Annotated in this window: 49 protein-coding genes, 1 tRNA gene and 1 other RNA gene (2 of these 51 only partly in view); 29 read left to right on the top strand and 22 right to left on the bottom strand. The window is 64.1% G+C overall.

The window, feature by feature from the left end; all coding sequences use genetic code 11:
* The 8 genes from BLQ01_RS17070 to BLQ01_RS17035 all read left to right on the top strand — a co-directional run.
* Positions 1 to 166: the end of a CoA-binding protein gene (locus tag BLQ01_RS17070; RefSeq protein ID WP_091553031.1), read on the top strand. It extends 260 nt beyond the left edge of the window; the window shows 166 of its 426 coding nt (coding positions 261-426); its start codon lies off the left edge, out of view; its stop codon occupies positions 164 to 166.
* Positions 167 to 250: 84 nt separating this feature from the next.
* The gene (locus BLQ01_RS17065) at positions 251 to 1126 is read left to right on the top strand and encodes a polysaccharide deacetylase family protein (protein WP_254779505.1); all 876 of its coding nucleotides are present in this window, start codon (positions 251 to 253) and stop codon (positions 1124 to 1126) included.
* A gap of 9 nt (positions 1127 to 1135) precedes the next feature.
* Complete coding sequence (locus tag BLQ01_RS17060; RefSeq protein WP_026548327.1) at positions 1136 to 1546, top strand: MmcQ/YjbR family DNA-binding protein; 411 nt, start codon at positions 1136 to 1138, stop codon at positions 1544 to 1546.
* Positions 1547 to 1642: 96 nt separating this feature from the next.
* Positions 1643 to 2269, top strand: a complete 627-nt coding sequence (locus BLQ01_RS17055) for a tetratricopeptide repeat protein (RefSeq protein ID WP_091553028.1) — start codon at positions 1643 to 1645, stop codon at positions 2267 to 2269.
* Positions 2270 to 2445: 176 nt separating this feature from the next.
* Positions 2446 to 3855, top strand: coding sequence for an N-acetylglucosamine/diacetylchitobiose ABC transporter substrate-binding protein (gene ngcE, locus BLQ01_RS17050; RefSeq protein ID WP_026541795.1), 1410 nt, complete (start codon positions 2446 to 2448; stop codon positions 3853 to 3855).
* A gap of 5 nt (positions 3856 to 3860) precedes the next feature.
* Complete coding sequence (locus tag BLQ01_RS17045) at positions 3861 to 4877, top strand: carbohydrate ABC transporter permease (protein ID WP_091553063.1); 1017 nt, start codon at positions 3861 to 3863, stop codon at positions 4875 to 4877.
* Complete coding sequence (locus BLQ01_RS17040; protein WP_026541797.1) at positions 4877 to 5770, top strand: carbohydrate ABC transporter permease; 894 nt, start codon at positions 4877 to 4879, stop codon at positions 5768 to 5770. The genes BLQ01_RS17045 and BLQ01_RS17040 overlap by 1 nt, the downstream gene beginning before the upstream one ends.
* A gap of 182 nt (positions 5771 to 5952) precedes the next feature.
* The gene (locus BLQ01_RS17035) at positions 5953 to 6273 is read left to right on the top strand and encodes a putative quinol monooxygenase (RefSeq protein WP_091553026.1); all 321 of its coding nucleotides are present in this window, start codon (positions 5953 to 5955) and stop codon (positions 6271 to 6273) included.
* Here BLQ01_RS17035 and BLQ01_RS17030 read toward each other — a convergent pair whose 3' ends face one another.
* A complete protein-coding gene (locus BLQ01_RS17030; RefSeq protein WP_091553025.1) occupies positions 6274 to 6567 on the bottom strand; it encodes a DUF503 domain-containing protein in 294 nt (97 codons plus the stop codon). It abuts the gene before it with no gap.
* A gap of 160 nt (positions 6568 to 6727) precedes the next feature.
* Between BLQ01_RS17030 and BLQ01_RS17025 the strand changes: the two genes are divergently transcribed.
* The 6 genes from BLQ01_RS17025 to BLQ01_RS17000 all read left to right on the top strand — a co-directional run bounded on the left by BLQ01_RS17025 (position 6728) and on the right by BLQ01_RS17000 (position 15667).
* The gene (locus tag BLQ01_RS17025) at positions 6728 to 8749 is read left to right on the top strand and encodes a cellulose biosynthesis cyclic di-GMP-binding regulatory protein BcsB (RefSeq protein ID WP_254779504.1); all 2022 of its coding nucleotides are present in this window, start codon (positions 6728 to 6730) and stop codon (positions 8747 to 8749) included.
* The gene (locus BLQ01_RS17020; protein ID WP_091553062.1) at positions 8739 to 10472 is read left to right on the top strand and encodes an ArnT family glycosyltransferase; all 1734 of its coding nucleotides are present in this window, start codon (positions 8739 to 8741) and stop codon (positions 10470 to 10472) included. Before BLQ01_RS17025 ends, BLQ01_RS17020 begins: the two co-directional genes overlap by 11 nt.
* Positions 10472 to 12430, top strand: a complete 1959-nt coding sequence (locus BLQ01_RS17015) for a glycosyltransferase (RefSeq protein WP_091553023.1) — start codon at positions 10472 to 10474, stop codon at positions 12428 to 12430. The genes BLQ01_RS17020 and BLQ01_RS17015 overlap by 1 nt, the downstream gene beginning before the upstream one ends.
* Before the next feature lie 134 nt (positions 12431 to 12564).
* Positions 12565 to 13749, top strand: a complete 1185-nt coding sequence (locus tag BLQ01_RS17010) for a GGDEF domain-containing protein (protein ID WP_091553021.1) — start codon at positions 12565 to 12567, stop codon at positions 13747 to 13749.
* On the top strand, positions 13746 to 14249 hold the full coding sequence (locus BLQ01_RS17005) for a hypothetical protein (RefSeq protein ID WP_026541804.1): 504 nt from the start codon (positions 13746 to 13748) through the stop codon (positions 14247 to 14249). Before BLQ01_RS17010 ends, BLQ01_RS17005 begins: the two co-directional genes overlap by 4 nt.
* On the top strand, positions 14246 to 15667 hold the full coding sequence (locus BLQ01_RS17000) for a putative bifunctional diguanylate cyclase/phosphodiesterase (protein WP_091553019.1): 1422 nt from the start codon (positions 14246 to 14248) through the stop codon (positions 15665 to 15667). Before BLQ01_RS17005 ends, BLQ01_RS17000 begins: the two co-directional genes overlap by 4 nt.
* A gap of 67 nt (positions 15668 to 15734) precedes the next feature.
* Here BLQ01_RS17000 and purL read toward each other — a convergent pair whose 3' ends face one another.
* Genes purL through purS form a run of 3 tightly spaced genes read right to left on the bottom strand, consistent with a single transcriptional unit; the run spans position 15735 to position 19076 of the window.
* Positions 15735 to 18044 carry a phosphoribosylformylglycinamidine synthase subunit PurL gene (gene purL, locus BLQ01_RS16995; protein WP_026541806.1) on the bottom strand — a complete coding sequence of 770 codons (2310 nt, stop codon included), beginning with the start codon at positions 18042 to 18044 and terminating at the stop codon, positions 15735 to 15737.
* A complete protein-coding gene (purQ, locus tag BLQ01_RS16990; protein WP_091553017.1) occupies positions 18041 to 18823 on the bottom strand; it encodes a phosphoribosylformylglycinamidine synthase subunit PurQ in 783 nt (260 codons plus the stop codon). Before purQ ends, purL begins: the two co-directional genes overlap by 4 nt.
* Before the next feature lies 1 nt (position 18824).
* Positions 18825 to 19076: a phosphoribosylformylglycinamidine synthase subunit PurS gene (gene purS / locus BLQ01_RS16985; RefSeq protein ID WP_011773385.1), complete on the bottom strand. Its 252-nt coding sequence runs from the start codon at positions 19074 to 19076 to the stop codon at positions 18825 to 18827.
* A gap of 327 nt (positions 19077 to 19403) precedes the next feature.
* Here purS and BLQ01_RS16980 point away from each other — a divergent pair, with 327 nt between their 5' ends.
* Together BLQ01_RS16980 and BLQ01_RS16975 are read left to right on the top strand one after the other, a co-directional pair.
* Positions 19404 to 19589 carry a hypothetical protein gene (locus BLQ01_RS16980; protein ID WP_026541808.1) on the top strand — a complete coding sequence of 62 codons (186 nt, stop codon included), beginning with the start codon at positions 19404 to 19406 and terminating at the stop codon, positions 19587 to 19589.
* A 160-nt stretch (positions 19590 to 19749) separates the two neighbouring features.
* Positions 19750 to 20040: a DUF1540 domain-containing protein gene (locus BLQ01_RS16975; protein WP_081733365.1), complete on the top strand. Its 291-nt coding sequence runs from the start codon at positions 19750 to 19752 to the stop codon at positions 20038 to 20040.
* 98 nt (positions 20041 to 20138) lie between these two features.
* Here BLQ01_RS16975 and BLQ01_RS16970 read toward each other — a convergent pair whose 3' ends face one another.
* Positions 20139 to 21083 (bottom strand): NAD(P)-dependent oxidoreductase, encoded by a 945-nt coding sequence (locus BLQ01_RS16970; protein ID WP_091553016.1) that lies wholly within the window; start codon positions 21081 to 21083, stop codon positions 20139 to 20141.
* 193 nt (positions 21084 to 21276) lie between these two features.
* Here BLQ01_RS16970 and BLQ01_RS16965 point away from each other — a divergent pair, with 193 nt between their 5' ends.
* On the top strand, positions 21277 to 24213 hold the full coding sequence (locus BLQ01_RS16965) for an exo-alpha-sialidase (protein ID WP_091553014.1): 2937 nt from the start codon (positions 21277 to 21279) through the stop codon (positions 24211 to 24213).
* A gap of 294 nt (positions 24214 to 24507) precedes the next feature.
* Positions 24508 to 27594: a S8 family serine peptidase gene (locus BLQ01_RS16960; RefSeq protein WP_175493474.1), complete on the top strand. Its 3087-nt coding sequence runs from the start codon at positions 24508 to 24510 to the stop codon at positions 27592 to 27594.
* 74 nt (positions 27595 to 27668) lie between these two features.
* On the opposite strand, the gene BLQ01_RS16955 is transcribed toward BLQ01_RS16960, so the two are convergent.
* The 4 genes from BLQ01_RS16955 to BLQ01_RS16940 form a co-directional block, all read right to left on the bottom strand.
* Complete coding sequence (locus BLQ01_RS16955) at positions 27669 to 28070, bottom strand: serine protease inhibitor (protein ID WP_091553013.1); 402 nt, start codon at positions 28068 to 28070, stop codon at positions 27669 to 27671.
* 29 nt (positions 28071 to 28099) lie between these two features.
* A complete protein-coding gene (locus tag BLQ01_RS16950) occupies positions 28100 to 29038 on the bottom strand; it encodes a hypothetical protein (RefSeq protein ID WP_043433382.1) in 939 nt (312 codons plus the stop codon).
* The gene (locus tag BLQ01_RS16945) at positions 29025 to 29558 is read right to left on the bottom strand and encodes an SSI family serine proteinase inhibitor (RefSeq protein WP_026548314.1); all 534 of its coding nucleotides are present in this window, start codon (positions 29556 to 29558) and stop codon (positions 29025 to 29027) included. The genes BLQ01_RS16950 and BLQ01_RS16945 overlap by 14 nt, the downstream gene beginning before the upstream one ends.
* A 120-nt stretch (positions 29559 to 29678) precedes the next feature.
* Positions 29679 to 30146, bottom strand: a complete 468-nt coding sequence (locus BLQ01_RS16940) for a MarR family winged helix-turn-helix transcriptional regulator (RefSeq protein WP_026541815.1) — start codon at positions 30144 to 30146, stop codon at positions 29679 to 29681.
* A 121-nt stretch (positions 30147 to 30267) separates the two neighbouring features.
* Between BLQ01_RS16940 and BLQ01_RS16935 the strand changes: the two genes are divergently transcribed.
* The 3 genes from BLQ01_RS16935 to BLQ01_RS16925 all read left to right on the top strand — a co-directional run bounded on the left by BLQ01_RS16935 (position 30268) and on the right by BLQ01_RS16925 (position 31385).
* Entirely contained in the window at positions 30268 to 30492 is a 225-nt protein-coding gene (locus BLQ01_RS16935; protein WP_026541816.1) for a hypothetical protein, read from the top strand.
* Positions 30493 to 30603: 111 nt separating this feature from the next.
* Positions 30604 to 30834, top strand: a complete 231-nt coding sequence (locus tag BLQ01_RS16930; RefSeq protein WP_026541817.1) for a hypothetical protein — start codon at positions 30604 to 30606, stop codon at positions 30832 to 30834.
* Positions 30835 to 31001: 167 nt separating this feature from the next.
* Entirely contained in the window at positions 31002 to 31385 is a 384-nt protein-coding gene (locus BLQ01_RS16925) for a LapA family protein (RefSeq protein ID WP_091553010.1), read from the top strand.
* A gap of 109 nt (positions 31386 to 31494) precedes the next feature.
* Here the strand turns inward: BLQ01_RS16925 and BLQ01_RS16920 are convergent, their stop codons facing one another.
* From BLQ01_RS16920 to BLQ01_RS16910, 3 genes are all read right to left on the bottom strand, one after another.
* On the bottom strand, positions 31495 to 31794 hold the full coding sequence (locus BLQ01_RS16920) for a DUF4193 domain-containing protein (RefSeq protein WP_026541818.1): 300 nt from the start codon (positions 31792 to 31794) through the stop codon (positions 31495 to 31497).
* A gap of 155 nt (positions 31795 to 31949) precedes the next feature.
* Positions 31950 to 34439 (bottom strand): beta-glucosidase family protein, encoded by a 2490-nt coding sequence (locus tag BLQ01_RS16915; protein ID WP_091553008.1) that lies wholly within the window; start codon positions 34437 to 34439, stop codon positions 31950 to 31952.
* Positions 34440 to 35714 carry an MFS transporter gene (locus BLQ01_RS16910; RefSeq protein WP_254779503.1) on the bottom strand — a complete coding sequence of 425 codons (1275 nt, stop codon included), beginning with the start codon at positions 35712 to 35714 and terminating at the stop codon, positions 34440 to 34442.
* A 136-nt stretch (positions 35715 to 35850) separates the two neighbouring features.
* Here BLQ01_RS16910 and BLQ01_RS16905 point away from each other — a divergent pair, with 136 nt between their 5' ends.
* Positions 35851 to 36459: a TetR/AcrR family transcriptional regulator gene (locus tag BLQ01_RS16905; RefSeq protein ID WP_026548310.1), complete on the top strand. Its 609-nt coding sequence runs from the start codon at positions 35851 to 35853 to the stop codon at positions 36457 to 36459.
* A gap of 76 nt (positions 36460 to 36535) precedes the next feature.
* On the opposite strand, the gene BLQ01_RS16900 is transcribed toward BLQ01_RS16905, so the two are convergent.
* Both BLQ01_RS16900 and BLQ01_RS16895 read right to left on the bottom strand, forming a co-directional pair.
* Entirely contained in the window at positions 36536 to 37882 is a 1347-nt protein-coding gene (locus tag BLQ01_RS16900) for an aspartate kinase (RefSeq protein WP_026541822.1), read from the bottom strand.
* Between the two features lie 139 nt (positions 37883 to 38021).
* On the bottom strand, positions 38022 to 38540 hold the full coding sequence (locus BLQ01_RS16895) for a DUF427 domain-containing protein (RefSeq protein WP_043433380.1): 519 nt from the start codon (positions 38538 to 38540) through the stop codon (positions 38022 to 38024).
* A 112-nt stretch (positions 38541 to 38652) separates the two neighbouring features.
* On the opposite strand from BLQ01_RS16895, the gene BLQ01_RS16890 reads away from it, so the two are divergent.
* A complete protein-coding gene (locus BLQ01_RS16890) occupies positions 38653 to 39729 on the top strand; it encodes a hypothetical protein (protein ID WP_091553006.1) in 1077 nt (358 codons plus the stop codon).
* Positions 39730 to 39741: 12 nt separating this feature from the next.
* Here the strand turns inward: BLQ01_RS16890 and recR are convergent, their stop codons facing one another.
* The 4 genes from recR to BLQ01_RS16870 form a co-directional block, all read right to left on the bottom strand.
* Positions 39742 to 40341, bottom strand: a complete 600-nt coding sequence (gene recR, locus BLQ01_RS16885) for a recombination mediator RecR (RefSeq protein WP_026541824.1) — start codon at positions 40339 to 40341, stop codon at positions 39742 to 39744.
* Between the two features lie 33 nt (positions 40342 to 40374).
* The gene (locus BLQ01_RS16880; RefSeq protein ID WP_091553005.1) at positions 40375 to 43845 is read right to left on the bottom strand and encodes a DNA polymerase III subunit gamma and tau; all 3471 of its coding nucleotides are present in this window, start codon (positions 43843 to 43845) and stop codon (positions 40375 to 40377) included.
* A 33-nt stretch (positions 43846 to 43878) separates the two neighbouring features.
* Positions 43879 to 43975, bottom strand: an RNA gene (ffs, locus tag BLQ01_RS16875) — signal recognition particle sRNA small type.
* Positions 43976 to 44064: 89 nt separating this feature from the next.
* Positions 44065 to 44388, bottom strand: coding sequence for a YqfO family protein (locus BLQ01_RS16870; RefSeq protein ID WP_091553003.1), 324 nt, complete (start codon positions 44386 to 44388; stop codon positions 44065 to 44067).
* A 325-nt stretch (positions 44389 to 44713) separates the two neighbouring features.
* Between BLQ01_RS16870 and BLQ01_RS16865 the strand changes: the two genes are divergently transcribed.
* Positions 44714 to 44798 (top strand) — tRNA-Ser (locus BLQ01_RS16865).
* 46 nt (positions 44799 to 44844) lie between these two features.
* On the opposite strand, the gene BLQ01_RS16860 is transcribed toward BLQ01_RS16865, so the two are convergent.
* On the bottom strand, positions 44845 to 45774 hold the full coding sequence (locus BLQ01_RS16860) for a LysR family transcriptional regulator (protein WP_026541827.1): 930 nt from the start codon (positions 45772 to 45774) through the stop codon (positions 44845 to 44847).
* Between the two features lie 123 nt (positions 45775 to 45897).
* Between BLQ01_RS16860 and BLQ01_RS16855 the strand changes: the two genes are divergently transcribed.
* Positions 45898 to 49371 carry a proline dehydrogenase family protein gene (locus tag BLQ01_RS16855; RefSeq protein WP_091553001.1) on the top strand — a complete coding sequence of 1158 codons (3474 nt, stop codon included), beginning with the start codon at positions 45898 to 45900 and terminating at the stop codon, positions 49369 to 49371.
* A 299-nt stretch (positions 49372 to 49670) separates the two neighbouring features.
* Here the strand turns inward: BLQ01_RS16855 and BLQ01_RS16850 are convergent, their stop codons facing one another.
* Entirely contained in the window at positions 49671 to 50594 is a 924-nt protein-coding gene (locus BLQ01_RS16850; protein WP_091552999.1) for an oxygenase MpaB family protein, read from the bottom strand.
* Between the two features lie 84 nt (positions 50595 to 50678).
* Positions 50679 to 52121 carry an MFS transporter gene (locus BLQ01_RS16845; RefSeq protein WP_026541830.1) on the bottom strand — a complete coding sequence of 481 codons (1443 nt, stop codon included), beginning with the start codon at positions 52119 to 52121 and terminating at the stop codon, positions 50679 to 50681.
* Positions 52122 to 52237: 116 nt separating this feature from the next.
* On the opposite strand from BLQ01_RS16845, the gene BLQ01_RS16840 reads away from it, so the two are divergent.
* The 4 genes from BLQ01_RS16840 (at position 52238) to BLQ01_RS16825 (ending at position 56309) form a co-directional block, all read left to right on the top strand.
* Positions 52238 to 52615: a MarR family winged helix-turn-helix transcriptional regulator gene (locus tag BLQ01_RS16840; protein WP_026541831.1), complete on the top strand. Its 378-nt coding sequence runs from the start codon at positions 52238 to 52240 to the stop codon at positions 52613 to 52615.
* A 400-nt stretch (positions 52616 to 53015) separates the two neighbouring features.
* Positions 53016 to 54614: a M23 family metallopeptidase gene (locus tag BLQ01_RS16835; RefSeq protein WP_175493467.1), complete on the top strand. Its 1599-nt coding sequence runs from the start codon at positions 53016 to 53018 to the stop codon at positions 54612 to 54614.
* A gap of 88 nt (positions 54615 to 54702) precedes the next feature.
* Positions 54703 to 55185 (top strand): glutathione peroxidase, encoded by a 483-nt coding sequence (locus tag BLQ01_RS16830; protein ID WP_026548300.1) that lies wholly within the window; start codon positions 54703 to 54705, stop codon positions 55183 to 55185.
* A 140-nt stretch (positions 55186 to 55325) separates the two neighbouring features.
* A complete protein-coding gene (locus tag BLQ01_RS16825; RefSeq protein WP_026548299.1) occupies positions 55326 to 56309 on the top strand; it encodes a phosphodiesterase in 984 nt (327 codons plus the stop codon).
* Here the strand turns inward: BLQ01_RS16825 and BLQ01_RS16820 are convergent.
* Positions 56287 to 57671, bottom strand: the 3' portion of a protein-coding gene (locus tag BLQ01_RS16820) for a stealth family protein (protein WP_175493466.1). 247 nt of this gene lie beyond the right edge of the window; only the last 1385 of its 1632 coding nucleotides appear in the window; the start codon falls outside the window, past its right edge — the gene reads right to left on this strand; it ends in the stop codon at positions 56287 to 56289. The genes BLQ01_RS16825 and BLQ01_RS16820 overlap by 23 nt on opposite strands.

The following is a 57671-nucleotide window of genomic DNA, read 5'->3' as shown; positions in this document are numbered from 1 at the left end:
GCGGGTTGGCGCGGTGATCGACCAAGCCATTGCGATCGGGGCCAAGGCGGTGTGGCTCCAGTTGGGCGTATTCGACGACGAAGCCACCCAGCGCGCCAAGGACGCGGGCCTGGACGTGGTAGTGAACTCCTGTCCGGCACGCGAAGGCTGGCACTACGGCTTGTGATTCCGCGCCTTGTTCCTCTGTTAGATTGCACCTGAATCATTTCTTGAGTCTTGGGGGACAGCCATGCCGGGCGGCCATTCTGCGGTGCCACTTTCCACTCCCAGCAGACGGGCGGCCTTCGGACTCCTGGGTGCGTCCATGGTGGCCGGCCTGGCTGCCTGCACGCCACCTGAAAGCGCCCCACCTGAAAGTTCGACGCCGGTGCTGACGCCCAGTGGCGCTGCCGCCTCGCCCGAAGCGCCGGGTCCGAATGGTGCGCTGGCCGTCGGAGGCGAGATTCCGACGTCGTCCGCTACTCCCACACCAAGCCCGACCCCGGCCAAGCGCATCCGGCGCACCTTCATCCCGGACTACCAGCTGCCGCCGATCGTGGGCGGATTGGCGCCCGTGATTACCAAGATCGAGACCAAGCACCCGGTGGTGTTCCTGACCATCGATGATGGCAACATCAAGTCGCCGGAGTCGGTGAAGCTGATGGCGGAGTACGACTACCCGGCCTCACTCTTCCTCACCAGGGACACGGTGGCCGACAACCCGGCCTTCTTCAACGCGTTCAAGGCCCAGGGCAGCCTGGTTGAGAACCACACGGTCAGCCACAACATCAACATGGTCCGGCAGTGGGGTTACCAGCAGCAGGTGAACGACATGGTGGGAATGCAGGAGTACGCCTTCGCGCACTATGGCCGCCGGCCCACGTTGTTCAGGCCGCCGGGAGGTGCCTACTCCACCGTGATGCGCCAGGCCGTTGCGGCGTCGGGCATGAAAGCGATCATCACCTGGGAAGCGAAGGCGAACGCCGGGAAGATGGACTACCAAGTGGGCAACTCCTTGCGCCCCGGCGACATTGTGCTCATGCATTTCCGTGCTGAGTTTGCCGCAGACCTCGCCGCTTTCCGTGCCGCCCAATTGGCTGCAGGACTTGAAGTGGTGCTGCTGGAGGACTTCCTGGGGGTTGAGTAGGCTCGCTCCATGGACGTTTCCACCCTCCGTGCGATCTGCCTCGGCTTTCCCGGCGCCTTTGAAGACTTTCCGTTCGGACCCGAAACGTCCGTCTTCAAGGTCCGTGCCGCCGTCGCCGGTGGTGCACGCCACGAAGCCAAGATGTTCGCACTCTCCACCATGGATCCGGACAACTGGTCCGTGAGCCTCAAGTGCGAGCCGGCGCTGGCAGAGCAACTCAGGGCAGCAAATCCTGAGATCACCGGCGCCTGGCACATGAACAAGACCCACTGGAACGGCGTGCGGCTGGATGGGGCGCTGTCCGATGCCATGGTGCGGGACATGGTGGAGGACTCCTATGACCTGGTGGTGGCTACCCTCAGCCGCAAACAGCAGGAGCAACTGGGCTGGGCGCGGCTGGCAAAACCGCAGGGCAGCTGACACACCCGCGCGCACCCTCCCCACGGCGCTGACATGGGGCTAGATTGATACTGCATACCTAAGGACCTCAGCCAAGCGCTGGTCAGGAGCGGTTTGATGCTGGATCAGAAGACACTGGACCACCTATGGAATTTCCGCGATCCGGCAGCCTCGGAAGCCGCATTCAGGGCCGCGATGACCGGGGAAAAGTACGACGCCGACGAACGCGCCGAGCTCGCAACCCAGCTTGGGCGGGCCATCAGTCTGCAAGGCCGCTTCGAGGAAGCCGACGCGCTCCTGGACGGGATCGACGACGACGAACCCACCGTGGGCGTACGCATCCTTTTGGAGCGTGGCCGGGTTTTGAATGCCGGTGGCCGCTCTGCCATGGCCGTTCCGTTGTTGGAACAGGCTGCCGAGTTGGCGGACCACCTTGGTGAGGAATTCCTGGCCGTGGATGCACTCCATATGCTCGCGCTTGCGGACACCGCACACGCCGAGGTGTGGATGCGAAGTGCCTTGGAATATGCCTCCACGGCCTACGATGAGCGAACCAGGCACTGGATGATTGTTTTGCACGTTGCCCTTGGGACGTTTCTGCGGGGTAAAAACCGGCTCACGGAGGCCTTGGCGGAGTTCCAATTAGCCGAACAATGGGCGGAACGACTGGGATCCGAGGCCCATGGGGCGTTGGCCCGGGAAGCCATCACTGAGTGCGGAAAGGCCCTCGCCGAAGGCCCGTAGAAAGATCACGCTTTGACAAATGTTGATCGAAACTGCCGCGAAATATTGATTTTCGATCATTCGTGGTGAATTATGTCACAGAAGGTTGGTGCTGCCAGAGCGCCAACCCAGACTGTCTGACTGAACGGCCTTCCTGCCGCAACAGTCGACACTACGAGTCACTGGAGGGTTTAGAAATGAACGTTCAGCACCAGTCCGTCGGTCGCCGTGGATTCCTGCGTGGAGCACTCGCTGCAGCCGTGCTCGTGCCCATGGGGGGAACCATTGCTTCATGCGCCGCGGGTGGCGGCACCACCACCGCCGGCCCCACGGGCACCGTCTCCGACACCAACCCGTTCGGCATGGCTGACAAGGCCGCCCTCGACGCCGTGATCTTCAAGGGTGGCTACGGGATCGACTACGTCGAGTTCGCCGGCAAGATCTTCGAAAAGACACATGAGGGCTCCACAGCCAAGATTTCCCCGTCAACGGACATCGCCCAGGAACTCCAGCCCCGCTTCGTCGGTGGCAACCCGCCGGACCTGATCGACAACTCCGGCGCCAAGGCCATTGGCTTCAGCACCATCCTTGCCCAGCTAGAGGACCTCACCAGCGTTGTGGAGGCCAAGAACCTTGAAGGCAAGGTCATCAAGGACACCCTGTACACAGGCGTACTGGCTCCGGGCACCTTCGACGGCAAGCTTGCTGCACTGAACTACGTCCTGACCGTCTTTGCTGTTTGGTACTCGGACTCCCTGCTCAAGGAAAACGGCTGGACCGTTCCGAAGACCTGGGATGAGATGTACGCACTCGGCGAGCAGGCCAAAGCCAAGGGCAAGTACCTCTTTGTCTGGGGCAAGGAAGCTGCCACGTACTACCAGGAACTGGCCATTGCCTCCGCCATCAAGGAAGGTGGCGACGACGTTCGCCTCGCCTTGGAGAACCTCAAGGCCGATTGCTGGTCGCACCCGGCTATCCAGTCCGTCTTCACGGCCCTGGACAAGATCGTCAAGGCCGGCTTCTTCAAGCCCGGTGGTTCCGGCACCCAGTTCACGGCCGCCCAGGCACAGTGGAGCAACGCCCAGGAGGCCGTGTTCTACCCCTCGGGTTCCTGGATCGAGAACGAAATGAAGGACCAGACCAAGGCCGGCTTCAACATGATGGGTGCCCCGGCCCCGTCCGTGAGCGCCAGCCCCAAGATGCCGCAGACAGCACTTCACAGCGCTGCAGGCGAGCCGTTCATTGTTCCGAGCCAGGGCAAGAACGCCGCCGGTGGCAAGGAGCTGCTCCGGATCATGCTCTCCAAGGAAGCTGCCACCAACTTCGCCAAAACCAAGCTCGCACCCACGATCGTCAAGGACACCGTCCCGGCCGATGGTTTCGGGTCCACGGCCCTGGTTTCGCAGACGAAGATGCTCAGCGACGCCGGCGAGAACATCTACACCTGGAACTTCATCGACCTGTACGGCACCAACAAGGACCAGCTGGTGGTTTGGAACACCTTCCTGGACGGCAAGTCCGACGTTGCAACCCTCACCTCGGCACTCCAGAACATCACCGACAAGGTCCGCAATGACAGCTCGGTCAAGAAGATCGAAGTGAAGTGACTTCAGTGAAAACTCAGCAGAGCCGGAACGACGACGGCCTGGCCGCCGTCGTTCCGGCGCCGGCTCCACCGCAAGTGATTAAGCGGCGGCGGAAGCCGTTGACGTGGGACAAGGTCAGTTTCTTTGCCGTCTTCCTCGGACTGCCGTTGGCGATCTACCTCTTGTTCGTCATTTGGCCGTTCATCCAGGCGTTCGGATATTCGTTGACGGACTGGTCCGGTTTTTCGCCGAACCAGAACTTCATCGGCCTTGAAAACTACGTGAAGATCTTTACCGACGACATCTTCATGAAGGCGATGTCCAACAACATCGTCCTGGTGATCTTCCTCCCGATCATCACCATCATCCTCAGTTTGGTCCTTGCCTCGCTGGTAACGGTCGGCGGAAGCAGCAAAGGCCAGATCAAGGGTTTGCGCAATTCCGGCTTCTACCGCGTGGTCTCGTTCTTCCCGTACACCATTCCCGCAGTGGCCATCGGCATCATGTGGGGGCAGATCTACGATCCCTCCGGCGGGCTGCTGAACGGCATCCTCACCGGAATGGGCCTGGACCAGTTCAAGGACTTCGCTTGGCTGGGTGACAAGAACACCGCCATGATCGCCACGATGTTCGTGATTGTGTGGGGCTTCGTAGGCTTCTATATGGTCCTGTTCGTCGCCGGCATCAAGGGCATTCCTGCGGAGCTTTTCGAGGCCGCCAGGATCGACGGCGCGGGCCGCTTCCGTACCGCAATGTCCATCACCATCCCGCTGATCCGCGACAACATCCAGACCGCCTACATCTACATGGGCATCCTGGCTTTGGACGCGTTCGTTTACATGGCCGCGCTGAACTCCGGCGGTGGTCCGGACAATTCCACGCTGGTCATGGCACAGCAGTTGTTCTTCACGGCTTTCAGCAAGGGACAGTTCGGTCTCGCCAGCGCCATGGGCGTTGTGCTGGCCATTGCCACGCTGATCTTCTCCGGATTGGTGTTCCTGGTCAACCGGCTCACCGGCGGCGATAAGGATGTGAGCCTGTAATGAGTACCAAAGTCTCAACTCCGGAAATGAAGTCACTGCACTTCCAGCCCCGGACCCCGGCAACCACAAAGGGTGACAAAGTGGTGGGAGCGGTGTCCCACACTGCGCTGACCATCTGGACGCTGATCGTTATCCTGCCGCTCCTGTGGACGTTCATGTCCTCCTTCAAGACCTCCAGCGAGATTTTCGCTTCGCCGTTCGCCCTGCCCGGTGAATGGAAGCTGGACAACTACGTCAAGGCCTGGAGCGAAGCCGGCATCGGCAGCGCCTTCCTGAACTCGATCATTGTTGTGGCAGCAGCGCTGGTGATCGTCATGGTCCTGGGCGCGATGTGTGCCTATGTCCTGGCGCGGTACACCTTCCGGGGCAGCAGGGCCATCTACTACCTGATGCTGGCAGGCCTGACGTTCCCGATCTTCCTGGCCATGGTGCCTTTGTTCTTCGTCCTGAAGAACATGGGACTCCTGAACACCCTGCCCGGCCTGATCCTGGTGTACGTGGGCTTCGCGCTCCCGTTCACCGTGTTCTTCCTGTTCTCCTTCTTCAAGTCGCTGCCGCACGAAATTACCGAAGCAGCAGCCCTTGACGGCGCGGGGGAGTGGCGGACGTTCTTCCAGGTCATGCTGCCGATGGCAAAGCCGGGCCTGGCCTCGGTTGCCATCTTCAACTTCCTGGGTTTGTGGAACCAGTTCCTGATTCCGGTGTCCATCAACGCCGCCGGCCCGCGTGTCCTCTCCCAGGAACTCGCAGCCTTCGCCGGCCAGATGGGCTACGCGGTGGACTACGGCGCGCTGTTTGCAGCCGTCAGCGTCACCGTCATTCCGGTGCTCATTGTCTACGTGATCTTCCAGCGCCAGCTGCAGGGTTCCGTTTCGCAGGGCACGTCCAAGTAGTTCCTAAGTACTGCACCCAAGCTAACAAGCAGCGTTCGACGGCGGTCCCCACCTTTTGGTGGGGGCCGCCGTCGAGTTTTTGTACAGCTCCCGCCCTTTAGAAGGCCGTTTAAGGGCATTTCCTGTACAAAAACTCTGTCAGGATGGAACGGAATCTGTAGTGCAACGAAAGGCAGCAGCCCGTGATCTTCATTGTGGTCAAATTCAACGTCAAGCCCGACTGGTCCGAGCGCTGGCTGGACCTGGTGGCCGACTTCACCGAGGCAACCAGGGCTGAACCCGGCAACCTGTGGTTCGACTGGTCCCGCAGTGTGGACAACCCCCACGAATTCGTCCTGCTCGAAGCGTTCCAGGACGACGCCGCGGAGGCCCACGTCAACAGCGATCATTTCAAGAAGGCCATGGCGGACATGCCCCAAGCCCTCGCGGAGACTCCGCACATCATCAGCCGCCAGCTCGAAGGCAGCGGCTGGGACCGCATGGGCGAGTTGACCATCGAATAACTAGTCCTCGCTGTGGATCTCCCGTTGCCGTGCGCTGAGCAGCTCAAACTCCGGCCGGGCAGCCACGAACCGTTCGACGGCGTCGAGCATTTGCTGAAGGTGGGCGTGATCCGGGGCTACCAGCGCAACCCCGATCAACGCCCGTCGATGCTGGTCCTGAAGCCCGGTTTCGGCAGCTGAGACCTCGAAGCGCCGTTTCAACTCAGCGAGCAGCGGCCTCACCAGGGAGCGCTTCTCCTTGAGGCTATGGATATCTCCCAAAAGGACATCGAATTCAACCCAGCCGATCCACATAATTCATTATCACCGCAGGTCAGGGCGGGAGGAATGCGTTCTTGAGGGAATCTTGAGCCAATGCAGCAAGGGGCCTTGAGTTCCGTTCGGCAGTGTCTATGAGGTTGGCCCCACAACGGCTGACGGACTCATTCGCTGCTAGCTACCCAGGACTGCAATCGTGCCCCAAACGCCCGCCGGACCACACCTCCACCGTCTGTCCCGACCCCACCCGGTCAGGATCCTGCTCGCCTGCGCCGCAACGCTCACGCTGGCCACCGTCAGCGCGTTGGGGATTGCCGCTTCACCCGCCACCGCCTTGCCGGCACCCGGCGCACCGGCTGATGGAGCAGCTGTACGGGCATCATCGAGCGTCTCCGCCCTGGCGGGCCAGGCCGAGCAGACCATCGTGGTGCCTGTCACGGCAGGGCTGGAACCCACCAGGGTGAAGGGGACCATCGCGGTGTCGGGGAAGCCCGAGGGCACCGTCCGGGCAACAGTCAACGGCAGGGTTGTCCTTGAAAGCAACGCAGCTGCCACCATTGCCTTGGACCAGGCGGTCAGCAACGCCGACGTCGTGGGCCAGCAGCTCACGGTGGGGCTGCAGTTCGTCCCGGTGACCCATACCATGTGCGTCGTCTCCAACGCCACCGCCACCCTGAACAACCTCCAAGTGGACTTCAGCGGAACAGCCAAGGCTCCCACCACAGTTGGCGAGTTCTTCCCGGCCTCCGTGCCCGCCGTCGTACTTCCTGTGCCGGCGGATCCCGGCGCGGATGTCTCCGCAGCGATCATGACGGCGTCGGCCGCCATGGCCCAGCGCTACCCGGATGCTGCCATCACCACCGTTCCCGAAGCCGAACTTGAGATGCGCACAGCCGGCCTTCCGGCGGGCAGCCGCATCCTCAGCGTCGTCGCCGACCAAGGTGGAACCGCCACCAAACTGGCCACCGCGGCCGGCCTCCCGCAGCTGGTCCTCAGCGGCCACGACGACGAACTCCGCACCGCCGCCAGGGCCCTGGCCAGTGACAAGACGGCGCTCGCCGTGACGTCATCGGTGACCGGGCTGACATCTGCGCTGCCAGCCGCTGCCGGGCTGACCCAGAGCCTCAAGGACCTGGGCAGCACCACCCTCAAACTGTCCGGCTACGGCACGCCCCAATCCTATGTCGGCGTCACCCAGTCGCAGTTCGGTGGGCCCGTTTCCTCCGTAAAAGTCCAGCTCAAAGGCACACACACCGCAGTTCCGGACAACGCCCAGGCGCAGCTCTCGGTTTTCTGGAACGACTACCTGCTCAGCTCCAGGAACCTCGACGGCGGTGACACCTTCACGGTGGAAGCCGACGTTCCAGCTGGACAGCTCCAGGCCAGGAACGGACTCCGGATCCGGCTCGCGGCACTTCCCGCCGGCGGCGACTGCAACGGACCCGCCGGCGTCATGCCCATGGAAGTCACCGTGGACACCTCGGGATCCACCCTCACTGCTGTCCGTGGCGGTTCCACCAAAGCCGGCTTCGCCCGGTTCCCCCAGGTCCTCGGCCAGAGCGTTCCGGTGGCCTTCGGCGATGGCAACGCCCAAGCCAACACCATCAATGCGGCCACGTTGGTAGCCTCCCTGCAACGTGGAAGTGCTTCCCTGCTGGAGACCAAGGTGGTGGGCATCGACTCCCTGGCTGGCTCCACCGAGTCCGGGATCGTGGTGGGTGCCACCGCGGAGGATGCCAACAAGCTCTCCGCACCCCTGCGGTTGGCGGAGTTCCGCACCATCTCGCCCGACGACGTCGAATTCGGCGTGGGTGCTTCTGCTCCGTACGGCGTGCTCGAAGCTTTTGAACAGGGTGGGCGTGACCTGCTGCTGCTCGGCGCCTGGGCACCTGAGGGCGACACGGCTGCGGCCGGCACGCTCCAGGCCTCTCTGGCCTCGCACGTGGGTGGCGTTGAAGGCGGCTGGGCATCGTTGTCCCGGAACCTCCTGGTCACCCAGCCGTCCGGAACGCCCGTCCTGCTGGAGAGCAATGTGGTGGTTCCCCAGAAGGCCGTTACCGACGATTACCGTCCCTATGCCTGGTGGATCGCCGGGGCAGTGGTGGTGCTCGGCCTGGCGTATGCTGCACGGACCGTGCTCTTGAGGCGGCGTGCCCGGGCGGCGCGGGCCTACGTGGATGCTGAACAGGCGGCGGGCAATCCGGATCATGGCAACTAGCGTCGCCACCCGGCCGGGAGCAGCCCACCGGCAGCCCCCGGCGGCTCTGCTGGGATCGCCGGCGCCGCTTGGATCGCTGGCAGAGTTTGTCCAGCAGGGCTGGCTTCGGCAGGGCTGGGTTCGGCTCGGTGCTCCTGTGACGGGCCGCAAGGTTCCCGGCACTCGCATCGTCGCGGTGGTGTCGCTGCTGGTGGGCTACCTCGCTTGTCTGTACACGATCGGCCACGGCACCAACCTGGACTATTCGGACGCGCAAAGCCACCTGACCATCGCCCGGCGCATCTTTGACAGCAAGGCGCCCGGCTTTGAACAGCTGGGCACCGTTTGGCTGCCCATGCCACACCTGCTGCTGGCCCCGTTCGTGCTGAACATGTGGTTGTTCAGCACAGGCTGGGCCGCGGGAATCCTGGGAATGCTGGCACTGTCCGCCACTACCACCGGCCTCTACTTGATCGCGGCCCGGCTCGGATTGGGCCGGGCCGGACGACTGTCCACCACTCTGGTGGTGCTCGCGAACCCCGCAATCCTGTACGTCTACACCACGGCGTTGACCGAACCGGTGCTGATCATGTGCATGGTGGGCGGCATGGCCGGCCTGGCGCATTGGGCAACCAGCCGGCGTCGAATGAGTGCCGGAGAGCTGGCCGTCTTCGCCGGTATTCCGTCGGCCGCGGCAGTGCTGTCACGGTACGAGGGCTGGGCGCTGGTGATGACAGGGACCATCTTTGTCCTGATCGTGTCCATGCGCCGTACCCGGGCTTGGCGGGAAGCGTTGATCATGGCCGGCGGCTATGTGATGATCCCGGCTGCGGCAGTTCTCTGGTGGATTTCCTACAACTGGGCCATCTATGGAAACCCGCTGGAGTTCATGTTCGGGCAATACTCCGCTTACGCCCAGCAGAAAAACATCACCGACGGCGGCTTGTTGCCTACCAAGGGCAACCTGGGGCTCACGTTGTCTACTTTCCATTGGTCGCTGCTGGAGACATCCGGCGTCGTCGTCCTTGCCCTGGCGGCTTGTGGCGCGATCGTACTGGTCTTCCGGCGCGGCTTCTCCAACAGCACCCTGCTGGTGGCGGTGACCGGCAGCGCGTACGCCTTTGCGCTGCTGAGCCTGTTCCTGGGCCAGACCGCCATCAACAACGATCACTCCCTGCCCTCGACGTGGTGGAACAACCGGTTCGCCCTGACGGCCTTGCCCCTGGTGACCATCCTGGTGGGTGTCCTGGTGGAGGAGGTGACCCGGCCGTTGCGGCTCAGGGCCGTTGTGATCGGCGCTTTGCTGGCCGGGCTGGTGATGCAAAACGCGTGGTGGGGTGCGGACCCGGCAGGCCGGCTTGCCGTGTTGGCAGAGGGCCGGATGTCCGCAGAATCCACCGCGAACTCCACCGCCGCCGCACGCTGGCTCAAAGAGCATTACCAGTCCGGCGGAATCCTCATGGATGAGAGCGCCAGGGGCAACGCCGTGCTCCCCGTCATGGGAATTCCGCTCAAGGAAATCTATAACCGGGCCTCCGGAGACTACTTTTCCCCGGCGCTGGAGGACCCCGCAAAATTCGCCCGCTGGGTTTTCGTCAACGTTGAAGCCGGAACAGGGGCACGGGATTCGGGGCCAACGGACTTGGTGTACCAGGCAATCGCTGCGAACAAATCGTTCCCTGTCCGCTACTCCGTGGTTTTCTCGACTCCCACCCACCGGATCTATGAAAGGTCCTCCTACTGATGACGCCTTCTTCGCCCGTTGCGGACGGCACACTCAACCGGCAATCCATCGGCCAGGCACTGCTCGCAGCCGGACTCGTCACCCCGGAACAGCTCCAGCGTGCGTTGGACCGTGCCGCCAGCGAAGGTGGATTGCTGGGCCGGCACCTGATCCTGGAAGCCGGGCTGGACCGCCGTCGGATTTATGAAGTCCTGGCCCAGCACTGGGACGCGCCGCTGGTGGACCTGGTGGCCGAACCCGTGGATGACCGGCTGATGGAGTTGCTCGGCTACAGCGCCGTGGGCGAGCCGCAATGGTTGCCCTGGCAGATGGACGCAGGAGTGCTGACGGTGGCTACTGCCGTGGCTCCTTCCGCGGCCATCGCAGAGGAAGCGGCCCTGACGTTCGGTGCCCGGGAGGTCGTTTTCCGAACCACCACCGATTGGGACATCCACCAGTCAATCCAGCGTTCCTTCCGCCGCCATCTCCTCTACGAATCCGCCGAGCGACTGGCCGAAGAGCGGCCGGGAGAATCTGCCCGCACCGCCCTGACCCGGTGGCAGCGCGTCCTTCCGGTGGTCCTGGTCCTGGGAATTGCCGCGGGATTCGTGCTGTCCCCGCTGACGGCGGTCATTGTGCTGTTGGCAGCAGCAAACATCGTGTTCCTGGTGAGCATCGGGTTCAAGACACTGGCCAGTCTTCGCAGTCCCTTTGACCGGAGGCATGAAGCAGCCGTGGCCAAAGCCAGGGACAAGGAAAGAGTAAGCCGCGGCCTGCCGGCTTTGGCGGCGGAACGGGTTCCCGACGGCGAACTGCCCGTCTACACCATCCTGGTACCGGTGTTCCGGGAAGCGAACATCATCGACAATCTCCTGACCAACCTGGGCCAGTTGGACTACCCCCGGTCCAAGCTGGACGTCCTGGTACTCCTCGAAGAGGACGACGCCGAGACCATTGCCGCCGCGAAAGCGTCACGGCCACCGGAGTACGTCCGGATCCTGATCGTGCCCAAGGGTGAACCGCAGACCAAGCCCAGGGCCTGCAACTACGGACTGACGTTCGCCCGCGGTGAGTATGTGGTCATCTACGACGCCGAGGACCGGCCCGAACCTGGCCAGCTGCGTGCATCCATCGCCGCGTTCAAGCAGGACGCCTTCGAGCGCGAACACCTCAACCCGGACCGTAAGCCCCTGATCTGCGTCCAGGCTGCGCTGAATTACTTCAACGCGGACCAGAACGTCCTGACCCGGATGTTCACCATCGAATACACACATTGGTTCGACTCGATGCTCCCCGGTTTGGACAACTCAGGCATACCGCTGCCCCTGGGCGGCACCTCCAACCACTTTGTCACCTCGCTGCTCAAGGAAGTGGGCGCCTGGGATCCATGGAACGTCACGGAGGACGCCGACCTGGGGCTCCGGGCTGCCGTGGAGGGATACCGCGTGGGTGTGATCGACTCCACCACCTGGGAAGAAGCGTGCTCGCAGGTTCCGGCATGGATCAAGCAGCGCACCCGCTGGATCAAGGGCTATATGGTGACCTCGGCCGTCAACACCCGGAACACGGTGCGCTACATCAAGAGCACCGGCGTTGCAGGCGCCGTCGGGTTCCTTGGCCTGATCCTGGGGACACCCCTGGCATTCCTGGCCTACCCGCTGGTGGTGGGCTTCACAGTAGTCACGTACATCGGCTACGACATTGTTGGACTGGTCCTGCCCACATGGCTGCTGGTGGGCGGCGTGGTGTCCATGCTGTTCGGCAACGCCATGATGATCATCGTCTCCGGCGTGGCCACACTCCGCCGGCATGGCTGGCGGATTGCCATCTTCGCCCTGCTCAATCCGTTCTACTGGGTGCTGCACTCCATAGCGGCCTGGCGGGCGGCATGGCAGATGCTCACCAGCCCCCACAAGTGGGAGAAGACGCCGCACGGCCTTGAGGCCGAATACCACGACGACGGCCACTGGGTTGGGTGAGGCAGGCCTGCTGAAGCGGGACCCGGCCCGGGTTCCACAGCGGATCTTGATGAAATCTTGAGCAAATGCCGCAGTGAGGTTGATTAAGCCTCGCCACACTGAACTCAAAGCTGCAGGATGACCAGCTGAGGGGGTTGGACACAGTGCTCGATGCTTTCTCGGTACGGGTTGCTCTAGGCGTGATAACCGTGACCCTCCTGATCCTGTTCTGCGCCTCTTTCCACCGCACGCGCTCGCCGTATGCCGGCTGGTGGAGCCTGGCCCTCCTCGAATTCATGGTGGGCAACACTGCCTTCCTGCTCAATGGCAGCCCCCACCAGCAGTGGGCCAATCCGTTGGGCAACGTCCTGGTGGTGGCCGGAGCTTTCAGCGTCTGGGCTGGAGCAAAAACCCTCCGGGACAGGAAAGCCGCTCCCTGGCAACTGGCAGTAGGCCCGGCAGTTACGGCTGTGGCCTCAGTCCTGGAAAGTCCGGCAAGCAACGTGTGGTCCGGTGGCTTTGTTTATCTGGCCATGATGACTGCGGGCATCGCCTTGGCCGCCTACGACCTCTGGTTCATCAAGTCCTCGCACTCCCAGGTCCACAAGGCACTCTCCCTTGCCGCCGGTCTCCTGGCCGCCTATTACCTGGGCCGGTGGATGGTCTACGCCCTTGAGGGTCCTTACAGCCAGAGCTTCACTACCTACTTTGGGCCGGCTCCCTCTGCCCTGATTTCCATGGTCCTCCTGGTGACCGTGTCCTTCAGCATGACCGCCCTGACCAGTGACCAGCTCATCAAGGGCCTCAAGGAACGGGCCGACCGCGACCACCTGACGGGCCTGCTCAACCGTGGGACTTTCCTGGACATGGCTACCACCGAACTCCACCGGCTCCACTCCACTGGTTCCGGAGCCGCCATAGTCCTGGCCGACCTGGACCATTTCAAAGCAGTCAATGACGAATTCGGCCATGGAGCAGGGGACTTGGCCCTGCAGGCCTTCGCGGAAGCCTGCGGCGACTCGGTGCGGTCCACCGACCTGATCGGGCGTTATGGCGGCGAAGAATTCATCCTCTTCCTGCCAGGGGCCACCCAGGAACGGGCAGAGGACATCGCGGCCGAAATCAGCCGCCGAATGGCAGCCGCCCCGGCACCGGAGGGCGTCGCCTTCCCGACCATCAGCTACGGGGTTACCTCCAGCATCCCCGCCGGCTCGGACCTGACTTTCATGATTGAGGTGGCCGACGCCGCCCTGTACAGCGCCAAAGCACAAGGAAGAAACCGGATTGTAGGAGCGGACCGTCCCCAGGCGGCCATTATTGCGGATGAGGCACGATCATGACCTTCAACGAACTCACCACCAGGATCCAGATCCAGCACACCCAGGAGCTGTCCGCTTTCCGGCAGAACATCACCAGTGCGCCCTATATGGCGGGAACGCCCACCTTGCTCAATGCAGACCGCCGGTCGGTCCGGATGGGTCCGGTCCAGTCGGTAGAGGATGCGAACGCCAACCTCACCATCGTGGCCGACGTCGAAGGACTCGCCTGGTTCACGGCCGACAAAGGCCTTTTGGGCAGCTGCATCACAGTCTCCATCGCAGGGCACCGCAGGAACACCGGCACCCGGGTCCACCTCCCGCTGGCCGAATGCGATGCCTGGATCGAGGCCATCATGGGAGGCTCCTGGATCACGCACGTCTACCGCGCCGGCAAGAAGGTGGAGCCCAACGGACGGTTGGACGTTGCCTCCTACCGCTTGTTCCTGGACGAGCGGCGCAATCCGGTCGCCATGCCCCAGGCAGTCGCTGACACAACGCTGCGACGCCTGGAAGAGTCGTGACCAGCACGAAGCCCCGGAGGATGCTCGCTTCCAGCGACTCCCGTGTTGAACAACTGGAGGAGCGCGTCCGCGCCCTGATGGAAGAGCTTCACCACGTCCGGAACGAGCAACGGCGGGACGCCCTTACCGATTCCCTCACCGGACTTGGCAACCGCCACGCCTTGATGGACGCTTTCACCGCAGCCCGGAACGCCGCGGCAACAGGATCCGCCCAGCCTGCGCTTCTCCTGATCAACCTTGACGGGTTCAAGGCACTGAAGAATTCGGCTGGCCACGCCGCAGCAGACCAGGTTTTGGTCGCCGTGGCCATGCGCATCCAGTCCGCCGTCCGGGAGGACGACGTCGTCACCCGCCTGGGTGCCGACGAATTCGCAGTGCTGTTGCCCGCCACGCCGCCAACCCGGGCCACCGCCGTCGGGAACCGGATCCTGGCCGCGCTTGAACCGAACATCGACGTGGGAAACAACAGCGTCCGTTGCGGCGCCAGCATGGGCCTGCGGACCGCAGAGCCGCACCACACCCTTGAGGACCTGCTCCAGGAGGCCGATTTCGCCGTGGAGGAATCCAAGAGCGAAGGCCGGAACAAGCTCAAGATGTTCGATCCTGCCACGGTGCATGCCCGCCAACTTCAGCGGCAGATTGTTGGTGAACTCCGCGAGGCCATCAGATCGGACCAGCTGGTCCTGAACTATCAGCCGATTGTGGAGCTGGCCACCGGAAAAATCGAGGGCTGCGAGGCTTTGGTCCGCTGGAACCACCCCGTGCATGGCCTGATCATGCCGGACCAGTTCATCCCCGTTGCCGAGGCTACCGGGCTCATTGCCGAGCTGGGACGATGGGTCCTGCGCACTGCCGTGGGACAGTTGCGGCACTGGCGGAACAACCCGGCCACCGCACAGCACCTTTTCTCCATGCGGATCAATGTTTCCGCCGCGGACCTGCAAAGCCTGGAATTCGTGGACGATGTCAGCGAGGCCCTTGCCGAGGAAAGCCTGCCCCCGGAGGCGCTGGTCCTGGAATTGACGGAGAGCGCCATCATCCAGAACAACGAGCTGGACCGCTATACCTTGGCGAGCCTGCACAAACTGGGTGTGGGACTGGAAATCGATGACTTCGGTGCCGGCTACTCCTCCATGGGATACCTGCGCAAGCTGCCCGTCGACCGGGTGAAAGTGGACCGGCAATTCGTCAAGGACCTGGGGAAGGACCCTTCCCAGCTCAAGTTCCTGGCAGCCATCCAGGAAGTCATCCGATCCTGTGGGCTGGAAGGGGTTTGGGAGGGCATCGAAACCGCTGAAGAAGCAGAAGCGCTCCGCAGCATCGGCTGCGCCAGCGGGCAGGGGTACTACTTCGGCAGGCCACTGCCCGAGGCGGAGTTCACGGAGCAGCTGGTGCGGCAGACTGTTTGGCCGGCCTGAAACCCCCGCAGACACGCGAAGGCCCCGGCACTCTACGAGCGCCGGGGCCTTGCGATGTCAGCTGTCCTTAGCCGAAGTACTTCGGCAGGGTTCCTTCGTGTGCTTCGCGGAGGGCGTCCAGAGAGAGCTCGTCCACGCCGTTGATCTCCAGCTTTCCGCCGGCAGCGTCAACGACGCCGATCCGGAGGTGGGCGAAGCCGCGGGCAGTGCACATGTCCTTGAAACGGACTTCCTCCGAACGCGGAACGGAGACGATCGCACGGGCCTGGGACTCGGAGAAGAGGGCCGTGAACAGGTCCACGCCGTCGCGCTCCATGAGTTCCTCAAGGGCGATGCGGGCGCCCACGCCGTAACGCAGCGAGGACTCCACCAGCGCAGCCGCGAGGCCACCCTCGGAGAGGTCGTGTGCTGCGTCAACCATGCCGTCACGTGAAGCGTTGATCAGGATCTCGCCCAATGCGCGCTCTGCCGCAAGGTCAACCTTCGGCGGCAAGCCACCAAGGTGTCCGCGGAGGTTGGACCATTCCGAACCGTCCAGCTCTGCTGCGGTGGTGCCCAGCAGGTAGATGGCCTGGCCGTCCTCGCGCCAACCCGACGGCGTGCGGCGGGCGACGTCGTCGAGCTTGCCCAGGACTGCCACCACAGGGGAGGGGTGGATGGGCGTGGTGCCGGTCTGGTTGTACAGGGAGACGTTGCCGCCGGTGACCGGGATTCCGAGCTCCATGCAGGCGTCGGACAGGCCGCGGATGGCCTCGGCGAGCTGCCACATGACGTCCGGGTCCTCGGGGGAACCGAAGTTCAGGCAGTCACTGACGGCCATCGGAACAGCGCCGGACGTGGCCACGTTGCGGTAGGCCTCAGCCAAAGCCAGCTGTGCGCCCTGGTACGGCTCAAGGTAGGTGTAGCGGCCGTTGGCGTCGGTGGCCAAGGCAACGCCCAAGCCGGTTTCCTCGTCAACGCGGACCACACCGGAGTCGTCCGGGAACGCCATGGCGGTGTTGCCGCCAACGTAGCGGTCGTACTGGTTGGTGATCCAGGCTTTGGAGCACATGTTCGGCGATGCCACGAGTTCGGTGACGGCTGCGGCCAGCTCGGAAGGAGCCGACGGGCGGCCGGCGTCCTCAACGGAACCGCTGAACGTGTTGGCCTGCACCGAGTCCTGCCACTCCGGGCGGGCGAACGGACGGTCGTAGACCGGACCGTCGTGCGCAACGGTGCGGGGATCGACGTCGACGATTACTTCGCCTTCCCAGGTGATGATGAGGCGGCCGGTGTCGGTGACCTCACCCAACCAGGAGTACTCCACGGCCCACTTGTCCATCACAGCTTCGAACGCTGCGATGTTCTCCGGGGTGACCACGGCCATCATGCGTTCCTGCGACTCGGACATGAGGATCTCGCCCGGGGTCAGCGTGGGGTCGCGCAGCAGGACCGAGGTCAGCTCCACCTCCATGCCGCCGTCGCCGTTGGAAGCGAGCTCGGACGTGGCGCAGGAAATGCCTGCAGCGCCGAGGTCCTGGATGCCTTCAACCAGCGAGCCCTTGAAGAGCTCCAGGCAGCACTCAATGAGGACCTTTTCAGCGAAGGGGTCGCCCACCTGGACGGCAGGACGCTTGGAGGGCTTGGTGTCATCGAAGGACTCCGAGGCCAGCACCGAAGCGCCGCCAATGCCGTCGCCGCCGGTGCGGGCACCGAACAGGACAACCTTGTTGCCCTTGCCGGAGGCGTTGGCGAGGCGAATATCCTCGTGGCGCATGACGCCCACTGCCAGTGCGTTGACCAGCGGGTTGCCCTGGTAGACGGAGTCGAAGACCATTTCGCCACCGATGTTCGGCAGGCCCAGGCAGTTGCCATAGCCGCCGATGCCGGCAACGGCACCGTGCATGACGCGGGCGGTGTCCGGGTGGTCGATCGCGCCGAAACGCAACGGGTCCATCACGGCGACCGGGCGGGCGCCCATGGAGATGATGTCGCGGACGATGCCGCCGATGCCGGTAGCGGCACCCTGGTAAGGCTCAACGAACGACGGCGAGTTGTGGGACTCGATCTTGAACGTCACGGCCCAGCCGTCGCCGAGGTTGGTGACGCCGGCGTTCTCGCCGATGCCAACCAGCATGTCCTTCTTCATTTCCTCGGTGACCTTCTCGCCGAACTGGCGGAGGTGGTTCTTGGAGGACTTGTAGGAGCAGTGCTCGCTCCACATGACGGAGTACATGGCCAGCTCGGCGCCGGTGGGGCGGCGGCCAAGGACCTTGACGATCTCGTCGAATTCGTTCTGCTTCAGGCCCAGCTCGGCCCACGGGAGTTCCGTGTCCGGGGTCTTCGCAGCGTGCTCAACGGTGTCGATGTTGAACTTCTTGGTGGTTTCCGTGGTCACTTGTCGCCTCCCACAATCTTGGTCAGTACGGAGGTGAAGAAGCCGAGGCCGTCGGTGTCGCGGGGCGCACCCTCGGAGCCGGACAAACCAGCCTCGGGGCCGAAGCCGGCCTCCACTGCGTGCTCGGGGTGCGGCATGAGGCCCACCACGTTGCCGGCGGCGTTGGAGATGCCGGCGATGTCGCGGCGGGAGCCGTTCGGGTTGAAGCCCACGTAGCGGAACACCACGCGGCCCTCAGCCTCAAGGGCATCCAGGGTCTTCTCGTCGGCGATGTACTGGCCGTCCTGGTTCTTCAACGGCACGATGATTTCCTGGCCGTCCGTGTAGTCCACGGTCCAGGCAGTGTTGGCGTTCTCCACGCGAAGCGTCTGGTCGCGGCAGATGAACTTCAGGTGGTCGTTCTTGATCATGGAACCGGGCAGCAAGTGCGATTCGGTCAGGATCTGGAAGCCGTTGCAAATACCCAGCACGGGGAGCTTCGCCTCGGAGTTTGCGGCGTCGATGATCTTGGACATCAGCGGAGCGAAACGCGAAATGGCGCCTGCGCGGAGGTAGTCACCGTAGGAGAACCCGCCGGGGATGATGACGGCGTCAACATCGCCGAGTTCGGAATCTCCGTGCCACAGCGGCACCGCCGTGCCACCTGCAAGCCGCACTGCACGGGCGGCGTCGCGGTCGTCAAGGGTGCCGGGGAAGGTCACGACGCCGATCTTCGCGCCGGCGAGGCGGGGTTCTGCGGCGACGGCTACAGCCTCGCCAATCAGGGGGATCGACGTCATATCAGGCCTCGACGACCTCGACGTTGACAACATCCTCGATCACCGGGTTGGACAGGAGAGTCTCGGCAGCTTCGCGGGCCTGGGCCAGGATAGCGTCGGTCACCTCGCCGTCGACGGTCAGTTCGAAGCGCTTGCCTTGGCGGACTGCGCTGAAGCTGTTGAAGCCGAGGCGGGGCAGTGCACCCACGATGGCCTTCCCCTGGGGGTCCAGAATCTCGGGCTTGGGCATGACGTCAACGACGATCCGGGGCATCCGGTAACTCCTGTGCGTGAGTTGGGTGAACCTTAAATAAGGCTGCCGCGGAGGTGCCGTCTCACGCCGTTCAGCCGCATTCAAACAGCGGGTCAGCACAGGGCTGACCACGATGTGAACTGCATTGTTTGAACGGCATGGGGGGCGCTCCGCGAGCTTGCACACCTATTCTACCGGGAGCAGCGCGCATACCCTATTCAGCCGGATTGTGCGAGGACACCCCGCCGCGGCGGGGCAAAAAGACCCAAGTGAAGGCTCGACGGCGGCGCTGGTCCCCGGCCGCTGGAGGTACTGGCAGGGGGTGGCCGGCGTCACTAGGATTGCGGAATGGCTGAGAAACCGAAATCGATGGTGCTGGGCGTTGTGGCCGCGGCAGTTTTTGCTGGTTTGGGCCGCATGGTCATCCAGAAAATCAAGGCGGACCGGTCGGCCCGGAACAGCCGCGTGACTGCGCCCCTGGACGCGGAGACGCGGGCCAAAATCAGCGACGCTTTGCGGACACCAAGTAAGTAGAGGCTTACCTGGCAAGGGCCGTTTTTTGGTGCAATGGCGCGGATTACGGCACATACAAATGCGCTATTCAAAGCGGTTAAATGGCCACATTCCGGCGTAGCTTGGAAATTACACGCGGGGTTCAGCCCCAGTACTTTCCAGGATCCAACCAGGAGGAACAATGACCGAACACATTGCCGAAGTATCCGCCTGTAGCGTTGGCAGCTGTGGTTTCAACCACGATGGCTGCACCGCCTTCGGAATCACCATTGGTGGAACCCAGGACCACGCTTCCTGCGCGACCTTTATTGACACCAATGCCATGGGCGGCCTTCCCAAGGTCCTCGCCCACGTGGGCGCTTGCCAGCGGTCCGAATGCGTCCACAACAACAACCTCATGTGCGAGGCCCACAACGTGCGGGTTGGTCCGGGCCGCGAGGCTGCCGACTGCCTGACGTACGAGCACGCCTGATGCCCTGACTCTTCCGCTGAGGCGGGCCGGTCTCCCGTGGGGGACCGGCCCGCCTTTTGCGTCTCAGGCCACCGCTGCGTCTCAGGCCACCCCTACTCTCACGCCACTTGGTTAGTCAGGGCTGCTCCTTCTTTGAGCGCCGCAATGTTGGCGGTGACGAGCTTGGCCGAACCCTTGGGCCGATTGCCTGCCACATGGGGCGTGACGATCAGGTTGGGGGCGTTCCATAGCGCGGAGTCTTCGGGCAGGGGCTCTTCCTTGGTCACATCCAGTGCTGCCGCACGCAGCCTGCCTTCCTGCAGCGCTGCCAGGAGAGCGTCCTCATCCACCGTTGCCCCACGGCCCACGTTTACAAAGACGGCGCTTGCGGGCAGGCCGGCCAGGACTTGTGCGTCCAGGGCGTCGGCCGTTTCCGCAGTGGCCGGCAGGATGGAAATCAGGACGTCGGTGGAGCCTAGGATGTGCGGAAGCTCGTCCGTTGAAACCATCGGGAAGCCGTAACGTTCGCCCTTTGAATGGGCCACCCCGGTGACCTTTGCTCCCAGAGCCGCCAGCAGGGGAGCGAGGCGTCCGGCGATCGAACCAAAGCCCCAGATGGTGACGTTGGCGCCGTCGAGCGTGTAGAGCTGTTCAGTCTCCGGGCTGGACTGCGCCGCGTTGTACGGTGCGTTCCATGTGGCGTCCTTCTGGGATTCGAACAGGACGTCCAGCCGTCGGACGGCAGCCAGGACCAAGGCGAGCGCGTGTTCGGCCACGGGGCCATCGTGCAGTGAGCGGCCTGAAGTGATGGCCACGTTTTCTGCGAAGCCCGCCGCCAGGACGGAGTCCGGCCCGGCCGCGAGGGTCTGGACCAGCCTGAGCGATGCCATCTGCTGTGCAGCGTCGGCCAGGTTCTCCGGAGTGTTGCGCCACGCCACCAGAACCTCGGCGTCCCGGAGTTCGCCGGGAATGGGCTTGTCTACCTGGTAAACCGCAACCTCATCCCCTGACGCGGTGAGGTCGGCGAGGTCCAACTCGATGGTGTCGGGGACGAGGATTTTCACGGCAACTCCTGTGATCGCAGGGCGAGGGCGGTTTGTCTTTGAGGTTACCGGCTGGTGGCAGGTGGCATTGAACCAAAAGTCATCTCTGGCAATGTGACCGCGGACACCCTATGGTTGTAGGACGTTCGACGTGGCACGTAACACAAGCAGGGCGTCGGACTCCTCCTGAAGCAGTTTCGAAAGGACACCGGATTTGAGATCCCCCTCTTCACCCCTCGCCCGCACCGCCGCCGCCGGCGCCCTAAGCATTGGCCTCCTGGCCGGCTTGGGCCTCCCCGCCATCGCAGCGCCGGTTCCTCCCAACAGCCCCGCAGCCGCACCGGGCACGTTCACGGAAGCCAACATCGCCGCAGACCGGACAGCTGCGAACTTCTTCTACCGGATCCCCGCCTTGACGTACCTCGGCAACAACGTGGTGCTTGCTGCCTGGGATGGACGCCCGGGTTCTGCCGCTGACGCCCCGAACCCGAACTCGATCGTCCAGCGCCGCAGCACCGACGGAGGAAAAACCTGGGGGCCGGTGACGGTCATCGCAGCAGGTCACGTCGGTGACGCCTCCGGACCCAAGTACGGCTACAGCGATCCGTCTTATGTTTACGACTCCGAGGCGGGCCAGGTGTTCGCCTTCTTCGTCTACTCCAAGGACCAAGGATTCGGCGGCAGCCAGTTCGGCAACGACGACGCCGACCGTACTGTGATCTCTTCGGCGGTCATCGAATCCACGGACAACGGCGTGACCTGGTCCCAGCCCAGGCTCATCACCAACGTGACCAAGCCAGGGAGCAGCAAGGCCAGCCCGGCCGCGGGAGACGTCCGCTCCAACTTTGCCTCCTCCGGCGAGGGCATCCAGTTGAAGTACGGCCAGTACAAGGGCCGGCTCATCCAGCAGTACGCAGGCGACATCCGCCAGGTGGACGGCACCAACAAAATCCAGGCGTACAGCGTCTACTCCGATGACCACGGCGTTACCTGGAAGAAGGGGGCCAACGTCGGCGACCGCATGGACGAAAACAAGACAGTTGAGCTTTCCGATGGCCGCGTACTCCTGAACTCCAGGGACAACGCCAACCAGGGTTACCGGAAGGTGGCGGTTTCCACGGACGGGGGTGCCACGTATGGTCCCGTCACCCAGGACACCGAATTGCCGGATCCGGCCAACAACGGTGCCATAGCGCGCATGTTCCCCAACGCGCCGCAAGGCACGGTGGATGCGAAGAAGCTCATTTTCACCAACGCCAACTCCAAGACGGGCCGCGAAAACGTCTCGGCCCGCGTCTCCTGCGACGACGGCGCCACTTGGCCGGGTGTCCGCACCATCCGCCCGGGTTTCTCCGCCTACTCCACGGTGACCCGCTTGCAGGATGGCATGTTCGGAGTGCTCTACGAGGGCAATTACACCGACAACATGCCGTTCGCGACGTTCGACGACGCCTGGTTGAACTACGCCTGCGCACCCTTGTCAGTCCCCGCCGTGACCACTGCCCCCGGAGCTACCCGGGAGGTGCCCGTGACGGTCACCAACCAGGAAGCCACCACGCTGACCGGCGCCACCGCCACGATTTACACCCCTGCCGGCTGGTCCGCCACCACGGTGCCGGTTCCCGCCGTAGCTCCCGGTGCTTCGGTGAGCGTGAACGTCGCCCTGACGGCACCGGCGAATGCCGGCGGTCCGCAGAACCTGAATGCAGCCTTCACGACGACGGACGGCCGGGTTTCGCAGTTCACCTTCACCGCAACAGTGCCGGTGGCCCCGCAGGTAGGCCTCACCATCACCGGAACAGCGCCCACCCGCGACGTCGTTGCCAGCCCTTACCAAGTGGGTGAGGTCCTCAGCTACCCACTGACCGTCAAGAGCACCGCCAACGTCACAGCCAACTCCGTGCCGGTTTCCGGGACGTTCGACTCCGGTTTTCTGCCGCCGTCAGCCCCCAACTGCCGGTATAACAACCTTGCCGCAGGGGCCTCCTACACCTGCACCACCGCCAAGCACACGATTACTGCAGCGGACATTGAGCGCGGCTTCTTCGTTCCCGAAGCAAGCTTCAGCATCACGGCAAGTTCGACGCCGTCGCTCACCAGGACGGTCCCCTTTACCGGTGCCGCGGTTGCCTTGCGCGACGGTCTCCTGACGGCGGACATCAGCGGGGCGCGTGCCGACGTCGGGCGTGATCTTGCGGGCCAACCGTACGCGGCGGGACAGCTGGTCCCCTATACCTTCACGGTCAAGAACACGGGCCCCCTGATGGAAAAGGTAGTCCCGACTGCCGGAAACTTCAGCCCATTCCTTCCGGAAGGGCCGGGTAACTGCCGCTACAGTGCGCTGCCGGCCGGACAAAGCTACCAGTGCACCACCCCGCGCCACACAGTGACCGCAGACGAGGCAGCGCAGGGCTTCTTCATCCCGAAGACCATGTGGGAGGTCAGCTCGGCGGGCCAAAGCACCAAGACCATCACCGTGGATGGGGGCGAAGTGGATCTCAAGGTCCGCGAACCCAAGTTGGAAGCGACCGTCACGTCCATATGGGAAGACGCCGACGGCGACCGTTTCGCCAGCCCGGGCGATCCCGTCGTCTACACCTACACCGTGGGTAACGCCGGCAACGTGGCGGTGACGGGGCTGGAGGCTCCGGATGCCGGTATTTCCGAAGCCGTGCTTGCCGCCGGATCAACGGTGACGGCCACAGGCAAGCATGTGCTCACTGCTACGGACGTTGCTGCAGGCACCGTGGACAGGGCCTCGTTTACGGCAAAGGCAAGCAATGGTTCCCGTGAGGTTGCCGTGGCTGCCGAAGGTGATCCGTTGATGCTTGCTGTGCAGCCGGCGCGGCCTGAATCCGCGCCGACGCCGGCCGTGCAGGAGCTTGGCACGCCGCCCACCGACCTGGGCACGGCCGCGAAGTACCGCACTGGCCAGAAAGTGGTGTTGCAGGGGCTTGACTACGGGAACTGGTACTACCTCTACCTGAACAACACCGGGTACCGCCTCGGCTGGGTCTTCCCGACCACGGAGAACACCTTGGAGTTCATCCTTCCCGCCGACGTGAAGAACGGGCGCGACGACGTTGTGGTCCTGGACAAGGACGGTGTCCAGGCCTCCTTTGACAGGCTGCAGGTGACGCCAAAGGGCTAGCACTTTTCCGGGGGAGGACCAGGTGATTGTGACAAGACAAATTTCCCAAAATGTGCTCTATGTCATATTCGTCTCTCACTAGGTACTCTGTGACTCGGCTGGTTGCGCGGCTTTGACAAGAACTGTCAAAGGTTCAACCAACTAAAAGTTGACAGGCCCAGGCGATGGAGCCTGGTCCTCCCTCAGTGAAAGGTGCAACCACTCGTGAAATCACAAGGAAAGAGCTTCGTCAGAAGCGGGGGGCTTCGGAAGGCCGCGGCACTGGCCGTGGGCTTGCCGTTGCTTCTCTCTTCAATGGCGATGCCGGCCCAGGCCGCTCCCACGCCGGAGACGCCCGGGAACGTTGCAGGCGTGGCCAAGAAGAACCTTGACCCCAGCGCCTACAAGGATGGCCGCTACATGGTTGTCCTGGCGGAGAAACCTGCAGCAACCTACGACGGCGGAACGGCAGGCCTTGCGCCCACCAAGCCGGAAGAAGGCAAGAAGCTCGACGCCGACAGCGCCCCGGTGAAGGAATACCAGCAGCACCTGCAGACGCAGCAGCAGGAAATTGCCAGCCAGGAAAACATCACCATTGAGCGTGACTTCACCACCGCCGTCAACGGCTTCAGCGCCAACCTCTCGGCAGACCAGGCCATCAACCTGGCCAAGGACCCCAAAGTCCTCATGGTGGCACCGGACACCCAGTATGCGCCGGACTACTCCACCACCGACTTCCTCAAGCTCAGCGGCCCCAACGGCACCTGGGCCACCCAGTACGGTGGCCAGGACAACGCCGGCAAGGGAACCGTTGTTGGTGTGATCGACACCGGCTACACCCCCTCCAACCCCTTCTTCGCCGGTGAGCCTGTAGGTCCGCTGGTGGGCAATCCGCAAGTCGGCGTGCCCTACCGCACCGCCGACGGCAAGATCGCCATGCTCAAGGCCGACGGCGACACCTTCATCGGTGAATGCCAGCCCGGCAAGGACACCGGTGCCGATTACGATGGCAGCGCCTGCAACTCCAAGGTCCTCAGCACCCACTACTTCGCAGACGCCTTCCTCGAAACCGTCGCCCCGGAAAACCGCGCTCCCGAGGAAGTTATTTCCCCCGTGGACGTGGACAGCCACGGCACCCACACCGCCAGCACCGCGGCCGGCAACGCCAACGTGGACGCCGTAGTGGACGGTCGCAGCTTCGGGACCACCAGCGGGATCGCACCCGCCGCCAAGCTCTCCATCTACAAGGTCTGCTGGGAAGACACCGATCCTGCTACGGGCGGTTGCTACGGCTCCGCCTCGGTGGACGCGATCGAGCAAGCCATCCTGGACGGTGTGGACGTCCTGAACTACTCCATCTCCGGTTCCACAACGAGCACCACCGACCCGGTCTCCCTGGCATTCCTCTCCGCAGCGTCCGCAGGTATCTTCGTGGCTACCTCGGCCGGCAACTCCGGCCCGACCGCAAGCACCGTCAACCACGGAGCCCCATGGCTGACCACGGTTGCGGCGACCTCGTTCTCGCAGGAGCTCCAGGGCACCGTTGAGTTCTCCGATGGCAGCAAATTCCGCGGAGCGTCCATCATGAACCGTGAGGTGAGCGGGGCCGGCGTCGTGCTGTCCACCAACGCTGCAAGCGGTGAAGGAAACGCGGCACTGTGCGCCCCGGGTTCGTTGGACCCGGCCAAGGTAGCCGGCAAGGTTGTTGTCTGCGACCGTGGCGTGGTTGACCGCACCGCCAAGAGTGCTGAGGTCCTGCGCGGCGGTGGCGTCGGCATGATCCTGGTCAACCTCACCGATTCGTCGCTGGACACGGACAAGCACGTCATCCCCACGGTCCACGTGAACCCGCCGGCAACGCAGACCATCAAGGACAAGGTCACGGCCAACCCGGCCATCACCGTTTCCCTGCTGAACCGCGACACCACGGGCCTGCCTGCCGAAGCGCAGCCGCAGATCGCCGGCTTCTCTTCCCGTGGCCCGCTGCTGGCCACCGACTCGGACCTGTTGAAGCCTGATGTGTCCGCTCCGGGCGTCGCAATCCTCGCCGGTGTTTCGCCGATCGGAACCGGTGGAGACAACTTCGGCTTCCTGTCCGGAACGTCCATGGCTTCACCGCACGTCGCTGGTTTCGGCGCGCTGATCCTGGGCAAGAACCCGAAGTGGTCCCCGGCCACGGTGAAGTCCGCCATGATGACCACCGCCGGCCCGGTCAAGCTGGCCAACGGTTCAGTCAACAAGGACGTCTTCGCCACAGGTGCCGGTCAGGTTGATCCGGCCAAGGTCCTCTCGCCGGGCCTCGTCTATGACGCCACCACCGAGGACTACCTGAAGTTCATCCAGGGCACGGGCATGGACCTGGGCATGGAAGGGCTCGGCACCACGGCGCCGCGTGACATGAACGTTCCTTCGTTCGCCCTGGGCAACCTCGCAGGCAAGATTGAGGTCACCCGTACGGTCACAGCCCTTACTCCGGGCCTCTACCGGGCCACGGCCAACGTACCCGGCGTCAACGTCAAGGTCACCCCGTCCGTCCTGAACTTTGGGGCAGCGGGAGAGAAGAAGACGTTCAAGGTCCAGTTCGAAAACAACAGTGCAGCCCTGGGCAAGTTCGCCATGGGTTCGCTGAGCTGGCAGGGTGCCAACAAGACCGTGACCTCGCCGATCGCCGTCCGGCCGCAGTCCGTCATTGCGGACAAGGCACTGGCCTTCACGGGAACGGGTCCCAACGGCTCCGCTGCCATCAACATCACCTCCGGCACCAACCTGCCGGTCGGCGTCACCGTTGATGGCCTGTCCAAGGCCGATTCCTCGGCTGTCGAGCTGGTTCCCGGCCCGTTCGCTGGTGAGACCAACGCATCGAACTACGTCAAGAAGGTGACAGTTGGCGAGGGCAGTGCCCTGGCCAAGTTCTCGGTCATCTCCTCCAACGATGCCGCGGACTTCGACATGCTGGTGCTCACGCCTTCCGGCCAGCAGCTGCCGGCAGCCACGGCATCGGCCAGTGAAACGCTGTCTGTTCCCAACCCTGCAGCAGGGGATTACTACATCTTCGCCAACCTCTATGCGAGCCCCAACAACCAGGCCACCAAGGCCACCGTTGATGCCGCAGTCCTCGGCGCCAACCAGGGCAACGCCACCGTGACGCCGAATCCGATCCGCCTCGCCAACGGCAAGACGGGCCAGATTTCGCTGAACTGGAAGAACCTGGAGCCCGGTTCCTACATCGGCCGCCTCACCTTCGCCGGTACCAGCGAGCCGAGCTTCGTCACCGTCCTGGTCAACCCGGGCGGGGCCGTAGTGGTTCCGGACGAGGAAGACCCGAAGAAGGACAAGAAGGACAAAAAGAACCACGGCAAGATCCGTGGTGACGAGCCGGCACAGAGCAACAACGCCGGGTAGTGTTCGCTTGATCCAGTAACTGACGCCTTAACAACAGTGGCCGGCGGGATTCCCGCCGGCCACTGTTGCTTGTATCAGATGTTGCCTGTGGAGCCTCCGGTGTTCCCCAGCAGGGACGCCAGGGCCTTCCAGCGGGCGATTTCGCAACCGTCAGTCCTGCTGAACCGGCTGTTGACTTTTCGCCCACGGAACCGGCCCGTCACCACCGCTACCTGCGGGCCGCCATACTGCTGGGTGCAGATCCGGTCCGGGCGGGGCTCGGGGAAGAAGATTTCCTCACCGAATTGCTCGACGGCGGCCAGCGCCGCGGCTGCGTCCGGCAAGTTTGAGTCCAGGGAGTCAGGGTCCGGTGACAGGACGCCGGCGGCGGAACGGAGGCGGAACTCACGCGGTTCTGCGCCAGGTGCCTCCGTCAGCGTGACGGTGAGGTCGACGTCGTACTCGCTGTTGGGTGACTCGCTCGTGGGGGAAACCATGGTGACCTTTCGCTGGTGGCGTCGGGTGCTCAGGCGGCCAATCCGGCCAGCTCGGTGAGGAGCGGATCTACTGCCTGCAGCACGCGGGCCCGCAGCTCCTGGGATTCGGCCGCGAAAGCCCGCTGGTATTCAACGTACTCGGCCTTGCCCTGCGGTGTCTCGATCCTGATGGGCGGGTAGCCCCATTCTTCGAGATCGTACGGCGAGGCCTTCATATCCATGGCGCGGATCCGCCACGAGAGCTCAAAGCAGTCCATCACCAGCTCGCTGGGCAGCGCAGGGGTCAGCTTGTAGGCCCACTTGTAAAGGTCCATGTTGGCATGCAGGCAGCCCGGCTGCTCCATGGTCCGTTGGTTTTCGCGCGTGGGGGTGAGCTCATTCAGTGGCGTAGCGTCCGGCGTGTAGAAGCGGAACGCGTCAAAGTGCGAGCACCGGATACGGTTCTCTTCCACCACGGTATCCGTGCCCTCACCACCAAGCCGCAGCTTCAGGTATTCATGGCGGAGTTCGAACTTCTCCTGCCGGTACACCATGGCCCACTCGTGCAGGCCGAAGCAGCCAAACTGGGCTGGGCGCTTCGCCGTGCCCGCAAGGATGATTCCCGCGAAGCGGACAGCTTCGGCGCGGTCAGCCAGGAAGCTGCCGCGATCAAAGGTGACCGCCGGCGTTCCTGCCGGCAGCCCCAGTGAGGCGAGTTCGGCGTCGTCGAGGGTCCTGTAGAACTTCCACGACGCCCGCTCAAGGGCCCGCGGACCGATGAGGACGGTACCGTCGCCGGGATGCCAGCGCAGCAACTGCCCCGGTTTCTGGGTGTAGTAGGTGAACAGGAAGTCCTCAACGGGGTGCTTTTTGCCGGCCGAACGCCTGGCCAGGTAGGGGTCCGCGTAACGCGCCACCCGGGCGTGATGGGCTGCCTCCAGCCCGAGCCATTGCTCCTGGGGGAGGTGTCGCAGCCTAGAGGCCGCCATCTGATCCGAGGACACTCTTCGCGGCGTCCCACAGCGCGATCTGGCAGCCGTCGGTGCGGTTGAAGGCTGCTGTAACTTCCTTGCCATCCACTGCGCCGGTCACCTTGGCTGTGGCCGGACCGCCGTACTGCATGGTGCAGGCCTGATCCGTTTTGGTGGGGGCGGGGCTGAGGACGGCCGGGCTGTTCTTGATGGTGGTGCAGGCTTCTGCGGCCGATGGGTGGTTGCTTTCAGCGGCGGGGACGCCGTCCTTGCAGACGAGCGTGAAAGTCTGCGGCGCAGCTTCCGTGGACTCGACCAGGGTGATGGAAAGTTCGGCGTTGCCGGCCCCCGGTGCTGCGGTTGCGCTGCTGGATGGGGTTGCGCTTGGGGTGGCGCTTTGGGTCGCGCTTGAAGGGGCGGACGACGACGGCGCTTGGCTTGCGCTGCTGGTGGAACCAGGCGTGGGGGAACCGGAGCATGCGGCCAGGCCGGCGACGGCCAGGACTGCCAACAGGGGCCGAACAAATCGCATGCGCATGGAATCTCCTAGGTTGCGTCCATTTTACGGGGCCCTTGTGATGCCCGCGTCTGTGTTCGCTTCAAGAAGACCACCGGCGCGGGGTGCTTGGCTAGGGGCCACGCGGGCGGCCTGCCGCCGTTAGGGTCGATCGTGCCGCTGGGTCGCCGCGATCAGGCCCGTCATGGCTTGGTGCAGTTCGGCCACTTCCGCCCTGCTGAGCTGCAGGCGCTCGCGGATTTCACCCGGCACGGCGGTTGCTTGTCCCCGGAGGGCGGCGCCCTTTTCCGTCAGGGTGATGGCCAGGGCGCGTTCGTTCCCCGGAACGCGCTCGCGGGTGATGAGCTCGGCTTCCTCCAGGCGTTTGAGCAGCGGGGAGAGCGTTGCGGGCTCGTGGAGGAGGCTGTCGCTGATGTCCTTCAACGTCCGGGGGCTGCGCTCCCACAGAGCCAGCATCACCAAGTACTGGGGGTGCGTCAGGCCAAGCCGTTCCAGCACGGGCTTGTAGACCCCCACCACGCTCCGGGACGCCACAGTCAGGGCGAAGCACAGTTGGCGCTCCAGCAGGAGGTCGTCTGTTTCCTGGATGGTCTCGTCTACGGCCGTCACGGCTGCCTCCTGTTTTTGCGGACCCATCAGCTTACGCCGAACGATTGCTTGATTAGTTAGTGTACTAATCATTAGCGTACTATGGACTCATTGAACCCGTCTAAAAAGGAGTCGATCTTCAGTGGCCAAGGAATCTCTTACCCGGAAGTTCATGCGTGCCACGGGGAAGTTCAGGGTTGTCTTCGGCCCCGCGCACAGCAGTTCCCTTGACCATGAGATGACCGAGGCCAACCGGAAACTGCTCGCCCAGCGCCAGGCCGAGACCCAGCAGTGGGAAACCCTCCGGCGCCCCGATGGCAGCACCTACGTTGTGCCCCGCAATCCGGACGACAAGTCCCTCCGGTAGGCCCCGCATTACCCCTCCTCGGAGCCTCGTTTTGGGCGTAATATTGCCTCACTGAACGGCACGCGCCAGCCCTGCCGCTTTTCGCTCTCCGGTAAGAAGGGAGGTGGAAACATGGGACGCAGAATGGAAGGCTTCGTCCACGTTACCGAGCGGCTGCAGTCTGTTTTTGGACCGGCGACCCACGGCGACACGGGCAGCCCCGTGGTGCACAAGCACGATGATTTCGAGACCGCTTCCGAGGCGGACCTGAAGAACTTCGACGTCGAGACAGATTCCGAGGGTCATCACTATGCAGTCCGGAACAATGATCCCGGGCCCACCAGTACCGATTACAGCGTCTAGCAGGGCGTGAGATGCCGAAGGGCCGGACCGCGAACTCCGGCCCTTCCTCTTGTGCTGAGGGACCGCCGCCTTGACCCGGTCAATCCACCGTGCCACTGTTGAGCAACTAATCAGCATGCTTATTATGTTGGAAGAACGGTAAATGCTGATGTCCAGAGGGGGCCGCAATGAGTTTCCAAGAAGATGCAGCACGGGTTCCGGGCAGTTCCGCCCGCCCGGATCCAGGTAGTTCCGAGCACCGGGGCCACCCTATACCGCCACCGGCAACGGGACACGACAGGCCAACACGTACCGCCGCATTGTGGGTTGCCGTGGCCGTTGGCTTGGTGGTCCTGGTGATGCTGATCGTGTTCTTCGTCCAGAACCAGGACATGATCACGGTCCGGTTCTTTGGCCTGGAAGGCACACTTGCCCTTGGCACCACCTTGTTCATAGCGGCTGTGGGCGGCGGCGTGCTGGTGGCCTTGGCGGGCGGGGCCAGGATCCTGCAACTCAGGATCGCCAACCACCGCCGTAAGAAGGCAATGGGCGGTCCCGGAGTTGGGCCTTAGGGGCCGTTAATTGCGGAAGGACCGGAGCGTTTGCTCCGGTCCTTCCGCAATTAATCCCGACGGCGGCACTCCCTGACGATGTTGATTCCGCCGGGGTGGGTGGGCTGTCTTAGCCTTCGCAGTCGGTGCAGTAGGCGACGCCATCTTTTTCGCGTGCGATCTGCGAGCGGTGGCGGACCAGGAAGCAGGAATGACAAGTGAATTCGTCACTGGCCTGCGGAATAACCTGGATCACCAATTCTTCGGCGACGATTTCGCCGCCGGGGCCGTTGGCGTCGAGGCCATCGGTTTCGTCCAGTTCAAGCACGACACTCTTGGCCGTGGGAGCGCTGGCGGACTGGAGAGCCTGGAGGGACTGCTCCTGGTTCTCTTTTACATCGGTACGGAGTTCGTCGTAATCGGCTGCCACTTTTTAATGCCTCTTCGTGTTAGGGGGTTACCGGGTATGCAACGTACAGCATGCCACGAAAATTCCATACCATACCCCAGTTCCATCGCTTGTGGCGAAAACCACGTGGGTGACGGCCAAAAAAGCCCGCCACCCGGCGTGATTTTACTCATGTATTACCGGAGTTCGATGTCCAAGGACTGGAATTGGTCGGCCGCATGGCGACCCACCAACAGCCGGAACGTGCCCTGCTCAAACTGCCAGCCGCCGTCGTAGTGTCCAAACGCCTTGGCGGGGATATGTATTTCCACGCTCTCGGTGCCATTGGCGGCGAGGTGCGTTCCGGCGTAGCCGGCAAGCCAGCGGACAGGGCGTTCCACGTCCGATTCCGGGCGCTCCAGATAGACCTGGACGACTTCCCGCCCGGTACGGGTCCCGGTGTTCTTGACCGGAACGTGTACCACCACGCCGTTGCCGGCAGTGACCACCCGGGAGGCGTGGGGCGTGCCGAGTTCAAAGGTGGTGTAGCCCAGTCCATAACCGAACGGCACGGCCGGAGCGGCGCCGCCTGCGGCTTGCTGCTTGAGCCACGCGCGGTAGCCGATGTGGATTCCTTCGCTGTAAACCACCTTGCCGTCAACGGGGGTGGTGTTCAGGACCGGAACGTTTTCCAGGGCGGCAGGCCAGGTGGTGGGAAGACGGCCACCGGGCTCTTCGATGCCCAGCAGGATCTCAGCGATGGCATTGCCGAACTCCTGGCCGCCGAACCAGCCCAGCAGGACTGCTTCCACAGTGTCCAGCCACGGCATCAGCACCGGCGAACCGGAGTTGACCACCACTACTGTGCGCGGGTTGGCCGCAACCACAGCTTCAACGAGGCGGTTTTGGTACCCCGGCAGGTCCAGGTCCTTGCGGTCGAAGCCCTCGGATTCGATGGCTGCGTTGGTGCCGACAACCACCACTGCTACGTCGGAGTTCCGGGCAGCCTCCACGGCGGCATCGATCCCGGCCTGCGGATCCGCTACCACTGTTTCCTCGCCCAGGAGGATGGCCGTGAACGGAATGACCTGCTCCTTGGGCAACTGGTACTCGGCCTCGATCCTGACCTTCTGACCGGCGGTGGTTTCCACGGCATGGACGGTCTTGGGCGGATCGAACAGGGCGGCGCCCAAAACTTCGGTATCGTCCTTGATCTCGTCGTTGAACACTTCCGTCCCGTCCAGGACAAAACGGATGTGGCCCACCGTGCCGACGCCCAGGTGATGGACCCCTGCTGTTTCGGCTGTCCAGTCCGCTTCCATGCGGATGGAGGCGGCGCCGTCGGGAATTCCAATGCCGAACCAGATCAGGTGCGAGGCCAAACGGTCCTCACCGGAGATTTCGGTGCCGTCGTCGGCGAGGAATGTCACGCGAAGCCCGGGCACGTCGGTAACCGGGTTGTGGAGGGACGTGCGGGGGAAGGGCTGGATGCCCTCGGCTACCTTTGCGCCGCGCGCATAGGTGACCGTGACGTCGTCGGGCAGTGCTTTCCGCAGGCCTTCCAAGGGCGAGACGGTGTACTTGGGCATGACGGTAGCGCTGCCGCCGCCCTGGGTACGGGCTTCGTCGGCGTTGTGGCCGATCACGGCGACGCTGCCGAGCGTCCTGGCATCCATTGGCAGGATGCCCTTGTTGCGGACCAGTACGGCGCCGCGGACGGCAACTTCACGCGCGACGGCGGCCCCGTCCAGTTGCGTCGGGAGCTGGGTTACTGCAGGTTCGAAGCCTTCGAGGGAGCCCACGCGGGCTGCGAGGCGCAGGATCCGGGTGACCTTCTCAAGGATCGCCTCCCGGCTGACGCGGCCATCATTGACCGCTGCCAGGAGTTTGGGACCCCAGTGGCCCACGGGGCCGGGCATTTCCAGGTCCTGGTGAGCGTTTGCGGCCTCCACGGAGCGTACGCCGGTCCAGTCGGACACTACGACGCCGTCGAAGCCCCACTCAGTGGACAGCGGGGTCTCCAGCAGTTTGTTCTCGCTCGCGGTGGTGCCGTTGATGGAGTTGTAGGAGCTCATCACCAGCCAGGCGCGGGCTTCTGTAATGGCGTCCTCGAAGGCTGCCAGGTAGAGCTCGCGGAGCGGACGCTCGTCCACTACGGAGTCGGCGGTGAAACGCTCGGTTTCGGCCTCGTTGGCGAGGTAGTGCTTGGGCGTGGCGCCAACACCCATGGACTGCACGCCGGCAACGTACCCGGCGGCCATGGTGGCAGTGAGCCGGGGGTCCTCGCTCATGCACTCAAAATGGCGGCCGCCCAACGGGGAGCGGTGCAAGTTGATGGTGGGGCCCAGCACGGCATGTACGCCTTTACGGCGGGCCTCCTGGCCCAGGACCTGCCCGTAGCGGTGAGCTGTTTCGACGCTCCAGGTGGCGGACAAGGCCGACGACGACGGCAAGGAGACGGAGTCATGGCGCTCATCGAAGTCTTCGCCCCGGACGCCTGCCGGTCCGTCGGACAGGACCACGCGGGACAGGCCGATCCCAGGGATGGCGTGTGTGGACCACACATCTGCGCCGGTCAGGAGTTGCACCTGCTGCTCGAGGGTCAGGCTCCGGGCGAGTTCCTGGATCCTGGCCTCAGCATCCGGTGCTCCTGTTTCCGGTGCTGTGACTGCTGCCGATAGATTCATTTACTTGACTCCTTTGATACGTGTGACGAGGAGGGCTCCGATGATGCCCACAACTGCACCACCGAGGAACAATGCGGGGTAGCCGCCCAGAGCGATGACAGGGAAGGCGATGGCGGGCACCAAGGACTGGGGGAGGGCTTGGGCGATGTTGAAGACCCCAAAGGTCTTGGCGTTCTCAGACTGGTCCTTGGGCAAGAGGTCCGTGATGAGGGCAACGTCGACGGCGCTGAAGACACCGACCCCAAGCCCGAGGATGCCCTGGCCCACCAGTACTTGACCGGTGGTGGTGCTGGTGGCGATGACAATCAGGCCGCCCATCATGATCAAGGCAGAGAGGATGACCATGGCTTTGCGCTTGCCGAGCTTGTCGCTGATCCATCCGGCGGCAAGGCTGGTGACCACTGTGCCTGCGGAGCTCACCAAAGTTGCTTGGAACACCAAGGTGGTCACCTGGGTTTCGGGGACATGAAGGTGGTCCGTGAAGAAGTACGGCAGGTAGAGCAGGCCGGCACAGTAGCCGACGTAGATCAGGAACTTGGTGACCCAGGCCCAGCCCAGGCCCGGGTGGGCCTTGGGATTAAAGTAGAAGGACCCCACGATTTCCCTGAAATTCAGCGGTGCAGGTTTCTCGGCAAGGACGCGGTCCTTGAACGTAAAGGCGAACACGATGGCAACGGCCGTGCCCACGATGCCGGGGACTACTGCCATCTGCAGCGCGTTATCGAACATCTGCGCGAAGAAAGCCGCCGCCACCATGCCGATGGGCAGCGTCATGCCTATCAGGCCGGAGAGCAGCCCGCGCTCGGCAGGGGCAGCTTGGTCCGGAAGGGTGGCGACCAGGGCAGCCAGTGCCGCGTTGAAGCCCAGCTGTGCTATTACCCAGGCGATGAGGACCGTGCCCACGTTCGTCGCCGAGCCCAGGAGGAACAGGGCGGCCAAGCCCACCAGGGCACCGCCCACAATCCACGGTTTACGCATGCCGAAACGGGAGGTAGTGCGGTCACTGAGGCGGCCGACGAAGGGATTCGCGAGCAAAGCGACTGCCGCGCCTACGCCGGCCACCAGGCTCAGTGCCCCGGCGCGGGTGTCCGGGGTGGTTATCTCTGAAACCTTGATGGCGAGAACTACCAAGGCTGGTGCAAGGACGGCCATCCACAAGCCGGCGCTCGCGATGGGCATGCCGATGACGTAAGCGCGCGAAGCGGATTTTGGCGGGGTGTTTCCAGCCCCGGCGGCTTCCTTGCCGGCCGTGTGCTGATCGAGATTGAGGGCCACATTGCCTCCTGATAAATCGGGTGGCCCACCGTTGGGCCGCTGCAATGACTCTAGCGACAAAAACCTAGTGTGACTAGGTTTTTGTCGAAAAAGTCGAGTGAGCCTCGATATTCAAACCGTGAAATAGACTGAACGAATGTCTACGTCCAAGGCCCGTGGCCCGTATGCCAAGGGAGCCGAACGCCGCGAACAGATCATCCAAACGGCAACCGATGTTTTCGCCACCGAGGGCTTTGAGGGCACCGCCCTCAAGCGCGTTGCCGAATTGGTGGGTGTCAAGGAAGCAACCCTGTTCCACTACTTCAAGGGCAAGCAGGAACTGCTCACCGCCGTCCTCGCCGAACGGGACCGCCGGTCACTGGCCGTAGGTGGCGACGCCGGGGTGGGCCTTGGGCTGATGCCGCCCATCGCGGAGCGGAACGTGCGTGAACCCGGACTGACAACCCTTTACGCAGTAGCCTCAGCTACCGCGAACGATCCCGAACACGCCTCACACGGGTACTTCAAAGAGCGATACCAGACGGTGGTCAGCGACATCGCCGAGGACATCGCACAGCGGCAGGCTTCCGGCGCGGTGCGCACCGACGTCGACGCCGTCATGCTGGCACGGCTGACAGTGGCGGCTTTCGACGGGCTTCAGCTGCAATGGCTCTATGACAAGAACGTGGACATGGCTGACGGGCTCCGGCAACTCATCGACGTCCTGCTGGCCCCCGCCCACCCAACTGAGCACCCAAGTAAGTAAAAAGGTAAGGCCGTTCCGAGAGCTCGGAACGGCCTTAACTGGTACGTACTTTGGGGGGCGGTTGCCCGCGGTTGGCTTAGCGGCCGGTGCCGCCGTAAACGGTAGCCTCGGCATCGCCGTCGAGCTCGAACGCATTGTGGATGGCCCGGACGGCGTCATCCAAGGCGTCGGCGCTGGTCACCACGGAGATGCGGATTTCCGAGGTGGAGATCATGTCGATGTTGATCCCGGCGTCGGAGAGGGCTTTGAAGAACGTGGCAGAAACGCCCGGGTGCGACCGCATGCCCGCGCCGATCAGGGACAGCTTGCCAACATTCTCGTTGTACTCGATGCTCTCGAAGCCAATCTGGCCCTCGGCAGCGCGAAGGGCAGCCAGGGCATCTGCGCCTTCAACGATCGGCAGGGTGAACGAGATATCCGTGCGGCCCGTGCCGTGGGTGGAAACGTTCTGGACAATCATGTCGATGTTCGAGTGTGCATCCGCGATCACCTGGAAGATCGCGGCAGCCTTGCCCGGGATATCCGGTACGCCCACAACGGTGACCTTGGCTTCGGACCGGTCGTGTGCAACGCCGGAGATGATTGGCTGCTCCAAAGCAACTCCCTCTTCAATGGTGAACTTTTCCTCGGCACCCGGGATGACCCAGGTGCCTTCGTGCTGGCTGAATGACGAACGGACATGCAGGGGAACCCCGAAGCGGCGTGCGTACTCGACGCACCGCAAGTGCAGGATCTTGGCTCCGGAAGCGGCCAGCTCCAGCATTTCCTCGCTGGAGATACGGTCGATCTTCTGGGCGCTGGCAACCACGCGGGGGTCAGCGGTGTAGATGCCGTCCACGTCCGTGTAGATCTCGCAGACATCGGCTTCCAGCGCTGCGGCCAAAGCAACAGCGGTGGTGTCCGAGCCGCCGCGGCCCAGGGTGGTGATCTCATTGGTGCTGCGGCTCATGCCCTGGAAACCGGCCACGATGGCAATGTGGCCCTTGTCCAGCGCGGTGCGGATGCGGTGGGGGTCGACGTCGATAATCCGCGCCTTGCCGTGGATACCGTCGGTAATCATGCCGGCCTGGGAGCCCGTGAAGGACTGGGCCGAGGCGCCAAACTTGTTGATGGCCATGGCGAGCAGGGCCATGGAAATTCGTTCGCCGGCGGACAACAGCATGTCCATTTCGCGGGCGGGAGCAGAGTCGGTGACTTGCCCCGCGAGGTCCAGGAGTTCATCTGTGGTGTCACCCATTGCGGAGACAACAACCACAACCTCGTTGCCGGCCTTCTGCGCATCCACGACGCGCTGTGCGACCCGCTTGATGCCATCAGCATCGGCAACCGAGGAGCCGCCGAACTTCTGAACGATCAGCTGCTTGGTAATGGCAGCCTCGTTGGAGAGCTCTTCGATCTTCACTTCGGTAGTGGGCATAGTCATGCGCGCACCCTCACTGCATCAATAGGGTTCGAACGCGGCATGCTCCAATTCAGGCACGCCTGCGTAGCTTATTTGCCCAGTTTATCGCCGCGCACTGCCCCGGCAGGAATTGTGACCACATGGCGGCCACCTGCCATCACTACCATCCGGCAGTGCCCGGACCGCCCTTGAATGGACCAACGATTCCCCGGGTAATCCACCCTCCATAGAAGCTGCCCTCCTGGAACGTCACCCGCTCTCCGTCCACCTCGCACGAGTCCATATGTTCGGGGTAAAGCGCCACCTTGCCGGCCAGCGCTTCGAAGCCGCGGGTGGGACTCGGATACGTCCAGCCTCCACGCTCAACAACGGTGCCGCCGGCAGTGAGGGTGAAATAGCTGGCTTGCCCCTTGAACTCGCAGAAAGTGGTGCCTTCAACAGGGATGAGCACCCCGGCAGGGAAAGCATCCAAGGGCACGTAGTAGACGGGAGGGTGGCTGGTTTCGAGGACCCGCACGGCATCGGTGGTATCAACAATGACCTGTCCTCCAAGCCGCACCACAACCCGTTCGGACCGAGGCTCCACCCTGGGCGGCCTCGGGTAATCCCACACCGATTCCTGACCCGGGGCGGGCTTGATGGGACGGGGACGCCTGAACAGACCATTGCTGGAGACCATGGGCTTATGGTGGCACCCCCGGCTGGGATCTTCCCGTGAAACCTCAACCTGCCGGCGTATCGGTGATGACGCGCCGGGCGTACCATCCACTTCATGAGGTTAGCGAGCGGCGATGGCCGGCGTACCTGAACAAACGGGCGGCTCCGGCCCGGGACGGAACGAGCCCGAATACGAGCTGATCGGCGGCGTTATCGACGATCAACCGTCCGGCCGATCAAGCCCAAAGGGCGGTCCCGGTCCGCCGGGAACTCCGGGTCCCTTCATTGTTGCTGTCCGTGAGGCGTGGGGGAACACCCGGAAGTCCTTCGCCTCGTGGTGGTTTTGGCTGGCTTGCGTGCTGGGGATTGCCCTCGCTTGGGGCGCGGCATTGGCAGTGGTTGCCCTGGGGCAATCGAACGGCTGGTTCGAGGTAAGGATCGGAAGCGCCGTCCACCTGATCATGGCGGTGTTCCTGGCCATGGCAGCCGCAATCCTGGGAACCCTCTGGGGTTTCCGTCGTTTCCACGGAAGCATTCTTGTCCTGGCGCTCTCCGGAGCCATGCGCGGCGTGGCGTTGGCCTTCCTGGCATGCGCTGCGTTGCTCGTGGTGGGCCTCAGCGTTGGTGGCCCGATCGCGCTGGCCGGTGCCGCCGTCGTCGTCATTGTTCTGGAAGTGGTGCTGTTCGGGCTGATCGGTTCGGGCGCCAGGGGCTGCTTTGCCGCCGTGGGGCCAGGCGCTGCCTTGGCTGTGGTGGTGGTCGCCTTCCTGTGCGCAGGCAATGTGGTTCTGACTATCCTGCTGCTGCCTGGAACCACAGTCATTGACCAGGCCTCCGTGCCGGTCAACGTGGAACGCGACGATTCCGGCAGGATCAATGCCTACGAGTGCGTCGGCGATCTTCGCCCGGTGGAGGTTGCCCACACTGAGCGGGTCGCATGGCTGGCCGCATCCAACCCCGGGCTGCTCCTGGGAAGTGTGGCCGCCGATATGGTCCCGGCCGATAACGAACTGGGCTGGGTGCTGTCCGGACTGCAATGGACCGCCGACGGCCCCTCCCGCGACGTGCCCTGCCTCGGCGGAGAGTCCAGCGAAGGGCTTGCGCCGACAGTCCCGGTGGCCATCACCGGCCTTATGCTTCAAGCCCTGGTGGCTGCAGCGGTGCTCGTTCCAGCCCGCTGGCGGAGGGCAAGGAAGGCCCGAACCAGCTGACGCTTCCGTCCTTTAGAGCAGTGCGTTGCGCCTGCCCTCGAAGGCCCTGCCGAGGGTCACTTCATCGGCGTACTCAAGGTCTCCGCCCACGGGCAAACCGGAAGCCAACCGGGTCACAGCGATGCCGATCGACTTGAGCATGCGGGCCAGGTAGGTAGCTGTGGCTTCACCCTCAAGGTTGGGGTCCGTGGCGATGATGATTTCCTGGATGGCGCCGTCATTCAGGCGCGTCAGCAGCTCACGGATCCGCAACTGCTCGGGCCCGATGCCCGCAATGGGATTAATGGCCCCGCCCAGCACGTGGTAGCGGCCGCGAAAGGACCGGGTGCGCTCGACGGCAAGGACATCCTTGGACTCCTCCACGACGCAGATAACCGAGGGGTCCCTGCGCGGATCACGGCAAATATTGCAGGTTTCCTGCTCAGTAACGTTGAAGCAAACGGAGCAGAACTTCACGCGTTCCTTAACCGTGGTGATCGCGGTGACCAGACGCTTCATATCCTCCGGATCGGCCTCAAGGATATGGAACGCCAGGCGCTGTGCCGATTTAGGGCCCACACCGGGAAGCCGGCCAAGCTCATCAATCAGCTCTTGAACTGCACCTTCGTACACAATGTCCTCGTTCGTTTGAAATCAATGCTGGAGTCAGCGGGTTTGCAGGGGAGAACCGTCCAAGGCGCGCTCTTCGATCAGCTTTCCGCCCAGAATACGCTCCACCGCAGCACGCCCAAAGACCCTCGATTCCTCAATGGTTTCGTCCTCCGGACTGGGGATGTCCTCAGTCACGGCGGTGGGTGCTGCCGGGGTCCGCGCGGGCGCCTGGACACGTCCGGCTTGGGCCTCGGGGCTGTTGGTCAGCCGCTGATACAAGCTTTGGCGGCCATTCGGACTGCCCGACGGCGCGTCCTCCTCGAGCGTGGCAACCGAACCGTGCGCTTCCTCGGGTTGGGCGGCGAGGGACGGCCACGGTGCAGGGGCGACGCTGGGGCTCGCCCCGGAAACGCTGGTGGTTGCCGCCGCGGGCATGGATTGCGTGCCGGGCCAGCTCGACGCCGGTGCGACGTCCCAGCTGGAGCTTGGGTTCTGCTCCGCAGTGGTCGGATGGCCGTAAGTTCCGGAGGCCGGCTCCGGGGTCCGCTCCTGCTCCGGCGTCCGCTCCTGCTCCGGGACCTGGGCTGCCGCGGGTGCGTAGTCAGGGGTGTCCGTTGCCGGTGAGGGCTCTTCGACCGTTTGGGCGGGGTTCTTGCCCACGTTGGATTCCGTGGTCACAACCCATGTGCCCGGCGTCTGCTCGACTGCGCGCGACCAGGGGTCGTCGGACGTGCTGCTCGAGGCGCGCGGAGTCGTGGTTGCGCTCGGAGTCGTGTTTGCGGCCGGGTTTTTGTCCGGCGCTGAGGCCGGTGCTGAGGCCGGAGGTGTGGACGGGGAAGCTGTGTTCACGGGGCTCGCCGCTGGGGATGTCGCCGGTTGTGAGCCCATACGGCCATAGCCCGATGGCGGCTCCCAGTCCGCTGGCGGCTCTTCATCCAGAGGCGGCGCATCCTCGTCGAGCGGTGGACCCCAATCGTCGTCAGGGTACGAGTAATCGCCGGACGGCTGCGACGGCTCGGGGGCCGGCTGCGACGGCTCGGGAGCCGGGGGAGCCGGGGGAGCCGGGGGAGCCGTGGGAGCGGAGGCAGCATGAGCCTGCACCGGTGCTTTCGGTTCCGCGGTGGCGGTGGGAGCTACCGAAGCGCTGGGCTCTTCCCGTGCAGGGGTGGACGCAGCTGGCTCGGCTGCTCCTGTTGGCGCGGCTGCTCCTGCGAGGGGGGCATGCGGGGCTGCTGCTCCTGTGACGGGGCCATGCGGAGTTACTGCAGGCGGGGAAGCCGGTGCGAGGCCCCACGCGGAGTCGACAGCTGACACCGGTGCCGGTGTTACTGCTGTTTCAGCGGGCGCTGACGTTACACCTGCTGCTGTTGCCGCGGGCGATTCCTCACCAACCGACGGAGGGGCGCCCGCAGGTGCAGCAGCCGGCGTCGGCCGGCTAGTAGGCGCTTTTGGGTTTGGCTCAGAGCTCGCTGAGCTGTTGCCGCCAGCGACTGCCATGATCTGGCAGTCGATGCCAAGGGTCTTGTGAATAGCCTGGCGAAGGTTCTCGGAGTGATCAGCACGGCCGAAAGCACCCGCCAAGCCGCCAGTAGTGAAGGCAAGAGTCAGAACCTGGCCGTCGAACTGCGCAACCTGCGCGTTGGGTTCCACCAGTGCCCAAGTGCTGCGCTTGATCTTGGTCAGCGTCTGCAGGACATCGGGCCATGCACGACGCAGGGCCTCCACGTCTCCGCCGCCGCCAGCGTGGGCGGGAGCAGGCGCTCCTCCGGTCGCGTTCGGCTGCGCGGCCGCGTTCGGCTGCGCTGCCGGTGCATGGGGTGCTGGCGCCTGCGCTGCCGGTGCTTGGGGTGCTGGCGCCTGGGGTGCTGATGCCTGGCGTGCCGGCGCTTGCGCGGGTGCGGACTGCTCCGGGGCTGCCGCAGGCTGTGCTTGCTGGGCAGTTTGCGGTGGAGCTGTTGGAGCCTGTGCGGATTGTGGCCGCTGCGCTGGCGTCGAAGCGGGCGGGGCCTGCGTGACAGTTTCCGCTGAAGGACCCTGCGTAGGACGACCAGCTGCGGGCCGGTCCTCAACAGGCCAATCGTTGGTCGAGACCCGCGGAGCTGTCAGGGCGCCACGGGACCCTGCCTCGTTGGGTTCGCTTTCGGAACGCGGGGCTGGGGTGCTGTGCGGGGGAGCACCCGCAGGCGCTGGGGCAGGCTGAACCGCGGGTGCCGGCTGGCTGGCCGGTGTTGCCTGAACCGGCTGACCGGCCGGGGCAGCAGCCGGTGGGGCAGCCGCCGCAGTCGCAGCTACCGGTGCCGCAGCAGCCGCAGCAGCCGGTGGGGCAGCAGCAACAGCCGGGGTGCCGCCGTCGGCCCCGTAATTGAGGCGGCGTTCGACGCGATCGATCCGGGCAGCGATACCGCGCTCGGTTTGTTCGGCGCTGGGGAGCAGGATCCGCGCGCACAGCAGCTCGAGGTGCAGCCGGGGCGAGGTTGCGCCTGTCATCTCCGTCAGCGCGGTGTTGGTGACGTCGGCTGCGCGGGACAGCTCGGCCGCACCGAGGTTGGTTGCCTGGTTGCGCATCCGGGCGATCTGGTCCGCCGGCATGCCGCGAAGGATCGCCTGGGCGCTCTCGGGCATCGCCTGGACAATGATGAGGTCGCGGAAGCGTTCCAACAGGTCCTCAACGAACCGCCGGGGGTCATGACCGGTCTGGATGACGCGGTCCACGGCCTTGAAGACCACCGCGGCGTCGGAGGCTGCAACGGCGTCCACGATGTCATCCAACAGTGAAGCGTGCGTGTAACCGAGCAGCGCAACAGCGAGTTCATAGTCCAGGCCATTGGGGCCCGCGCCTGCCATGAGCTGGTCCAGGACGGACAGAGTATCGCGAACGGAACCCCCACCTGCCCGGATGACGAGCGAGAGCACGCCGGGTGCCACGGGAACGTTCTCCTGCTGGCAGAGGAGCTCGAGGTACTGCATCAGCGGCTCCGGCGGCACCAACCGGAAGGGGTAGTGGTGCGTGCGGGACCGGATGGTGCCGATGACCTTGTCCGGCTCCGTGGTGGCAAAGATGAACTTGATGTGTTCCGGCGGCTCTTCGACGATCTTCAGGAGCGCATTGAAGCCGGCCGACGTGACCATGTGGGCTTCGTCGATGATGAAGATCTTGTAGCGGTCCCGGACAGGGGCGAAGGTTGCCCGTTCGCGGAGGTCGCGGGCGTCGTCGACGCCACCGTGGCTGGCCGCGTCAATCTCGATGACGTCCAGGGAGCCGGACCCGCCTCGAGCGAGTTCGATGCAGCTGGGGCATTTGCCGCAGGGAGTGTCAGTGGGGCCCTCGGCGCAGTTCAGGCAGCGTGCAAGGATGCGCGCGGACGTGGTCTTGCCGCAACCGCGGGGGCCGGAGAAGAGGTAGGCGTGGTTCACGCGGTTCTTGCGGAGCGCTGTCATCAGCGGCTCCGTGACGTGTTCCTGCCCGATAACGTCCGCGAAAGAGTCCGGGCGATACCTTCGATACAGGGCAGTTGTAACAGTCACAAGTGAAACCTACCTATAGAGACTGACATTTAAATAAGTGACCCCTCATGCACCCGCCAGAGCCCATCTACCCTTGCTACCTTCCGGTCCTGGGGGAGTTCAACAGGATGACGCCACATGAGGGGCCGTCGACAAGCTTACCCGAACTTGGGTTGGGGTTCGAATCGGCCCGGAGGGCTGTGGATAAGGCTCGACGGCGGGTGGCTTGGTTGCGCCGAATCATCGCCAACCATTCACCGGCCACGTCATGAAAGCCGGCTCCTCGTAAGGGTGGGCGGACCGCAGAGCCCGCACGACGGCGTCGAGCTTGTCCTCCTCCACCACGCACTCAACCCGGGTTTCGGGCACTTGCTCCTCAATCCCCACCTGGCCAACAGCGGGACGCGCACCGGGCAAAGGCGTAAAACGGCCGGTGCCGGGCGAGGTGAAACCACAGTGGGAGTAGTTGCCGATCCGGCCGGCGCCGGCGTCGCCGATGGCCAGAAGAACCTCCTCGATATGTGTCTCGGGAACGTAAACAACCAGGGTGTGCAGCTGCGTCATGGAGACATCGTGTCAATAAAGTTCGGCTACAAACAGGTCTCAACCATTGCAAAAGCCGGAGCCACAGCGGACCATGGGTATGTACACCGATTGGGGCAATCTCAAGATTGTGAGCTGCGGGGCCTGGGGGCGAGGGGCCGGACCCGGTAGCTCAACGATGTACCGCAAGAATGGGCGCGTTGGGGGCGTCCATTTTTCCGTTAACGGGGGTGTTTGAGGCGGCAGCTGGGGAGTTTCCGAGGCTTCGCAGGGGTGGTCGCTTAGCCCGATTACACGATGCTGAAATTCTCAGGTACAGTAGTATCTGCTTTCGAATCGGAAGCAAGGAGAATTCGCCTAGCGGCCTATGGCGCACGCCTGGAACGCGTGTTGGGTTAACGCCCTCGGGGGTTCAAATCCCCCATTCTCCGCGGTTGGCCCCAGTTCTTGGACTGGGGCCTTTTGCGTTCCCGGAAGCTATCCGGCGTCTGCCTGCTGCTCGGCATCCTGCTGTTGTGCTGCCGCCACCCGTTCCAGTACTTCGCGGCATGCCGCGGTTGCGGGGTGAATGCGGCCGGCTGTCCTGGTGGACGTGAAGACGGTCCGTTTCGGCAGGCTCGGAAGGTCCAGCAGTTGGACGGTCAGGTTGCGCCCGGTCCACACAAGGTCCGGCATGAGTGCCACGGCGTTGCCGGATTCGATGAGCCGGATCTGTGCCTGGAGGTCGGCCGTTTCGTAGCGCACGTCCGGCTCGAAGCCTGCAGACCGGCAGGCTTGCTCAGCCCAGTGCCGCGACGCTGCGCCGCGGGGTTCCATGACCCACGGCATCGAGGCGGTGTCGGCAAGGGAGGATACGGTTTCGCCACCCAGCCCAACCGGGGGAGTGGCCAGCCGGATGGCGTCGCTGGTGAGAGTGACTCGATCCAGCCCGCTGTGGTGCGGGGCAGCATGGCCGGGATACTGCTCGGCCACCACCAGGTCGAAGTCCCGCGCCCACGTTTCGTAGAGTGCGGTTTCGGGTTCGCGCTGGGTCATTTCCACCCGCACTTCGGGATACTCCTGGCGCATGATGGTGAGGAAATCGGGCAGCAGCGCCAAGGCGGCGGATTGGAAGACTGCCAGGCGAACGGTTCCGGTCACCATGGACAGCGACGCTGCGAGCTCGGTTTCGGCGCGCTCAAGGGTCTCCAGCAGTGCTGCGGTATGCGCCACGAGGATCTCAGCCTGGGGTGTCAGTTGCACCCGGCGCCCGGCTTTTCGCAGCAGTTCAACCCCCGCTTCCTTCTCCAGCAGGGTCAGTTGCTGGGACACCGAAGAAGGGCTGTACTGCATAGCGTCGGCCACTTCCGCGAGGGTCCCGCGGATTTTTAGTTCGTGCAGCAAACGCAGCCTGCGGACGTCCAGCACGGCGGCCTCCAAAAGGTCGGGATGGGTAATCAATATTCGTCAGAAAAGATCGCTTTTCCTAACGTGATTGTAGATCCATACTGATGGAAACAAACAAACTTCTCCGCCTCAGAAGGAGCCCCCATGACCAGCACCATCCCGGATGCCACCGCCCCGAGCACCCAGGATTCCGGACAGTTCGACGCCTTGGCGCAAGAGGCCATCGCCTTGGTCCGGCACTGGCTGACAGAAGCCGGCAAGATCCCCGTGGACGTCTCCGCACAGCGCCTCGCCGGCGTCTTGAAGGACCCCAACGGCCTTGACTTCACTGTCGGATTCGTCGACGGCGTCATCCGCCCTGAAGACCTGTCGGTCGCCGGCCGCAAACTCGCCGAGCTTGCGCCCAAGGTGCCCAAGTTCCTCCCGTGGTACATGCGCAGCGCTGTCCGCGTGGGTGGCGTCATGGCTCCGATCCTCCCGCAGGTAGTCATCCCGATCGCCCGCCGGGTTCTCCGCGAAATGGTGGGCCACCTGATCGTGGATGCCACCGATGCCAAGCTTGGCCCCGCCATCGCTAAGATCCGCCAGGACGGCGTCCATCTGAACGTGAACCTCCTTGGCGAAGCAGTCCTGGGCGAACACGAGGCCCAGCGTCGACTCGAAGGCACCCTGAAACTCCTGGCCCGCGACGACGTGGACTACGTTTCCATCAAGGAATCCTCCACCGTGGCACCGCACTCCCCATGGGCCTTCGATGAAGCCGTGGACCACGTGGTGGAGAAGCTCACCCCGCTGTACCGCCTTGCTGCATCCTTCCCCAAGCCCAAGTTCATCAACCTGGACATGGAGGAATACAAGGACCTCAGCATGACCATCGCGGTGTTCAAGCGCATCCTGGACATGCCCGAGTTTAAGAACCTCGAGGCCGGCATCGTCCTCCAGGCCTACCTTCCGGACGCACTCGGTGCCATGCAGGAACTGCAGGAATGGGCCGCCGCCCGCCGCGCCCAGGGCGGCGCTCCCATCAAGGTCCGTGTGGTCAAGGGCGCAAACCTGCCCATGGAGCAGGTCGAGGCCTCCCTCCACGACTGGCCGCTGGCCACCTGGGGTAGCAAGCAGGACTCCGACACCAGCTACAAGAACGTCATCAACTACGCCCTCACCCCCGAGCGCATCGACGCCGTCCGCATCGGCGTCGCCGGGCACAACCTGTTTGATGTCGCCTTCGCCTGGCTCCTCGCCAAGCAGCGTGGGATCGCCCAGCAGGGGCCTAAGGCCATTGAGTTCGAGATGCTCCTGGGCATGGCGACCGGTCAGGCCACCGCAGTCCGCAAGGACGTCGGCAGCCTCCTGCTGTACACACCCGTGGTTCACCCGGGCGAGTTCGACGTCGCCATCGCCTACCTGATCCGCCGCCTCGAAGAGGGCGCCAGCCAGGAAAACTTCATGAGCGCCGTCTTCGAGCTGAGCGAAAATGAAGCCCTGTTCAAGCGCGAGCAGAAGCGCTTCCTGGACTCCCTGGCCAACATGAAGGACGAGGTCCCAGGCCCCAACCGCAAGCAGGACCGCCGTCTCCCCGCGGAGCCGGCACTGCTCGAGGGCTTCAGCAACACCCCCGACACGGACCCCGCACTCCCTGCCAACCGGGCATGGGGCCGCGACATCCTCAGCCGCATCCCCGGCTCTACCGCCGGCAACAAGATCGTCGAAGCCACCAAGGTTTCCGACGCCGCTGAACTTGACCGCATCATCGCCACCGCCGTGGACCACGGCAAGGCCTGGGGTGCACGTCCGGCCGCCGAGCGTGCAGCGATCCTGCACCGCGCCGGCGAGGTCCTCGAATCCCGCCGCGCCGAGCTCCTTGAGGTCATGGCCTCCGAAACCGGCAAGACCATTGACCAGGGCGATCCCGAAGTGAGTGAAGCAATCGACTTCGCGCACTACTACGCCGAGCGCGCCAAGGACCTGGAAACGGTCGACGGCGCCACGTTCGTCCCAGCCAACCTCACCGTGGTGACCCCGCCGTGGAACTTCCCGGTGGCGATCCCCGCAGGCTCGACGCTTGCAGCGCTCGCCTCAGGCTCCGCCGTCGTGATCAAGCCTGCAAAGCAGGCCCGCCGCTCCGGTTCGGTCATGGTGGATGCGCTCTGGGAAGCCGGCGTGCCGCGTGAAGTGCTGGCCCTCGTCCAGCTTGAAGAGCGCGAGCTTGGCACCCAGTTGGTCTCGCACCCCAGCGTTGACCGGGTCATCCTCACCGGCGGCTACGAAACGGCTGAGCTGTTCCGTTCCTTCCGCCAGGACCTGCCGCTGCTCGCGGAGACCTCCGGCAAGAACGCCATCATCGTCACCCCGAGTGCTGACCTGGACCTTGCTGCCAAGGATGTTGTTTACTCGGCATTCGGGCACGCCGGCCAGAAGTGCTCTGCTGCCTCACTGGTGATCCTGGTGGGCTCGGTGGCCAAGAGCGCCCGCTTCCACAACCAGCTGATCGACGCCGCACGCTCCCTCACTGTTGGTTACCCGGAGGACGCCACCACGCAGATGGGGCCGATCATCGAACCGGCCAACGGCAAGCTCCTCAACGCCCTCACCACCCTGGGCGACGGCGAGACCTGGGCCATCAAGCCCGAACGCCTCGACGAGACCGGCCGCCTCTGGTCCCCGGGCATCCGCTCCGGCGTCAAGCGCGGCTCCTACTTCCACCTCACCGAGTTCTTCGGCCCGGTCCTGGGTGTCATGACCGCTGAGACCCTTGAGGAAGCCATCGCCATCCAGAACGAGATCGAGTATGGCCTCACCGCCGGCCTGCACTCCCTGGACTCCACTGAAATGGGTGTCTGGCTGGACACCATCCAGGCCGGAAACCTGTACGTCAACCGTGGCATCACCGGTGCTATTGTCCAGCGTCAGCCGTTCGGTGGATGGAAGAAGTCGGCCGTCGGCGCCGGCACCAAGGCCGGTGGACCGAACTACCTGATGGGACTCGGCAGCTGGCTCCCCGCCGAAGCCAAGGCCAAGCGCGGCACCGTGCTCCAGGGTGCGGCGGCGCAGGTTCTCGCTGCTGCGAAGTCCGCCGGGGTTACTGGTGTTGAGCTGCAGACCCTCGAGCAGTCGCTCTTCAGCGATGCCGCCGCCTGGGAATCCGAGTTCGGCACCCGCAAGGACGTCTCCGCTTTGTCCGCAGAGCGCAACGTCTTCCGCTACCGCTCCCTTCCTGTCACCATCCGGCTCTCCGAAGGCGAGCCGCTCGCCGAACTGCTCCGCGTGGCAGCAGCCGGCGCAGTGGCGGGCTCGAAGCTCACCGTGAGCTCCGCCGTCGTACTTCCCGACGCTGTGGTGACCGTGTTCGCGAACCTGGGCGTCAGCGTCAGGATCGAGGACGACGCCGCGTGGCTGGCCCGTGCGGCCAACTTCGACGCCGGCCGGATCCGCCTGATCGGTGGCGACTTCGCCGCGCTGAGCGCAGCCATGGGTGGCCGGCCGGATGTGGCCGTCTACCACGGTGCTGTGACCCAGGCCGGCCGGATCGAGATGCTGCCGTTCCTCCGCGAGCAGGCTGTGTCCATCACGGCCCACCGCTTCGGCACCCCGAACCACCTGTCGGATCACCTGATCTAGGGTTCACAAGGGCGTCCGCCGAGGGATGAGTTCTCGGCAGTAAGTGCGTGTCAAAGGGTTGAGAGCTGACCCCTCGGCGAGGTCCACACCACGTGGGTTTGCGTCGAGGGGTTGGCTTTCGGCTTTAAGGGGTGAGCTCCCGGGGGTTTAGGGGTTCTGCCGAGGGGTGAGCTTTCGGGAGTAAGTGGGCTTCAAAGGGTTTAGGGGGTTCTGCCGAGGGGTGAGCTTTCGGGAGTAAGTGGGCTTCAAAGGGTTGAGAGCTGACCCCTCGGCGGAGGTGGGGGAGAGCGAAAAGGCACTTAAGCTTCTGCGTACCCCAGCCTTTGCAATCTTCGGCGGGCGGCTTGCTCGCTCGGTCCGTGGGAGCCCAAGGCAAACCGGACCATGCCCAACACGGCCCTGGCAGCGGTGACCACCGGCAAAGGAACTGGCCCGACCCGCGGGGCGCGCAGGCCTAGTAAGTCCCGATACTTGGGCTCAAGGCTTGCGACGGCGGCCGCGAACAGGATGCGGTAGCCAGGCGCCAGCAACGGGCTCAGGGGCGGGTTGCGGATGAAGGAAACCGTCTCGGCCAGGCGTTCGTCGGCCCGCAGGACCCCTGAGGCGTACCACTGCTCCAGTTCGGCGCGGACCTGGGCTTCGGTCAGCGGCGGATCCAGAACTCCCATGAGTCGTCCCGCTGCGGCCCATTCCCGGACATAGGAGTCCGCGCCCCCGGGGATCGGCCTGCCCCAGATGCGGTTGGCGGTAAGGAACGAGTCCGCGTAGGTGACGTGGACCCAGCGCAGGAGTTCGGGGTCGTTGGCGGCATAGTCATGCTTCACGCCGTTGCCGTCAAGGTAGCTTCCCCGGACGCGTTCGTGGATTTTCCGGACCCGGGCGGTCGCGGCTTCGGCGGCTTCCGTGGAGCCGTAGGTCACGGTGAAGATCCAGCGGACGGTGTTGGCGAGCCGGCCCAAAGGGTCTTTCTGGAATCCGGAGTGCTCGTACACACCAGCCAGCGCACCGGGATGCAGGGCCTGCATCAGCAGCACCCTGATCCCGGCCACGATGGTGGCAACGTGCCCGTGCACCGCCCAGACGGCCGACCCCGGAAGGTGATATCCGGCGTCGTTCCCGTCTGCCAAGCGCGGCACCCACTCCGGAGGCGTGCCCGACGTCCCTGTGAAGGTGCGCTGCAGCTCGTGCCTGTACTCGGTGAGGTAATTCCTCATGCATCCCATTCGACCCCGCAATTGCGCCGGTGTACAGAGCCGGTGTCTAGAGCCGGTGTACAGAGCAGGAATACACCGGCGCAATAGGCGGAGTCAGGAATGCACGCGGCGCCGTTTCGGCGCAGCCGCGACCAGCAGGGCGGCGATCGCGACGGCGGCACTGAGGATCAGCCCCGGCCGGTACTGTTCCAGCATGGCTTGGGCGCTGACGGTGCCGGCGGCCTGGCCGTGACCGCTGACCAAGGCCGTGGTGACCGCCAGGACGAGGGCGGCTCCCACCTGGGTGCTGGTCTGGATCAAACCGGCGGCAAGACCCTGTTCGGAGTCCTTGATTCCTGCGGTGGCCTGAACGTTGATGGACGGGAAAGCCAAGGCAAAGCCGACGCCCAGCAGCACCACCGACGGCAGGATGTCCAGGGCGTAATTGGGCGTGGTGCCGACTCGGAGGAACAGGACATAGCCCAACCCCATGGCTGTGAGGCCTGCCAGGATCAGTTGCGTGGCGCCGAACTTCTCAATAAGCCGGTCCGCGAACGGGGCACTGGTGGCCACCAACAGGCCGGCGGGCAACAGGGCCAGCGCCATGCCCAGCGGCGTCCAGCCGAGCACTGACTGCAGGTACATGGTGACGATGAACTGGAAGCTCAGGTAGGACCCGAACAGTCCCACCGCGCTGAGGTTGGCCCTGGCCACCCAGCCTTCCTTGAGGATGCTGAAGCGGATCAGCGGGTGCTTGACCTTGTTCTCGATGACAGCGAAGGCGGCCAGCACGGCTACGGAAACTGCGAATCCGGCGATTGTTGCCACAGATCCCCAGCCCTGTTCCGGTGCTGATACCAAGGTGTACACGAGGCCGAGCATGCCCAACGCGAGGGTGACTGCGCCCCAGACGTCATGCCCGCTGTCTTCAACGGAGGGCTTGTCCTTGGGTATGAACTTCATGCCCAGGAGGACCACCACCACGGCGATCGGCACCGAAACCAGGAACGTCCAGCGCCAACTGAGGCTGGTCATCAGCCCGCCCACCACCAAGCCCAGCGAGAACCCACTGGCGCCGAACGTGGTGAAGATGGACAGCGCCTTGTTGCGCTCGCGTCCCTCTGCAAAGTTGGTGGTGATGATGGAGAAGCCGGTGGGTGCGGTGAAAGCGGCGGCAAGTCCCTTAACGAACCGGGTGGCGATCAGAATGGCGGGGTCGTCCACCAGTCCGCCCAGGAGTGAGGCAGCAGCGAACACCGTCAAGGCGATAAGGAAGATACGACGGCGGCCCAACAGGTCCGCGAGTCGGCCGCCCAGGAGCAGCAGGCTCCCGTAGCCGAGAACGTAGGCGGAGACGATCCACTGCAGGGAATCGGTTCCCAGGTTCAGTTCCTGTCCGATGGAAGGCAGGGCAACGCCAACCATGGAAACGTCCAGCCCGTCGAGGGCCAAAACGGTGCAGACGACCATCAGCAGCAGCCACTGGGCACGGGTCCAGTGAACGGCTGAAACCAAAGGCGGCTCAGTTGAGGATTTGAGGGTGGTGGGTGATGTCATGCGCTTCAATCTATATGACGCGTCATTCAATGACAAGGACTACGATGACATGTCATTTTATGACGCAGAATCGTATGACGTGGATTCAAACGGCGTCATGAACTAGAATCAGGCACATGGCAACGACGCGTGACCGTCAACTGGTTGAGCAGTGGCGCAGCATCCAGAGCTCCTACTTCCGAACCGCAGGAGCGATCGACCGCGCCCTGGAAGCGAAGTTCGACATTGGACTCAATGAGTTCGAAATCCTGGATCTCGTGGCCGAAAGCGAAGAGTCCGCGTGCCGCATGAAGTCCTTGGGGGAGCGCACCCCCATGACGCAAAGTGCCGTGTCCAAGGTGGTTGACCGATTGGAAAAGGCAGGACTGGTGTCGCGCCAAACCTGCGTTGACGATCGCCGCTCCCTCTTCCTGGAATTGACGGATGCCGGCCGCGCGCTCCACTCCACGGCCGCCGTCGAGCACCGTGCCCTGCTGAAGGAAAACCTGGGGTAGAGGTTGAATCCGCCTGGATCAGTGAGCTGATGATGTCCCAGCCCGTTCCAATGGTTTCGGCGGTGGGAACGAATCCGGAGTACTTCGGGAGGTCTCCTCCCGGGTCAGGTTATGGGTCTAGGCGCTGCCGTCGTCCTTCATGGGTCTCCAACCCGGGCCTCAGGTGCCGGCTGGATGGTCATTCAGGCTCATTCCTGGTGGGGTCCTGCACGCGGCCTCAGGTGCAGAAACGATCCGGTCCGTCAGGTCCCAACCTTGCTCAAGACATCTTGAGCAAAAACTGATGCAACCTTTCCGCGGCAAGCGCCCACGAAGCCTTTATTTCTTCTCTGATACCCGCAACAATGGTGCTTGCACGCCAGGCTGGGGTTTGGTGCCGCTGGCTTTTGGGGAGTGTTTTGTGGGCAAGCATCATGATTCAGACCGGGCAATAGACCTGATCCGTGCCGGAGGTTTCCGTCGCGTGCTGATCGCGGGGAGCCTGGCCGTTCTGGCCTTCTTCGCTTTTGGCTTCCAACCGCTGAATGCGGTCCTCTCGAGCAACGTTGATACTTCCCTGGCACAGGGTGTGGTGGGGCCGGCAGCATTGGGCAGCCTGGTGCCGCCCGAGGCCGAGACCCTGGTTATTGATCCCGCGCCCGAACCCCCGGAACAACTCCCCGGCACCCCGATGGTATTTTTCGACCGCGCCATGGTCCGGACCGTCAGCAAAGACGGCTCAACAGGTCTGACAGTGGCTTCAGCCGGACTGTCCCGCCCTCCTGCCGGCGCTTTGTATGCTCCCCTTGAAGTCCTCAACCCGAGTTCGCCCTACGGATACCGCTACAGCCCGCTGACGGGTCTTGCAGGCGAATTCCACTGGGGACAGGACTACGCCGCCGCCTGCGGGACACGCGTCTACGCTGCCGACGCCGGTGTGGTCAGGGCCGTTGGCTGGCACGTGTGGGGCGGCGGCAACCGCGTGGAAATCGAACACGGCAACGGCCTGGTCACCACCTACAACCACTTGCAGGCCATCGGGGTCACCAAAGGACAATCGGTCCGCGTCGGCGAAGTAATCGCCGAGGTCGGGACCACCGGTTGGTCCACCGGATGCCACCTCCACTTCGAGACAATCGTCAACGGCCTGCACACCAATCCCAATGGCTGGACCTACCTGCCGATGCGGCAGATTGATCCGCTGCAGAACATCACCATGGTCAACTACCAACCCGGTGTTGGAACAGGTACGTCCGCAGCCCCGGTATGGGCTGTTCCGGTAGCCGACGGCACCAACCGCGCCGTCATCGGCGGAGAGCACGAAGAGCCGGAGCCACTGCCTGTAGTTGTTCCACCGGTCACCACGAAGCCGCCGGTCACCAGCACACCGCCGGGCACCACGACACCAACCGCAACGCAGACACCAACCGCAACGCAGACGCCGACGGCGACTTCCTCACCGTCCGCGACGGCGACGCCGACCCCGACGCCGACCCCGACCGCCACAGCGACGCCCACGCCGACGCCGACTGCCACAGCGACGCCCACGCCGACGCAGACCGCCACCCCGACGCCTTCGAAGACCGCCACCCCGACTCCCACACCGTCGCCGAGCACCTCGGCTCCGTCAGCGACGACCACCACCACGGCACCTGCCGCTAAAACGGTGGCACCCCCGGCCGCCGTCGTGCCTCCCGCAGCGCCAGCCGCGCCCGCTCCGGCTGTTCCGGCTCCGGCGGCACCCGCCGCAGTAGCCCCGGCTCCTGTAGCTCCCGTAGCTCCTGTAGTGGTCGCTCCAGCGCCCGTGGCCCCAGCCGTGGCGCAGGCCGTGGCGCCTGTTCCCGCTCCCGTGGCACCAGTGGCTCCCGTTCCGGCTCCAACGCCCGTTGCTGTCCTGCCGTCAACCCCGCCGGCGGTGGTTCTTCCGCCCGGATACGTCCTGGTGGCACCGGACAAGGTCCGGCTGCCCAACGGAACGGTGGTCCTGCTCTCCACCCTGGTCCTGCCGCCGACGCCCTAGAGGCTCCTGCGTTTCGCGCCCCAAAGCGGGCTCCCGTAAGCTCGATGGCGGCAAGCCCGCCAGCCGACGACGTCAGGAAGCGAATCCCATGACCAGCCTGTACAGCATTCCCCTCACCTTCAACGATGGCTCAGAAGCGGACTTCGGCCGGTTCGAGGGGAAAGCGGTCCTGGTGGTCAACGTCGCTTCCGAATGCGGCTTCACCCGACAGTACGCCGGGCTCGAGGAGCTGTATGGCAAATACCGCGGGCAGGGCCTGGAGATCCTCGGAGTGCCCTGCAACCAGTTCGGCGGCCAGGAACCAGGCGCGGATGCGGAGATCGCGGAGTTCTGCGAGCGGAATTTCGGTGTGACCTTCCCACTGACCAGCAAAGCAAACGTCCTGGGCAAGGAGCAACATCCACTCTTCGCGGAGTTGACCCAGGATGAGGACGGCCAGCCGGTCAAGGTGAAGTGGAACTTCGAGAAGTTCGTCATAAACCGGGAGGGTGAACTTGTGGCGAGGTTCCCATCCACAGTGGAGCCTGACTCCGAAGACCTTGTGAACGCAGTGGAAAAGGCGCTGGCATAAGGCCATCAATTTGGAAGGGAGGAAAGTAATTTTCCAACATTCCGCCGGATGTTAGCCAGATGTTGGCTAGTTGTCTGGTTGGATTGGCCCTACTGGATTGACACGGGAGGCGCCGTCTCCCACCAAACGCTAAGGCAGCCATGGAGCTCATCGAGGCCGAGTACCCCAAACCAGGTCATGTGCTTTTGCACCTGAGTGATCTGCACCTGGTGGGTGGTCCAGGCACGCTCTACGGCTCCGTGGACAGCGCCACCAGGCTCCAGGAGATCTGCGACCAGATCGTCGCCTCCAGGATCAGGCCTGAGGCCATCATCTTCACCGGAGACCTCGCGGACAAGGGCGAGCTGGAAGCCTACAACCGGCTCCGCGACATGATCGAACCGGTCTGCGAAGCCCTTGGAGCCAAGGCCATCTGGGCCATGGGCAACCACGACAACCGTGCGAACTTCCGCTCCGCCTTCGCCGACGCTTCCGAGGCCAGCAAACCCCAGGATCCGGTGGACCGCAGCTACTTCGTCAACGGACTGCGCATCATCACGCTGGACACCACCGTTCCGGGACACCACTACGGTGAACTCTCCGAATCCCAGCTGGAATGGCTCGCCGCAGAACTGGCCACCCCGGCGCCCGACGGCACCATCCTGGCCCTGCACCACCCGCCCGTCCCGTGCGTCCAGGACCTCGCGGTGCTGGTGGAGCTGCGCGGCCAAGCCGCGCTGGCCGCCGTCGTGCGTAATACCGACGTCCGCACCATCCTGGCCGGTCACCTGCACTACTCCACGACGGCGGGCTTCGCCGGCATTCCGGTATCGGTCGCCTCGGCCACGTGTTACACGCAGGACCTTGGGGTCCGTGCGGGCGGACAGCGGGGCAGGGACGGCGCGCAGTCGTACAACATGATCCACGTGTACGAACACACGATTGTGCACTCAGTGGTGCCCATGTCCGGGGGCGTCACAGTGGGTGAGCCCGTGGACGCAGCCGAGGTTCAGCGCAGGCTGGCTGAGGCAGGCATCCGCATTCCCCACGAATCGCGGGTGGGTGCCCATACTTCGCCGGGCACGCACACCTCCTCGATGCCGCTTGTTGCTCCCAGTGGCTTTACTTCTCCCAAGGCGCCTTGACCGGGAAGTACTTCTCCAGGAAGTCCGTCACCAGGTCGGCGCGCTCATTCGCTTCAACCTCCGGGAAGCTGCCGTCATTCAGGCAGAAGAAGTCCATGTGGCGCTTCGCCAGGAGCTTGGGCAGGTAGTGCAGGCCGGCCCACATGGTGGAGTCCACATACCTGACCTTGGCACTGGTCTGCGTGACTGCCCGGCCCGTGAGCAGCGCGTAGTAGTGGTAGAACGAGTTGGTGACCGAGATGTTGTCCGCCGCGCGGAAACGGCTTCCGGCGGTCTTGGCGAACTCGGCCGGGAATTCCTTCTCCATCTGAGCCACCACACTGCGCCGCAGGGGAGCCGCAGTGTGTTCGAGGTGCCGTGTGGTGATCCGGCCGAAGCGTTCCCAGAGCAGTTTGCGGTTGACGCGTGCCGCGTTTTCGAAGCCACTGCGCTCGGCGTCATTCTCGCCCAGCCCGATCCTGGTGTCAGCCTCAATGAACTTGGTGATGCCACCGGGCGTGAAGAACATGTCCGGGCCCACGGGGCGGCCAAAGAACATGTCGTCGTTGGAGTACAGGAAGTGCTCTGACAGTCCCTCGATGTGGTGGAGTTGGCATTCCACGGCCTGCGAGTTATGCGTGGGCAGGACCGAGGTATCGGCGAAGAACTCCTCGCTCCGAACAATGGTGACGGACGGGTGGTCGGCCAGCCATTCCGGTGCGGGGGAGTCGGTGGCGATGAAGATCCGCCGGACCCAGGGCGCGAACATGTGCACCGAGCGCAGCGCGTACTTCAGTTCGTTGATCTGGCGGAAGCGTGCCTCATGGTCATCGCCTTCGCCAAGCACTGCCTCAGCCTGCTGGGCGCGACGCCGCGCAATGTACTCGGGGTCGCTGCCGTCTACCCAGGAGAACACCATGTCGATGTCAAAGTCGATGTCGCTGGCGTGGTCGGCAAACATGTTCTCGATGGTGGGCCAGGTCAGGCCGTGCCGCTGGACGGTGCCACGGACCGCGTCCTGCCGCAGCATGGTGCGGCGGGTCAGCGAATTCTCCACGGGCAGCTCAAGGTGGTCGCCTTCAAAGCGCCACAGCTCCAGCTGCACGCCCAGGGCCGGCCCGTACCAGAGGCCACCGCCGGTTTCGACGCGGGGGCGGTACAAACGGAAGATGCGGGCTTTACGGTTGGCGGACAACTCGCCGTCGGCTACCAGAACCGAGGTCTTCTTCTTGGCGTCCACGGTCATGGAGTAGAAGGGCTCGTTGCGGAACGCTGAAACCAGCGCCTCACGGACATCCTTGCGCGACTCCCAGTCCACCGCGATGACGGGCCGCTCATCGTTGCCGCGCACCAGGATGAAGTCGACGCCGGCAGCGTCCAGCG

Origin of the sequence: Arthrobacter sp. UNCCL28 (assembly GCF_900102805.1) — a bacterium.
GTDB classification, from domain to species: Bacteria; Actinomycetota; Actinomycetes; order Actinomycetales; family Micrococcaceae; genus Arthrobacter; species Arthrobacter nicotinovorans_A.
Note: the sequence above shows the minus strand (reverse complement) of the source record. Positions and strands in the feature narration are given on the sequence as shown.

What these genes read in the sequence shown, in the direction of transcription:
- BLQ01_RS17020 (WP_091553062.1), top strand. Translation starts at nt 8,739, where the DNA reads ATGGCAACTAGCGTCGCCACCCGGCCGGGAGCAGCCCACCGGCAGCCC.
- ngcE (WP_026541795.1), top strand. Translation starts at nt 2,446, where the DNA reads ATGAACGTTCAGCACCAGTCCGTCGGTCGCCGTGGATTCCTGCGTGGA.
- BLQ01_RS16905 (WP_026548310.1), top strand. Translation starts at nt 35,851, where the DNA reads ATGTCTACGTCCAAGGCCCGTGGCCCGTATGCCAAGGGAGCCGAACGC.
- BLQ01_RS16925 (WP_091553010.1), top strand. Translation starts at nt 31,002, where the DNA reads ATGAGTTTCCAAGAAGATGCAGCACGGGTTCCGGGCAGTTCCGCCCGC.
- BLQ01_RS17030 (WP_091553025.1), bottom strand. Translation starts at nt 6,567, where the DNA reads ATGTGGATCGGCTGGGTTGAATTCGATGTCCTTTTGGGAGATATCCAT.
- BLQ01_RS16945 (WP_026548314.1), bottom strand. Translation starts at nt 29,558, where the DNA reads ATGCGCATGCGATTTGTTCGGCCCCTGTTGGCAGTCCTGGCCGTCGCC.
- BLQ01_RS16915 (WP_091553008.1), bottom strand. Translation starts at nt 34,439, where the DNA reads ATGAATCTATCGGCAGCAGTCACAGCACCGGAAACAGGAGCACCGGAT.
- BLQ01_RS16855 (WP_091553001.1), top strand. Translation starts at nt 45,898, where the DNA reads ATGACCAGCACCATCCCGGATGCCACCGCCCCGAGCACCCAGGATTCC.
- BLQ01_RS16870 (WP_091553003.1), bottom strand. Translation starts at nt 44,388, where the DNA reads ATGACGCAGCTGCACACCCTGGTTGTTTACGTTCCCGAGACACATATC.
- BLQ01_RS16950 (WP_043433382.1), bottom strand. Translation starts at nt 29,038, where the DNA reads ATGGCGGCCTCTAGGCTGCGACACCTCCCCCAGGAGCAATGGCTCGGG.
- BLQ01_RS17060 (WP_026548327.1), top strand. Translation starts at nt 1,136, where the DNA reads ATGGACGTTTCCACCCTCCGTGCGATCTGCCTCGGCTTTCCCGGCGCC.
- BLQ01_RS16895 (WP_043433380.1), bottom strand. Translation starts at nt 38,540, where the DNA reads ATGGTCTCCAGCAATGGTCTGTTCAGGCGTCCCCGTCCCATCAAGCCC.
- BLQ01_RS16845 (WP_026541830.1), bottom strand. Translation starts at nt 52,121, where the DNA reads ATGACATCACCCACCACCCTCAAATCCTCAACTGAGCCGCCTTTGGTT.
- BLQ01_RS16975 (WP_081733365.1), top strand. Translation starts at nt 19,750, where the DNA reads ATGACCGAACACATTGCCGAAGTATCCGCCTGTAGCGTTGGCAGCTGT.
- BLQ01_RS17055 (WP_091553028.1), top strand. Translation starts at nt 1,643, where the DNA reads ATGCTGGATCAGAAGACACTGGACCACCTATGGAATTTCCGCGATCCG.
- BLQ01_RS17005 (WP_026541804.1), top strand. Translation starts at nt 13,746, where the DNA reads ATGACCTTCAACGAACTCACCACCAGGATCCAGATCCAGCACACCCAG.
- BLQ01_RS16830 (WP_026548300.1), top strand. Translation starts at nt 54,703, where the DNA reads ATGACCAGCCTGTACAGCATTCCCCTCACCTTCAACGATGGCTCAGAA.
- BLQ01_RS16980 (WP_026541808.1), top strand. Translation starts at nt 19,404, where the DNA reads ATGGCTGAGAAACCGAAATCGATGGTGCTGGGCGTTGTGGCCGCGGCA.
- BLQ01_RS16890 (WP_091553006.1), top strand. Translation starts at nt 38,653, where the DNA reads ATGGCCGGCGTACCTGAACAAACGGGCGGCTCCGGCCCGGGACGGAAC.
- BLQ01_RS16930 (WP_026541817.1), top strand. Translation starts at nt 30,604, where the DNA reads ATGGGACGCAGAATGGAAGGCTTCGTCCACGTTACCGAGCGGCTGCAG.
- purS (WP_011773385.1), bottom strand. Translation starts at nt 19,076, where the DNA reads ATGCCCCGGATCGTCGTTGACGTCATGCCCAAGCCCGAGATTCTGGAC.
- BLQ01_RS16900 (WP_026541822.1), bottom strand. Translation starts at nt 37,882, where the DNA reads ATGACTATGCCCACTACCGAAGTGAAGATCGAAGAGCTCTCCAACGAG.
- BLQ01_RS16960 (WP_175493474.1), top strand. Translation starts at nt 24,508, where the DNA reads ATGGCGATGCCGGCCCAGGCCGCTCCCACGCCGGAGACGCCCGGGAAC.
- BLQ01_RS17015 (WP_091553023.1), top strand. Translation starts at nt 10,472, where the DNA reads ATGACGCCTTCTTCGCCCGTTGCGGACGGCACACTCAACCGGCAATCC.
- BLQ01_RS16850 (WP_091552999.1), bottom strand. Translation starts at nt 50,594, where the DNA reads ATGGGATGCATGAGGAATTACCTCACCGAGTACAGGCACGAGCTGCAG.
- BLQ01_RS16840 (WP_026541831.1), top strand. Translation starts at nt 52,238, where the DNA reads ATGGCAACGACGCGTGACCGTCAACTGGTTGAGCAGTGGCGCAGCATC.
- BLQ01_RS17040 (WP_026541797.1), top strand. Translation starts at nt 4,877, where the DNA reads ATGAGTACCAAAGTCTCAACTCCGGAAATGAAGTCACTGCACTTCCAG.
- purQ (WP_091553017.1), bottom strand. Translation starts at nt 18,823, where the DNA reads ATGACGTCGATCCCCCTGATTGGCGAGGCTGTAGCCGTCGCCGCAGAA.
- BLQ01_RS16825 (WP_026548299.1), top strand. Translation starts at nt 55,326, where the DNA reads ATGGAGCTCATCGAGGCCGAGTACCCCAAACCAGGTCATGTGCTTTTG.
- BLQ01_RS16955 (WP_091553013.1), bottom strand. Translation starts at nt 28,070, where the DNA reads ATGGTTTCCCCCACGAGCGAGTCACCCAACAGCGAGTACGACGTCGAC.